General features: G+C 62.0%; 44 protein-coding genes and 1 pseudogene. 14 read left to right on the top strand and 31 right to left on the bottom strand.

Annotated elements, in window-relative coordinates:
- From L6D81_RS25960 to L6D81_RS25970, 3 genes are all read left to right on the top strand, one after another.
- Window positions 1-206 (top strand): twin-arginine translocase subunit TatC (locus tag L6D81_RS25960; RefSeq protein WP_236182488.1); only part of this gene is annotated, 206 nt, incomplete at its 5' end.
- Window positions 203-910: a 16S rRNA (uracil(1498)-N(3))-methyltransferase gene (locus L6D81_RS25965; protein WP_236182489.1), complete on the top strand. Its 708-nt coding sequence runs from the start codon at window positions 203-205 to the stop codon at window positions 908-910. The genes L6D81_RS25960 and L6D81_RS25965, both read left to right, overlap by 4 nt.
- A 91-nt stretch (window positions 911-1,001) precedes the next feature.
- Entirely contained in the window at window positions 1,002-2,918 is a 1,917-nt protein-coding gene (locus L6D81_RS25970) for a methyl-accepting chemotaxis protein (protein WP_236182490.1), read from the top strand.
- A 60-nt stretch (window positions 2,919-2,978) separates the two neighbouring features.
- On the opposite strand, the gene L6D81_RS25975 is transcribed toward L6D81_RS25970, so the two are convergent.
- The 20 genes from L6D81_RS25975 to hutC all read right to left on the bottom strand — a co-directional run bounded on the left by L6D81_RS25975 (window position 2,979) and on the right by hutC (window position 27,270).
- On the bottom strand, window positions 2,979-3,713 hold the full coding sequence (locus L6D81_RS25975) for an amino acid ABC transporter ATP-binding protein (protein WP_236182491.1): 735 nt from the start codon (window positions 3,711-3,713) through the stop codon (window positions 2,979-2,981).
- Window positions 3,706-4,665: an amino acid ABC transporter permease gene (locus tag L6D81_RS25980; protein ID WP_236182492.1), complete on the bottom strand. Its 960-nt coding sequence runs from the start codon at window positions 4,663-4,665 to the stop codon at window positions 3,706-3,708. The genes L6D81_RS25975 and L6D81_RS25980 overlap by 8 nt, the downstream gene beginning before the upstream one ends.
- A gap of 156 nt (window positions 4,666-4,821) precedes the next feature.
- The gene (locus L6D81_RS25985; RefSeq protein WP_236182493.1) at window positions 4,822-5,619 is read right to left on the bottom strand and encodes a transporter substrate-binding domain-containing protein; all 798 of its coding nucleotides are present in this window, start codon (window positions 5,617-5,619) and stop codon (window positions 4,822-4,824) included.
- Between the two features lie 246 nt (window positions 5,620-5,865).
- On the bottom strand, window positions 5,866-8,436 hold the full coding sequence (gene mdoH / locus L6D81_RS25990) for a glucans biosynthesis glucosyltransferase MdoH (protein WP_236182494.1): 2,571 nt from the start codon (window positions 8,434-8,436) through the stop codon (window positions 5,866-5,868).
- Window positions 8,429-10,243, bottom strand: a complete 1,815-nt coding sequence (locus tag L6D81_RS25995) for a glucan biosynthesis protein G (RefSeq protein WP_276574245.1) — start codon at window positions 10,241-10,243, stop codon at window positions 8,429-8,431. Before L6D81_RS25995 ends, mdoH begins: the two co-directional genes overlap by 8 nt.
- 321 nt (window positions 10,244-10,564) lie before the next feature.
- On the bottom strand, window positions 10,565-11,002 hold the full coding sequence (gene dtd / locus L6D81_RS26000) for a D-aminoacyl-tRNA deacylase (protein ID WP_064592873.1): 438 nt from the start codon (window positions 11,000-11,002) through the stop codon (window positions 10,565-10,567).
- Entirely contained in the window at window positions 10,999-11,970 is a 972-nt protein-coding gene (pip, locus tag L6D81_RS26005; protein WP_085608396.1) for a prolyl aminopeptidase, read from the bottom strand. The genes dtd and pip overlap by 4 nt, the downstream gene beginning before the upstream one ends.
- Window positions 11,971-12,074: 104 nt before the next feature.
- The gene (locus tag L6D81_RS26010; RefSeq protein WP_236182496.1) at window positions 12,075-12,992 is read right to left on the bottom strand and encodes an alpha/beta hydrolase; all 918 of its coding nucleotides are present in this window, start codon (window positions 12,990-12,992) and stop codon (window positions 12,075-12,077) included.
- Window positions 12,992-13,939, bottom strand: a complete 948-nt coding sequence (locus L6D81_RS26015; protein ID WP_236182497.1) for a choline ABC transporter substrate-binding protein — start codon at window positions 13,937-13,939, stop codon at window positions 12,992-12,994. The genes L6D81_RS26010 and L6D81_RS26015 overlap by 1 nt, the downstream gene beginning before the upstream one ends.
- Window positions 13,940-14,129: 190 nt before the next feature.
- Entirely contained in the window at window positions 14,130-14,930 is an 801-nt protein-coding gene (hutG, locus tag L6D81_RS26020) for an N-formylglutamate deformylase (protein ID WP_236182498.1), read from the bottom strand.
- A gap of 10 nt (window positions 14,931-14,940) precedes the next feature.
- Complete coding sequence (gene hutI / locus L6D81_RS26025) at window positions 14,941-16,146, bottom strand: imidazolonepropionase (protein ID WP_236182499.1); 1,206 nt, start codon at window positions 16,144-16,146, stop codon at window positions 14,941-14,943.
- Window positions 16,147-16,209: 63 nt separating this feature from the next.
- The gene (hutH, locus tag L6D81_RS26030) at window positions 16,210-17,742 is read right to left on the bottom strand and encodes a histidine ammonia-lyase (RefSeq protein ID WP_236182500.1); all 1,533 of its coding nucleotides are present in this window, start codon (window positions 17,740-17,742) and stop codon (window positions 16,210-16,212) included.
- Between the two features lie 117 nt (window positions 17,743-17,859).
- Complete coding sequence (gene hutH / locus L6D81_RS26035; protein ID WP_236182501.1) at window positions 17,860-19,383, bottom strand: histidine ammonia-lyase; 1,524 nt, start codon at window positions 19,381-19,383, stop codon at window positions 17,860-17,862.
- An 89-nt stretch (window positions 19,384-19,472) separates the two neighbouring features.
- Window positions 19,473-20,303 carry a quaternary amine ABC transporter ATP-binding protein gene (locus L6D81_RS26040; protein WP_236182502.1) on the bottom strand — a complete coding sequence of 277 codons (831 nt, stop codon included), beginning with the start codon at window positions 20,301-20,303 and terminating at the stop codon, window positions 19,473-19,475.
- Window positions 20,300-21,151 (bottom strand): ABC transporter permease, encoded by an 852-nt coding sequence (locus tag L6D81_RS26045; protein ID WP_007952475.1) that lies wholly within the window; start codon window positions 21,149-21,151, stop codon window positions 20,300-20,302. Before L6D81_RS26045 ends, L6D81_RS26040 begins: the two co-directional genes overlap by 4 nt.
- A gap of 84 nt (window positions 21,152-21,235) precedes the next feature.
- Window positions 21,236-22,204, bottom strand: a complete 969-nt coding sequence (locus L6D81_RS26050) for an ABC transporter substrate-binding protein (protein WP_236182503.1) — start codon at window positions 22,202-22,204, stop codon at window positions 21,236-21,238.
- 70 nt (window positions 22,205-22,274) lie between these two features.
- Window positions 22,275-23,747, bottom strand: coding sequence for a purine-cytosine permease family protein (locus tag L6D81_RS26055; protein WP_236182504.1), 1,473 nt, complete (start codon window positions 23,745-23,747; stop codon window positions 22,275-22,277).
- A gap of 74 nt (window positions 23,748-23,821) precedes the next feature.
- A complete protein-coding gene (hutU, locus tag L6D81_RS26060) occupies window positions 23,822-25,504 on the bottom strand; it encodes a urocanate hydratase (protein ID WP_236182505.1) in 1,683 nt (560 codons plus the stop codon).
- Window positions 25,505-25,993: 489 nt separating this feature from the next.
- Entirely contained in the window at window positions 25,994-26,563 is a 570-nt protein-coding gene (locus tag L6D81_RS26065; RefSeq protein WP_236182506.1) for a HutD/Ves family protein, read from the bottom strand.
- The gene (gene hutC, locus L6D81_RS26070; protein WP_236182522.1) at window positions 26,560-27,270 is read right to left on the bottom strand and encodes a histidine utilization repressor; all 711 of its coding nucleotides are present in this window, start codon (window positions 27,268-27,270) and stop codon (window positions 26,560-26,562) included. The genes L6D81_RS26065 and hutC overlap by 4 nt, the downstream gene beginning before the upstream one ends.
- Window positions 27,271-27,415: 145 nt before the next feature.
- Between hutC and L6D81_RS26075 the strand changes: the two genes are divergently transcribed.
- On the top strand, window positions 27,416-28,780 hold the full coding sequence (locus tag L6D81_RS26075) for a formimidoylglutamate deiminase (protein WP_236182507.1): 1,365 nt from the start codon (window positions 27,416-27,418) through the stop codon (window positions 28,778-28,780).
- A gap of 48 nt (window positions 28,781-28,828) precedes the next feature.
- Here L6D81_RS26075 and L6D81_RS26080 read toward each other — a convergent pair whose 3' ends face one another.
- Both L6D81_RS26080 and L6D81_RS26085 read right to left on the bottom strand, forming a co-directional pair.
- A complete protein-coding gene (locus L6D81_RS26080; RefSeq protein ID WP_236182508.1) occupies window positions 28,829-29,398 on the bottom strand; it encodes a lipocalin family protein in 570 nt (189 codons plus the stop codon).
- A 31-nt stretch (window positions 29,399-29,429) separates the two neighbouring features.
- Window positions 29,430-29,684, bottom strand: coding sequence for a hypothetical protein (locus L6D81_RS26085; protein ID WP_007952486.1), 255 nt, complete (start codon window positions 29,682-29,684; stop codon window positions 29,430-29,432).
- Between the two features lie 295 nt (window positions 29,685-29,979).
- Between L6D81_RS26085 and L6D81_RS29770 the strand changes: the two are divergent.
- Together L6D81_RS29770 and L6D81_RS29775 are read left to right on the top strand one after the other, a co-directional pair.
- Window positions 29,980-31,002: pseudogene (locus L6D81_RS29770) on the top strand (HAMP domain-containing protein); the annotation flags it as partial.
- Window positions 31,003-31,095: 93 nt separating this feature from the next.
- Entirely contained in the window at window positions 31,096-31,860 is a 765-nt protein-coding gene (locus tag L6D81_RS29775) for a methyl-accepting chemotaxis protein (RefSeq protein WP_371857895.1), read from the top strand.
- Between the two features lie 220 nt (window positions 31,861-32,080).
- Here the strand turns inward: L6D81_RS29775 and L6D81_RS26095 are convergent, their stop codons facing one another.
- From L6D81_RS26095 to L6D81_RS26115, 5 genes are all read right to left on the bottom strand, one after another.
- Complete coding sequence (locus L6D81_RS26095) at window positions 32,081-32,683, bottom strand: DUF924 family protein (RefSeq protein WP_236182510.1); 603 nt, start codon at window positions 32,681-32,683, stop codon at window positions 32,081-32,083.
- A 3-nt stretch (window positions 32,684-32,686) separates the two neighbouring features.
- Window positions 32,687-33,697 (bottom strand): class 1 fructose-bisphosphatase, encoded by a 1,011-nt coding sequence (locus L6D81_RS26100; protein WP_236182511.1) that lies wholly within the window; start codon window positions 33,695-33,697, stop codon window positions 32,687-32,689.
- Window positions 33,698-33,892: 195 nt separating this feature from the next.
- Window positions 33,893-35,257: a DUF3999 domain-containing protein gene (locus L6D81_RS26105; protein WP_236182512.1), complete on the bottom strand. Its 1,365-nt coding sequence runs from the start codon at window positions 35,255-35,257 to the stop codon at window positions 33,893-33,895.
- Window positions 35,254-38,844, bottom strand: coding sequence for a DUF2339 domain-containing protein (locus L6D81_RS26110; protein WP_236182513.1), 3,591 nt, complete (start codon window positions 38,842-38,844; stop codon window positions 35,254-35,256). The genes L6D81_RS26105 and L6D81_RS26110 overlap by 4 nt, the downstream gene beginning before the upstream one ends.
- Window positions 38,845-38,946: 102 nt before the next feature.
- Window positions 38,947-41,397 (bottom strand): glycogen/starch/alpha-glucan phosphorylase, encoded by a 2,451-nt coding sequence (locus L6D81_RS26115; protein WP_236182514.1) that lies wholly within the window; start codon window positions 41,395-41,397, stop codon window positions 38,947-38,949.
- A gap of 258 nt (window positions 41,398-41,655) precedes the next feature.
- On the opposite strand from L6D81_RS26115, the gene L6D81_RS26120 reads away from it, so the two are divergent.
- The gene (locus tag L6D81_RS26120; RefSeq protein ID WP_007952500.1) at window positions 41,656-42,093 is read left to right on the top strand and encodes a YkgJ family cysteine cluster protein; all 438 of its coding nucleotides are present in this window, start codon (window positions 41,656-41,658) and stop codon (window positions 42,091-42,093) included.
- Window positions 42,094-42,209: 116 nt separating this feature from the next.
- Here L6D81_RS26120 and typA read toward each other — a convergent pair whose 3' ends face one another.
- Complete coding sequence (gene typA / locus L6D81_RS26125) at window positions 42,210-44,030, bottom strand: translational GTPase TypA (protein ID WP_236182515.1); 1,821 nt, start codon at window positions 44,028-44,030, stop codon at window positions 42,210-42,212.
- Window positions 44,031-44,169: 139 nt separating this feature from the next.
- The gene (thiI, locus tag L6D81_RS26130) at window positions 44,170-45,624 is read right to left on the bottom strand and encodes a tRNA uracil 4-sulfurtransferase ThiI (RefSeq protein ID WP_011332034.1); all 1,455 of its coding nucleotides are present in this window, start codon (window positions 45,622-45,624) and stop codon (window positions 44,170-44,172) included.
- Window positions 45,625-45,951: 327 nt separating this feature from the next.
- Between thiI and glnA the strand changes: the two genes are divergently transcribed.
- The 6 genes from glnA to ntrC all read left to right on the top strand — a co-directional run bounded on the left by glnA (window position 45,952) and on the right by ntrC (window position 51,863).
- Window positions 45,952-47,358, top strand: a complete 1,407-nt coding sequence (glnA, locus tag L6D81_RS26135; protein WP_236182516.1) for a glutamate--ammonia ligase — start codon at window positions 45,952-45,954, stop codon at window positions 47,356-47,358.
- 181 nt (window positions 47,359-47,539) lie between these two features.
- Window positions 47,540-47,962, top strand: coding sequence for a cupin domain-containing protein (locus L6D81_RS26140; RefSeq protein WP_236182517.1), 423 nt, complete (start codon window positions 47,540-47,542; stop codon window positions 47,960-47,962).
- Between the two features lie 25 nt (window positions 47,963-47,987).
- Window positions 47,988-48,497 carry a DUF4124 domain-containing protein gene (locus L6D81_RS26145; protein ID WP_236182518.1) on the top strand — a complete coding sequence of 170 codons (510 nt, stop codon included), beginning with the start codon at window positions 47,988-47,990 and terminating at the stop codon, window positions 48,495-48,497.
- Window positions 48,494-49,114, top strand: a complete 621-nt coding sequence (locus L6D81_RS26150; RefSeq protein WP_236182519.1) for a DUF4124 domain-containing protein — start codon at window positions 48,494-48,496, stop codon at window positions 49,112-49,114. Before L6D81_RS26145 ends, L6D81_RS26150 begins: the two co-directional genes overlap by 4 nt.
- A 230-nt stretch (window positions 49,115-49,344) precedes the next feature.
- Window positions 49,345-50,430, top strand: a complete 1,086-nt coding sequence (gene glnL / locus L6D81_RS26155; RefSeq protein WP_236182520.1) for a nitrogen regulation protein NR(II) — start codon at window positions 49,345-49,347, stop codon at window positions 50,428-50,430.
- On the top strand, window positions 50,427-51,863 hold the full coding sequence (gene ntrC / locus L6D81_RS26160) for a nitrogen regulation protein NR(I) (RefSeq protein ID WP_007952518.1): 1,437 nt from the start codon (window positions 50,427-50,429) through the stop codon (window positions 51,861-51,863). The genes glnL and ntrC overlap by 4 nt, the downstream gene beginning before the upstream one ends.
- 409 nt (window positions 51,864-52,272) lie before the next feature.
- Here ntrC and L6D81_RS26165 read toward each other — a convergent pair whose 3' ends face one another.
- Entirely contained in the window at window positions 52,273-52,713 is a 441-nt protein-coding gene (locus L6D81_RS26165) for a hypothetical protein (RefSeq protein ID WP_236182521.1), read from the bottom strand.
- Here L6D81_RS26165 and L6D81_RS26170 point away from each other — a divergent pair.
- Entirely contained in the window at window positions 52,712-53,167 is a 456-nt protein-coding gene (locus L6D81_RS26170) for a tRNA (cytidine(34)-2'-O)-methyltransferase (protein ID WP_007952520.1), read from the top strand. The two genes, L6D81_RS26165 and L6D81_RS26170, sit on opposite strands and share 2 nt — an antisense overlap.
- A gap of 72 nt (window positions 53,168-53,239) precedes the next feature.
- On the opposite strand, the gene L6D81_RS26175 is transcribed toward L6D81_RS26170, so the two are convergent.
- On the bottom strand, window positions 53,240-53,354 hold a 115-nt coding region (locus L6D81_RS26175), incomplete at its 5' end, for a transposase (RefSeq protein ID WP_143497295.1).

Below are 53,354 nucleotides of genomic sequence, written 5' to 3' on the forward strand. Positions count from 1 at the left end.
AGATCCGCCCGTACGTGATCATCGGCTGCTTCGTGGTCGGCATGATCCTGACCCCGCCGGACATCTTCTCCCAGACCCTGCTGGCCGTGCCGATGTGGATGCTGTTCGAAGTCGGCATCCTGTTCGGCAGCCTGGTCAGCAAGCGCGAGCGCCCGGAAGAAACCGCCGACGATCACAACGACCAGCCGCCAGCGACTCAGCCATGAACCTGCTGCTGCTCGAAGAGGCCGACTTCATCGCGGCCGACCGTGTGGTGCTGCGTGATCGGCGCCTGACCCACCTGCAGGAAGTCCATCGCTCGGAAGTCGGCGACAGCCTGCGGGTCGGTCGCATTGGCGGTCTGATGGGCTCGGCCGAGCTGCTGCGTCTGGACGCGGGCGAAGCCGAGCTGCGGGTCACCCTCGATCAGCCACCGCCAGCCAAACTGCCGCTGACCCTGGTACTCGCCCTGCCCCGCCCGAAGATGTTGCGCCGGGTATTCCAGACCGTGGCGACCATGGGCGTGTCGAAGATGATTCTGGTCAACAGCTACCGGGTCGAGAAAAGCTTCTGGCAGACGCCATTCCTCGAACCGGACGCGATCCGCGAGCAACTGATCCTCGGCCTCGAACAGGCTCGGGATACGGTGTTGCCGGAGATCATCATCGAGAAACGCTTCAAGCCGTTCGTCGAAGATCGCCTGCCAACCATCACCGACGGCACCCTCGGTCTGGTCGGCCATCCGGGCCACTTCCCGCCCTGCCCCCGCGCCCTGAACGAACCGGTGACCCTGGCCATCGGCCCCGAGGGTGGCTGGATTCCCTACGAAATCGACCTCCTGGCCAAGGCCGGGCTGCAACCGGTGCAACTGGGCGACCGAATCCTGCGGGTCGAAACCGCCGTCACCGCGCTGCTCGCCCGGCTGTTCTGAAATCTTCGCCAGACAAAAGGCGTTACAGATTGCCATCATGCAGCCGATACCCTCTCCATAAGTCCAATTAGTGGTCCGAGGGAGTCGTCGCATGTACCGTTGGTTAGCCGAGAGTCTTGGAAACGTCAGCGTTAAACGTAAGCTTGGAATCGGTTTCGGCCTGGTGCTGCTGCTGACCCTGTTGATTACCTTCACCGGCTGGACCGGCATGAGCGGCATCATCAGCCGGGGCGACAAGCTCGGCTTCATCTCCAGCCTCAACGAGCTGACCAAAGACCTGCGCCTGGCGCGTCTGGACTATGAAGCCCGCCGTGGCGAACAGGGCCCCGGCGCGGTCAACGACCTGCTCGGCAAACTCGACGGCGGCCTGCAAAGCGCCCGCCAAATGATCGAGCAACCGTCCGACGTGGCCATGATCGATCAGCAACTGGCGGCGGTCGCCGAGTACAAACGCGCTTTTGGCGAAATGACTCAGGCCACCGTGCAGCGTGAAGATGCCCGCAGCAAACTCGGCGCCAGTGCCGACAACGCCGTGGCCAAGGTCAGCGAAGTCGAGAAATCCCTGCTGCAAGGCGACAGCGTTGCGCAATTCAACAGCGTGATCGAACTGAGCAAACTGCTGCAGCAGGCGCGCTATCAGGTGCGCGGCTACACCTACAGCGGCAAGGCCGAGGCCGAACAACCGGCGCTGGATGCCATCGCCGCTGCCCTGAACACGCTTGAAAGCCTGCCGAGCAAACTGCCCGAGCAACACATCGCCAACCTGCAACAGGCCACCGAATCGCTCAAGGCTTACCGCGCTGCCGTCAGCCAGTTCCGCGACTCCCAGGTCAACAATGCCAAGGCCCTGGCTCGCATGTCGGCTCAGGGTGACATTCTGCTCGACGTCAGCAAGAAGCTCACGGTGTCCCAGACCATCGTCCGCGACACCGACGCCGCGCACGCCAAGAACATGCTGATGATCGCCACCCTGTTGGCCTTGGCCTTCGGTCTGCTCGCGGCCTGGGCGATCACCCGGCAGATCATCATCCCGCTGGAGCAGACCCTGAAAGTCGCCGAACGTGTGGCCGCCGGTGACCTGACCCACAATCTGGTGTCCCTGCGCCGCGACGAACTCGGTCAACTGCAACGCTCGATGCAGAGCATGACCCAGGGCCTGCGCGAACTGATCGGCGGCATCAGCGACGGCGTGACCCAGATCGCCAGCGCCGCCGAAGAACTGTCCGCCGTGACCGAGCAGACCAGCGCCGGGGTCAACAATCAGAAAGTCGAGACCGACCAGGTCGCCACGGCCATGAACGAAATGGCCGCCACCGTGCAGGAAGTCGCACGCAACGCCGAGGAAGCTTCGGAAGCAGCGGTCGCCGCCGACCAGCAGGCCCGTGAAGGCGACAAGGTGGTTGGCGAGGCCATTGCCCAGATCGAACGCCTGGCTGCCGAAGTCGGCCATTCCACCGAGGCCATGGGCGAGCTCAAGCGCGAAAGCGACAAGATCGGCAGCGTGCTCGACGTGATCAAGTCCGTGGCCCAGCAAACCAACCTGCTGGCCCTCAACGCCGCCATCGAGGCTGCCCGTGCCGGTGAAGCCGGACGTGGTTTTGCGGTGGTTGCCGACGAAGTCCGCAGTCTGGCCCAGCGCACTCAGAAGTCGACCGAAGAGATCGAAGAGCTGATCGTCGGCCTGCAGAACGGCACCCAGCAAGTGGCGACGATCATGGACAACAGCCGCACCCTGACCGACAGCAGCGTTGAGCTGACCCGTCGTGCCGGTGGCTCACTGGAAAGCATCACCCGTACCGTTTCGGCGATTCAGGCGATGAACCAGCAGATCGCCGCAGCGGCCGAGCAGCAAAGCGCCGTGGCCGAAGAGATCAACCGCAGCGTGTTGAATGTGCGGGATGTCTCGGATCAGACCTCGGCGGCCAGTGAAGAAACGGCGGCCTCCAGCGTCGAGCTGGCGCGCCTGGGCACTCACCTGCAAACGCTGGTGGGCCGATTCAAGGTTTGAGGTAATTCACCCACCCTGATCGTTCCCACGCCCCGCGTGGGAACGATCGGTGACGTCGCGTTAGAGGACCTGCCGCAAGAACGCCTGAGCCCGTGGATCCTTCGGTGCATCGAAGAACTCGGCCGGCGAGGCATCTTCCAGCAGTTTGCCGTGATCGAAGAACAGCACCCGATCCGCCACTTCCCGGGCGAAGCCCATTTCGTGGGTCACGCAAACCATGGTCATGCCTTCCACGGCCAGGTTCTTCATGACCTCGAGCACTTCACCGACCATTTCCGGGTCGAGGGCCGAGGTCGGTTCGTCGAACAGCATGACCTTGGGGTCCATCGCCAGCGCCCGGGCAATCGCCACACGCTGCTGCTGTCCGCCGGACAGGCGTGACGGGTATTCGCGGGCTTTCTGGGCGATGCCGACCTTCTCCAGCAACGCCAGGGCCTTGGCCTCGCTTTCCTTCTGACCGCGTTTGCGCACGACTTTCTGCGCCAGGCACAGGTTCTCCAGCACGGTCATGTGCGGGAACAGATTGAAATGCTGGAACACCATGCCGACTTCGCGGCGGTAGGCGTTGACGTCGGTTTTCGGGTCGGCCAGTTGCAGACCGTCGATGCTCACCGAGCCGGAATCGAATTCTTCCAGACCATTGAGGCAACGCAGGAAGGTCGACTTGCCGGAACCGGACGGACCGATCACCACCAGCACTTCGCCCTTGGCCACGGACGTGCTGACGTTATCCACCGCGCGCACGACTTGCCCACGGGTGTCGAAGACTTTTACCAGATCGCGGACTTCAATCACTTTGCGCGAGCCTCCGCTCAAGCCGGCTGGCGACTTTCGACAGCGGCAGGTTGATCAACAGGTACAGGCCGGCGACGCAGAACAGGATCTCGAACGGCGAGAACGAGGAGGTGATGACTTCACGGCCGCTTTTCAGCAGCTCGGTGATGGCGATCACTGACACCAGCGAAGTGTCTTTGACCAGACTGATGAACTGCCCGGCCAGCGGCGGCAGCACGCGCTTGAACGCCTGCGGCAGCACCACATGACGCATCGACTGGCCAGCACTCAGACCCAGCGAACGCGCCGCTTCGTTCTGACCACGGGCAATCGACTGCACGCCGGAACGGATGATTTCCGCCACGTAGGCGCCGGTGAACAGCGACAGCGCGGCGATCCCGGCGAACTCCCGGGACAGGTTCATTACCGTGCCGATGAAGAAATAGAAAATGAAGATCTGCACCAGCAGCGGCGTGCCGCGCACCAGTTCGACATAGATCGTCGACAGGTCGCGCAGGGTCGGGTTGCTCGACAGCCGGCACAGCCCGGTGGCCAGACCAATCAGCAGGCCCAGCACGCCGGACACCACCGACAGCCAAAGCGTCGTCCACAGGCCCCACAACAGCGGACCTGCCGCCCAATGCCGGGTCACGCCCACGACGTCACCTTCGGCCACATCGTCGCCCTGGGCGAATTGCAGGCTGTTTTCGTCGACGGTCAGGTGCTGCTCGTCACCGGCATCGTTGCGCAGGGTGACTTGCGCGCTGTCGCCTTTGCGCACCAGTTCGCTGACGGTGGAAATGTCGGCCGCGCGCTGGGTTTCCTCGGCCTGATAGGCGAAGTACTGCGGCACGCGGTTCCAGCGCCATTCGTAGGACATCAGCGACGTGGCGTAATACAGCGCGCCGGCCAGGCCGACCAGCACCAGCACGGTCAGGACGTGCCAGGGCCATTGGGCTTTTTTCTGTTTCATTGAATGTTTCTCTGATTCGCTCGTTCCCGCGCTGTGCGTGGGAATGCATCCTGTGACGCTCTGCGTCACGCTTGCGAAGGGACGCGGAGCGTCCCGGGCGGCATTCCCACGCAGACGGTTCGACGCCTCGACGTGGGAACGATCGGCGAGCGAGTGTTATTCCATGTCCTTGAGCCACTCGGTGCTCTTGAACCACTTGTCATGGATGCGATCGTAGGTGCCGTCTTCGCGGATCTGGTGCAGGAAGTTGTTGATGAAGTTGAGGCTGTCGTAGTCACCCTTCTTCAGACCGAAGGCCAGTGGCTCGTAGGTGAACGGCTTGTCGAGGAACACCAGTTTGCCGGCGCCGACCTTGTTCAGCGCGACCACGTTGTACGGGGCGTCGTAGATGAAGGCATCCGCCTTGCCGTTGACCACGTCGAGCACGGCTTCCTGCTCGTTGTCGTAGCCGTGGTACTTGGCCTTGGAGATCAGTTTCTTGGCGACCATCTCGCCGGTGGTGCCGAGCTTGGAGGTGATGCGGTAGTCGGCGGTGTTCAGGTCTTTGTAGGACTTGATGGTGCCCTCCAGCTCCTTGCGGATCAGCAGGGTCTGGCCAACCACGATGAACGGTTCGCTGAAGTTCAGGCGCAGGTTGCGCTCCTGAGTCAGGGTCATGCCGCTGCCGATCATGTCGAACTTGTCGGTCATCAGCGCCGGGATGATCCCGTCGTAACCGGTGGAGACCAGCTCCAGCTTGACGCCCATGGCCTTGGTCATGGCTTTGAGGATGTCGACTTCGAAACCGATGATTTCGCCGCGCTTGTTGGTCATCTCGAACGGCATGTAGGTCGGGTCCATACCGACTTTCAACGAACCGCGCTTGACCGCGTCGTCGATTGCGCCGGCCTGCGCCGCATTGACTGCAACCAGTGCCGTGACGCCGACCAGCAGCATCGACAGATACTTCTTCATCTTCAAGTCCCCAAAACCATTGCGTTTGCGGCGCGAAAACCGACAGAAATGGACAAGATTGTCCGGGTGCGCCAATTCGGGGACGGATGCTAACGCACTCGTCCGTTTGCACAAGGTTTTTTGATCGGTCGGTGCCGGATGGGACGCAGAGCCTCCCGGGCTGCATTCCCACGCGGAGCGTGGGAACGAGTGATCCGCGACGCTAATCGGCAGGCAAAAAAAACCCCGCTTTCGCGGGGTTCTTCATCAGGCCGGTTGCGCCTGCAAGCTCACAGGCTTGAGCGGCAACAGCGGCGCATGGGGATCGGCTTTCACCGAAGCCCGCCAGGCGTCCAGCCACTCGGCGTGCCCTTCGGCCCATACCTGCTCGTGCAGACGGGCGAGGGCCACCGGATCGCTCAGCAATTGCAGACGATCATGGTTGTTCAGCCCGGCCGGGCCGACCTTGATCGCGTGACGCACACGTTCCTGACGCAGCCATTCGATCGGCTCGGCCTGACCGTGACGCGAAGTCGCCAGCGAGCACGCCAAAGCGTTCTGCTGCGGATCGACCACCGCGCGGACGAAACCGTCGTTCAGTGCATGCCAGCGGTTTTCGTGGGTGTACTGATCGGTGGCCAGCAGCGCCTGTGGCGGATTGTATTCCTCGGGGATGAGGAACAGGCTCTCGTCACGGGATTTGAGGCCCAGACCGACGCGGCTGGAAATCACCGACACCGGAATCGACAGCATCAGCGAACCGACGATCGGCACCAGCCACCACAGGAAGCTCGGGTTCAGCCAGATCACCAGCAGGGCCCAGAAGAAGCCCAGCAGCGTCTGCGGACCGTGACGCTTGATCGCTTCGCTCCATGGCGTGGAGTCGTCGTCACGCTGCGGCGAGTTCCAGGTCGCGGCCCAGCCGAGGAAAGCGGCCAGAACGAAACGGGTGTGGAAAATCATCCGCACCGGCGCCAGCAGCATGGAGAACAGCATCTCCAGCAGCATCGACAGGGTCACCTTGAACTTGCCGCCGAACTCTTTCGCGCCCTTGGCCCAGATCAGGATGATGCTCAACAGCTTCGGCAGGAACAGCAGCACGATGGTTGTCGAGAACAGCGCGATCGCCTTGTCCGGATGCCACTGTGGCCACAACGGATACAGCTGACGCGGTTCAAGGAAGTACTGCGGCTCCATCAGCGTGTTCACCGCCAGCAGCGCGGTCGACAGCACCAGGAAGAAGAACCACAACGGCGCCGACAGGTAAGACATCACGCCGGTCAGGAACACTGCGCGGTGCACCGGGTGCATGCCTTTGACCAGGAACAGACGGAAGTTCATCAGGTTGCCGTGGCACCAGCGACGGTCACGCTTGAGTTCGTCGAGCAGGTTCGGCGGCAGTTCTTCGTAGCTGCCCGGCAAGTCGTAGGCAATCCACACGCCCCAGCCGGCACGACGCATCAGTGCGGCTTCAACGAAGTCGTGGGACAGGATCGCACCGGAGAACGCTCCCTTGCCCGGCAACGGCGCCAGGGCGCAGTGGTCGATGAACGGCTTCATGCGGATGATCGCGTTGTGACCCCAGTAATGGGATTCACCCAGCTGCCAGAAGTGCAGGCCGGCCGTGAACAGCGGACCGTAAACGCGGGTGGCGAATTGCTGCATGCGTGCATACAGCGTGTCCATGCCCGACGCACGCGGCGCGGTCTGGATGATGCCGGCGTCCGGAGTGGCCTCCATCAGGCGCACCAGACTGGTCAGGCACTCGCCGCTCATCACCGAGTCGGCGTCGAGCACGACCATGTACTTGTAGTCACCGCCCCAGCGACGGCAGAAGTCGTCGAGGTTGCCGCTCTTGCGTTTGACGCGACGGCGACGGCGACGATAGAAGATCTTGCCGAAGCCCTTGGCTTCGCGGCAGACATCCAACCAGGCCTGCTGCTCGGCAACGCAGATGTCGGTGTCGTTACTGTCGCTGAGCACAAAGAAGTCGAAGCGATCGAGGTCACCGGTAGCGGCGACCGACTCGAAGGTCGCGCGCAGACCGGCGAACACCCGCGGCACGTCTTCGTTGCAGATCGGCATCACCAGTGCAGTACGGGCGTCTTTGGGAATCGGTTCGTTGCCGGCACTTTTACCGGAGATCCGGTATTTATCGTGGCCGGTGAGCAATTCGAGGAAGCCCATCAGCGCGGTCCAGAAACCGGCCGACACCCAGCAGAACAGAATCCCGAACATGATCAGGATGCTGGTTTGCAGCGCATACGGCAGCACTTGCGTGGCGGTTTGCAGCAGCGGTTGATGCAGGACTTCTTCCAGATCGACGAACGACCAGCCCTGATACGGCATGATGCCTTTCATGTACCAGCCGGCGACGATGGTCTGACCCAGCATCAGCAGCAACAGAATGTAGCGACGGATCGAACCGACCGTGCGCCAGCGCGCCGCCGGCAGCACGTTGGCGTCCTTCGGCGGTTGCGGCGGGTTGGTCCGGCCGGTCAGGCGGCGCCAGCCACGCACCAGGATGTTGGTGCGCCATGGCTCCGGCACGACCTTGGTCCGACGGATCGGCGGCGTGGCCTTCATGCTGACCCGGCCGCTGGCGTCGAGCACCAGCATTTCCGCGTCTTGCAGCTCTTCGGCGGTGCTCAGGATCAGGCGCTGGCCGACCGAAGCCTGGGCGGCTTCGGTCGGCGCGTCAAAGGTCCTGGACGACAGGCGTTCATGCAATTCGCTGAAGGACTGGCAGCCCGCGAGTTCCGCGCGCTGCTCGTCGGTCATCGGCAGATGTGCCAGGTACTCGGACAGAGTCTCTGGCTGTACTTGAGAGTTACTCATCGGCAGGCAACTGATAGCTCCAGGTCTCGGTCAGGACTTCTTCAGTCGGCGCCGATTCCGGTGTGGCTGGGGCCGCGTCTGCAGCGGCTGGCTGCTTGGCGTCTTTGTTGGCCTTGTCCTTGGCATCTGCAACCGGCTTGGCGTCGGCCTGTTTGGCCTCGGCGGCCTTGGCTTCCTTGTCGGCTTTCTCTTGTTGCTTGGCGGCAACCTTGTCGGCCTTGGCCACCGACGAGTTGGACGTCGGTACCGAAGATTTGGCCAGATCAGCGGTGACCGCCGGCCGCACCAGGGCTGCGCGCAGCTCGGTGGACTTGCTCGGGTCCTTGATCTTCATCCGCAGGGTCAGGCGCCAGCCTTTGGTTTCCGGGTTGTAGCGCACGTTGTTCTCGACCAGTTCGGCGTTGTCGCCGATGCTGACCTGACTGCGAACGTCCGCATCCGGGGCCAGGGCCGCCAGGGACGGGCCTTCGAAATCGACCAGGTAGGCCACGCTGCCATCCGGCTGACGGATCAGGTTCGACTGCTTGACGTCACCCGTGGAACGCAGGGTCTGCTTGACCCAGGCGCTGTCCGGCGCGTGCAGCGCGGCCTCGTCGATGGTCCAGTGCATGCGGTAGGCGAAGTCCAGCGGCTGGCCAGGCTCCGGCAGTTTTTCCGGGCTCCAGAACGCAACGATGTTGTCGTTGGTTTCGTCGGCGGTCGGGATCTCGACCAGATCGACGGTGCCCTTGCCCCAGTCGCCCTTCGGCTCGATCCAGGCACTTGGACGCTTGTCGTAGCGGTCGTCGAGGTCTTCGTAATGGCTGAAGTCACGGCCACGTTGCAGCAGACCGAAACCACGCGGGTTCTCGACGCTGAAGTTGCTCACGGCCAGGTGTTTCGGGTTGTTCAGTGGGCGCCAGATCCACTCGCCGTTGCCGGCATGGATCGACAGACCGCTGGAGTCGTGCAGTTCACGACGGTAGTTGAGCACTTTCGACGGCTGGTTGGCGCCGAACAGGAACATGCTGGTCAGCGGCGCGATGCCGAGCTTGCCGACCTTGTCACGCAGGTACATCTGGCCCTTGACGTCGACGATGGTGTCGCTGCCCGGACGCAGGATCAGACGGTAGGCGCCGGTCGCACGTGGCGAATCCAGCAGGGCGAAGATCACCAGGTGCTTGTCCCCCGGCTTCGGCTGCTGAATCCAGAACTCGCGAAAACGCGGGAATTCTTCACCGGACGGCAGAGCGGTATCGATCGCCAGACCACGGGCCGACAGGCCGTAGGTGTGCCCCTTGCCGACCACGCGGAAGTAGCTCGCGCCCAGCATGGTCATGATTTCGTCTTGCTTGTCCGCCTTGTTGATCGGGTACAAGACACGGAAACCGGCGTAGCCCAGTTGTTCGGTGGCCTTCGGATCGAACTTCAGGTCGCCGAAATCGAAACGGCTCGGATCGTATTTGATCTCTTCGACGGTGTTTGCGGTGATTTCGTTGATTTTCACCGGCGTATCGAAGTGCATGCCCTGATGATAGAAGGACAGCTTGAACGGGGTTTTCTGGTCGGCCCATTCGGCTTTTTCGGTGCGGAAACGAATCTTCTGGTAGTCCGCGAATTTCATATCACGGAATTCGTTCGGCAGGTTGCTGCGCGGGGCTTCGAACTTCTGCCCGGCCAGGTCTTTGGCCTTGGCCGACACATCATCAAGACTGAATGCCCAAAGCTGGCCGGCGCTGAGCAGGCAGAGTACTGCCGAGCCCGCTACCAGAGCGCTGCGCAAGCGTTTGGCAGACAATTTTGCTGCATTACAGGGACTAACAATCACGAGCAACCCTCGCCGAAAACAGATCAATAAACCAACGGCCAGATGAAGTGCCTGTAAGGGATGCGGTACAGAAAAACCGACCTTTCAGGACACCCTTGCCAAGTTGGCGAGCATTGTTCCGACTCCGCTGGGTCAAAATGATTCCCCAATCGGATCCGGACAAGTCTCTACCTAAGTCAAAATGGACCAACGAACGCTGATCCCCGTAGCGCGCGATTATCTAGTAGCCCGCGTGACAACGCATCAGGGGTAACAAAGTATTTATCGCGAAAATTCCCTGTTTTCAGTCGAAATGCCCTTAAAAAGATGTTTCAGGCGCTTTCATGTCTGTAACAGGAAGGTTACCGGGCCATCGTTGACCAGGTGCACCTGCATATCCGCGCCGAATCTACCTGATGCCACTGTGCCATGCATCTGTTTCGCTTTGCTTAATAGATAGTCGAATAATTCTTCGCCCAGCGCCGGAGGGGCGGCGGTCGAGAAACTCGGGCGCAACCCGCTTTTGGTGTCGGCGGCGAGGGTGAACTGAGAGACCAGCAGCAACCCGCCGCCCACATCCGCCAGGGACAGATTCATCTTGCCCTCGGCGTCACTGAACACTCGATAGTTAAGCAGCTTATGCAGAAGTTTGTCGGCGCTGGCCGGCGTGTCGTCGGGTTCGACCGCCACCAGCACCAGCAGACCCTGATCGACACTGCCGACCACCTCCCCCGCCACTTCGACCCGCGCGCCTTTCACGCGCTGCAACAGCCCCTTCATGCTTCTTCGGGCGGCAGGTCGAGCAGACGCCGGGCCATTTTGCTGGCCGCGCGCACCAGTGCATCGGTGATGCCCGGTTCGGACGCGGCGTGGCCGGCATCGCGGATCACCTGCAACTCACTGTTCGGCCAGGCCTGATGCAGTTCCCAGGCGTTGTCGAGCGGGCAGATCACGTCGTAACGGCCGTGGATGATCACGCCCGGCAGATGGGCGATCTTGCCCATGTCGCGAATCAGCTGGTTTGGCTCGAGGAACGCATTGTTGGTGAAGTAGTGGCATTCGATCCGTGCGATCGACAGGGCGCGCTGCGGTTCGGAGAAGCGATCGACCACCAGCGGGTTCGGGCGCAGGGTCGCGGTGCGCCCCTCCCAGGTCGACCAGGCCTTGGCCGCGTGCATCTGGGCGATCTGATCGTTGCCGGTCAGGCGTTTGTGGAAAGCGCTGAGCAGGTCGTCACGCTCGTCCAGCGGGATCGGCGCGATGTAGTCCTGCCAGTAATCGGGGAACAGACGGCTGGCACCGGCCTGGTAGAACCATTCGATTTCCTGCGGACGGCAGAGAAAGATCCCGCGCAGGATCAGGCCATGCACGCGCTCCGGGTGGGTCTGCGCGTAGGCCAGCGCCAGGGTCGAGCCCCAGGAGCCGCCGAACAGCACCCATTTGTCGATGCCCAGGTGTTTACGAATACGCTCAAGGTCTTCGACCAGATCCCAGGTGGTGTTGTTTTCCAGGCTGGCGTGGGGCGTGGAGCGACCGCAGCCGCGCTGGTCGAAGGTGACAATGCGATACAGGTTCGGATCGAAGTAGCGGCGACTTTGGGCATCGCAGCCGGCGCCGGGACCTCCGTGAATGAACACCACCGGCAAACCTTCCGGTGAACCGCTTTCGTCGACGTACAGGGTATGGGTGTCATCGACGGCCAGATCGTGCCGTGCGTGAGGTTTGATCTGCGGAAACAAAGTCTGCATTGCGCGCTCCGTAAGGGGTCGAGGTCATCCCTGGGGGGACTTCTATTATTCTGCCGTCCGGCATCATAAACCCGATTTACGTCAATGAGCATGCCCGCGCGCTGTCACAATTTGTCAGCCATGAACCCCAGCAGGTTCTCAAAGAGACGATCGACCTCGGCAACCTGATGCCGCGCGCGCAGGCAACCGTGAACCAGCCCTTCGCCGTAGTACAACGCCGCGTCGACACCTGCAGCATTCAGCCGACCGGCGTAGCACACGCCATCGTCGCGCAGCGGGTCGAACTGCGCCACGGCGATCCAGGCCGGGGGCAATCTGCTGAAGTCTGCGGCCCGCAACGGCATCGCATAGGCGTTCGGCTTCGCGGTGCCGCGCAGGTACAAGGCGTGATAACAGTCGACATCGCTGCTGGCGAGCAACGGCGCATCGACGCATTCGCTGCGCGACGGTAACTGCTCGTCGCCACCCAGCCCCGGATAGATCAAGACCTGCGCGCCCGGCAGCGGCTCGTCGGCATCGCGCAACGCCAGGCACAGCGCCGCCGCCAGATTGCCCCCGGCGCTGTCGCCCGCCACCAGCATCCGTCCGGGATCGAACCAGAACGGCCCGCTGCGCAACGCGCGCCAGACGCTCAGGCAATCCTCGAAACCGGCCGGGAACGGATGCTCCGGCGCCAGCCGATAATCCACCGCCACCACCATCGCCCCGAGCGCCATCGCCAGCTCGCAGCAGATGAAGTCATGGGAATCCAGCCCGCCGACCACCCAACCGCCGCCGTGCAGGTACAACACGCACGGCCAGCCACTGGCCGATGGCTGGACGGGCGGGCGATACGAGCGCACCGCCACCCCGCTCAACTGGAAATCCACCACCTCCAGACCCGCCGGCCGTTCGGGCGTGAAGGCGCGGCACATGTCGTCATAGGATTTGCGCAATCCGCCGAGGCTGCTGTCCTCGCTCGCAAAACCTTCGGTTCTGGCGACGAACGCCGCCATCGACGGCGAGAGTGGATAAGTGCCCATCAGTTTTTCAGGCTGGCCTGAACCGTGGCCACGCCGTCCTTGCCGTCGAAACTGCTGACACCCGCCAGCCAGCGTTGCAAGTCTTCGGGATGCTCACGCAGCCAGCTCTTCGCCACTTCCTGAGGCGTTTTGCGCTCCATGATCGGCACCATCAACTGGCTTTCCTGGGCGGCGGTGAAGGTCAGGTTTTCCAGCAGTCGATGGACGTTCGGGCAGCGCTCGGCGTAGTCCGGCGCGGTGACCGTGGAAACGGTGGCGGCGCCTTCGTTGGGGCCATAGACGTCTTCGCTGCCGGTCAGGTAGGTGATCTTCATGTTGATGTTCATCGGGTGCGGGGTCCAGCCGACGAATACCACGAACTCCTTGCGGTTCACCGCCCGCTGCACGGCGGCAAGCATGCCGGCCTCACCGGATTCGATGATCTTGAAATCCTTCAGGCCGAAATGGTTGGTTTCGATCAGGGTCTTGATCGTGGTGTTGGCACCACTGCCGGGCTCGATGCCGTAGATTTTGCCACCGAGCTGATCCTTGAATTTTGCGATGTCGCCGAAGGTCTTCAGCCCTGCCGCCGCCACGTAATCCGGCACCGCCAGCGTCGCCTGGGCGTCGGCCAGGCTGGGCTTGTCCATGACCTTGACCTGATTGGCGGCGAGGAACGGCGCGATGTTCTTGTCCATCGCCGGTTTCCAGTAGCCGAGGAAGATATCGAGGCGCTTGTCGCGGATGCCGGCGAAGATGATTTGCTGCACGGCGCTGGTCTGCTTGCTTTCGTAGCCGAGGCCGTTGAGCAGCACGTCGGCCATGCCGCTGGTGGCGATCACGTCGGTCCAGTTGACCACGCCCATGCGCACGGTTTTGCAGGAAGCATCATCGGAAGCCAGGGCACCGGCGCTGAGCAGCGCACTGCCGGTCAGGATTAACGCACAACGAGTGAACAGTTTTTTCATGTGGGATCGTCTCGTGCGGCAGCGGGTTATTGTTCGGATCGGTGTCTTCTTGCACCGTGGCCGAAACATTACGCAGCAGACGAGCGGGAAAAGCGAACTGTGGCGACCGGGATTTGCACGGTGGCGACTTCTCCCGATCGTTCCCACGTCGAGGCGTCGAACCGTCTGCGTGGGAACGATCAGAGCAGACTCAGTTGTAGTGGTTTTTGCCCCAGGCGAGCAGCCCTTGCAGCAGCTCCTTCAACACCACCCGCGTCGGCTCCGCCAGATCGGCACGGTAGCGGAACGGTTCGAACTCTTCCATGTAGGTGCACTGGCCCAGCTCCAGTTGCACGGCGTGGATGTTCTCGGCCGGGTTGCCGTAGTGACGGGTGATGTGGCCGCCCTTGAAGCGTCCGTTCAGCACATGGCTGTAATCGGCGTGGCGGGCGCAGATCGCTTCCAGTTGCGTGGCCAGTTGTGGATCGCAACTGGCGCCATTGAAGGTGCCGAGGTTGAAGTCCGGCAGCTTGCCGTCGAACAGGTGCGGGATGATCGAACGGATCGAGTGCGCATCGAACAACAGCGCGTAACCGAACTCGGCCTTCAGCCGCGCCAGTTCTTCCTGCAAGGTTCGGTGGTATGGCGTCCAGATTTGCTCAAGGTACGTCGCACGTTCTTCTTTCGACGGCTCCTGGCCTGCCTTGAACAACGCAATGCCATCGAACAGCGTCGCCGGGTACAGACCGGTGGTGGCGCCGGCGTACAGCGGCTTGTCGTCGGACGGCCGGTTCAGGTCGATGACAAACCGCGAGTATTCCGCTGCCAGGGTGCTGGCGCCCAGTTCGGCAGCGAAATCGTAGAGCTGCGGAATGTGCCAGTCGGTGTCCGGCAGGCTTTTCGCGTCCGGGATCAAACCGGCCTCGACCGCCGGGGTCAGGCGCACGCCGGCGTGGGGCATGCTGATCAGCAGCGGCACGCGCCCTTGTTTGAAGTTCAGAACCTTATCCACAACCGCTCTCCTACAGACTTGATTCAACGCCGTGACGCACGACGCGCTTGTCCAGTTCACCACCCAGCCAGTAGGCCAGATCCGCCGGGCGGTCGATCTGCCAGGCGACAAAATCCGCGACCTTGCCGACTTCCAGCGAGCCGTGGGTTTCGGCCATGCCCAGGGCTTGCGCCGCATGAATCGTGGCGCCGGCCAACGCCTCTTCCGGAGTCATGCGAAAGCAGGTGCAGGCCATGTTCAGCATCAGGCGCAACGACAGCGCCGGCGAGGTGCCGGGGTTGAGGTCGCTGGCAATGGCGATTTTCACTTTGTGCTTGCGCAGGGCGTCCATCGGCGGCAACTGGGTTTCACGCAGGAAGTAGAACGCGCCCGGCAACAACACCGCGACGGTGTCGGATTCGGCCATGGCGATGGCGTCGGCTTCGTCCATGAACTCCAGGTGATCGGCGGACAACGCGTGATAGCGCGCAGCGAGGCTGGAGCCGTGCAACGACGACAATTGCTCGGCATGCAACTTCACCGGCAACCCGAGTTTTTGTGCGGCAATGAACACCCGCTCGACCTGCTCCGGGGAAAACGCCAGGTATTCGCAGAACGCATCCACCGCATCCACCAGGCCTTCAGCGGCCAGGGCCGGGAGCATCTCGGCGCAGATGTGATCGATGTAGTCGTCGGCGCGATCCTTGTATTCCGGCGGCAATGCGTGGGCGGCCAGGCAGGTACTGCGCACGCTGATCGGCAGCTCGGCGGCGAGGCGACGGATGACCCGCAGGATCTTGCGCTCGCTGGCCAGATCAAGGCCGTAGCCGGATTTCATTTCGACCGTGGTCACGCCGTCGCGCATCAGGCTTTTCAGGCGCTTGGCGGCGCTGGCGAACAGCTCGTCTTCCGAGGCTTCGCGGGTGGCGCGCACGGTGCTGGCGATGCCGCCACCGGCCGCGGCGATCTCGGCGTAACTGACGCCCTGCAGGCGTTTTTCGAATTCGCCGCTGCGGTTGCCGCCGAACACGGTATGGGTGTGACAGTCGATCAGGCCGGGGGTGACCCACGCGCCTTGCAGGTCATTGACCGCCGGGTATTCGCCTGATGGCAGTTGGCTGCGCGGGCCGATCCACTCGATGAACGCACCGGACGTCACGATGGCCGCATCCTCGATGATCGAGTAGACGCCTTGCGCCATGGTTGCGACGTGGCAGTGTTGCCAGAGGGTTTTCACTGTAGGCCTCCGTTGGATTGCGATCGTCCCCACGCTCTGCGTGGGAACGATCATCAGTGGTGGTTAAAGGCTCGGCAGCAGTTTCGCCGGAACCAGCTCCGTCAGCACCCGCGAGGCCAGCAGCTCGGTCGCCGCATTGATGTCCGGGGCGAAGAAGCGGTCCTTCTCGTAGAACGGCACTTCGCGACGCAGAATTCCCCGAGCCTGTTCCAGTTTGGCCGAGGTCTTCAGGCCGTTGCGCAAGTCCAGCCCCTGCGCCGCCGCCAGCCACTCCACAGCGAGAATCCCGCGCGTGTTCTCGGCCATTTCCCACAGACGCTTGCCGGCGGCCGGGGCCATCGACACGTGGTCTTCCTGGTTGGCGGAGGTCGGCAGGCTGTCCACCGAATGCGGATGGGACAGTGCCTTGTTTTCGCTGGCCAGGGCCGCTGCGGTCACCTGGGCGATCATGAAGCCGGAGTTCACGCCACCGTTGGCGACAAGGAACGGCGGCAGTTGCGACATGTGCTTGTCCATCATCAGCGAGATACGGCGCTCGCTCAGGGAACCGATTTCGGCAATCGCCAGCGCCATGTTGTCAGCGGCCATGGCCACGGGTTCGGCGTGGAAGTTGCCGCCGGAAATCACGTCGCCTTCGGCCGCGAATACCAACGGGTTGTCGGACACGGCGTTGGCTTCGATGGCCAGCACTTCAGCGGCCTGACGGAACTGGGTCAGGCACGCGCCCATGACTTGCGGCTGGCAACGCAGCGAGTACGGGTCCTGAACCTTCTCGCAGTTCTGGTGCGAGTCGGAGATTTCGCTGCGCTCGCCCAGCAGATCGCGGTAAGCGGCAGCGGCGTCGATCTGGCCTTTCTGGCCACGGGCGGCGTGGATGCGCGCATCGAATGGCGAACGCGAACCGAGCACTGCTTCCACCGTCAGACCGCCCAGCGCCAGTGCGCCGGCGAACAGGTCTTCACCTTCGAACAGACCGCGCAGCGCGAATGCGGTAGACACCTGAGTACCGTTGAGCAGCGCCAGACCTTCTTTGGCCGCCAGCGTCAGCGGGGTCAGACCGGCGACTTTCAGCGCTTGGGTCGCTTCCATCCACTCGCCCTTGTAGCGCGCCTTGCCCTCGCCCAGCAGCACCAGCGACATGTGCGCCAGCGGTGCCAGGTCACCGGATGCGCCGACCGAGCCTTTCAACGGAATGTGCGGATAGACCTCGGCGTTGATCAGGGCGATCAGCGCATCGATCACCACGCGACGGATCCCGGAGAAACCACGGCTGAGGCTGTTGACCTTGAGCACCATGATCAGGCGCACCAGCTCATCGCTGATCGGCTGGCCGACGCCGGCGGCATGGGACAGCACCAGCGAGCGTTGAAGGTTTTCCAGGTCTTCGCTGGCGATGCGGGTCGAGGCCAGCAGGCCGAAACCGGTGTTGATGCCGTAGGCGGTGCGGTTTTCCGCGAGGATCTGCTCGACGCAGGCCACGCTGGCTTCGATCTGCGCGCTGGCGCTGTTGTCGAGGGTCAGCTTGACCGGATTCTGATAAACGTCACGCAGTTGGGCCAGGCTCAGTTGGCCGGGGATCAGGTTCAGCGCAGTCATTTAAATGCTCCTTTTGAGGCATTGTTATTAACTACCAGTCGCTCCGGAGCATTCCGTTATCCGTCGCTTCTCGTCTTTTGGACGATCCGCGCCTTGGCACGCTGGTATGGGTAGTTGTCAGTGCAGATTCGGTAATGCGTTGTGCAGTAGATCCGGGTCTTTCAGAACGCTTGCGGCAGCGGCGATATCCGGCGCCAGCCAGCGGTCCTGATCGTAGGCCGGGACTTTTTCGCGCAGCAGCCGCCACGCCACATCAGTGCCGGTGCCAAAGCGCTGTTCCTTGAGAAATTCAAACGCCTGAGCCGCCAGCAGGTACTCGATGGCAAGGATCTGCGTGCAGTTTTCCAGGGCGCGGTGCAGCTTCAGCGCGGCGTTGGTGCCCATGCTCAAGTGGTCCTCCTGCAGGCCCGAGGTGACGTAGTTGTCGAGCACCGCCGGTTGCGCCAACTGGCGGTTTTCCGCGCACAGCGACGCAGCGACGTATTGCACGATCATCATCCCGGAGTTCACCCCCGGATTGGCCACCAGAAACGCCGGCAGACCGCTGACGTGCGGGTTGATCAAGCGATCCAGACGTCGCTCGGCGATCGAGCCGATTTCAGCCATCGCAATCGCCAGCAGATCCGCCGCCAACGCCACCGATTGCCCGTGCGGGTTGGCCTGGGACATCACCCGGAAGTCGTCCGGCGTGCCCAGCAGCAAGGGGTTGTCGGTGCAGCCGTTGAGTTCGGTTTCGATCTGCATGATCGCGTGGTTCAGTTGATCGCGGGCAGCACCGTGCACTTGCGGGATCGAGCGGATGCTCAAGGCATCCTGAGTGCGAATGCCTTTGCTCGACGCAATCACTTCGCTGCCATCGAGCAAGGCGCGCAGATTGACGCCCACCTGCTGCATGCCTGGATGCGGCTTGAGCGCGATGATCTCGGCATCGAACGCGGCAATCTGGCCGCGTTGTGCTTCAAAGCTCATGGCACCGATCACGTCGGCCCATTGCACCAGACGCGTGGCGTCGGCAATCGCCAGGCAACCGAGGCCGGTCATGCACGGTGTACCGTTGACCAGGCACAGGCCGTCCTTCGCCCCGAGCTGTACCGGTTGCAGGCCTTCTTCGGCCAGCGCCTGCTGCGCGGACACGACCTGCCCGCGATAGCTGACATTGCCCACGCCCAGCAGCGCGATGCCGATGTGTGCCATGTGAGTCAGGTAACCCACCGAGCCTTGGGACGGCACTTGCGGGGTGATGCCGCGATTGAGCAGCGCCAGCAGCGCTTCGACCACCCGGCGATGAATCCCGGATTTGCCGTGGCTGTAGTTGCGGATCGCCGCGCACATGATCGCGCGGGTCTGCTCATCGGCCAGCACCGGACCAACGCCGCAGGCATGGCTGAGCAAGGTGTTGCGCGACAGCTGGCTGAGCTGTTCGTCTTTCAGCGAGACGTTGCACAGCGCGCCGAGCCCGGTGTTCACGCCATAGGCGCGCTCGCCGCTGGCAACGATGCGCTGGACGATGCCCTGCGCGTTTTCAATGCGCGCCCAGGTCTGGGCCGACAGCTCGAGCGGCGCACCATGACGAGCGACTGCGACCACATCCTGCCAACGCATCGGAGCGTCGGCGATCACGATTTTTTCAGCCTGGGACATCTAAAACCTCTTTAACCTGATCGTCACGGGATGTATTCCCACGCAGACGGTTCGACGCCTCGACGTGGGAACGAGCCTGCCGTAAACCTTTAAACCACCGCCGACCGCCGCTGCACGAACCGGTCGACATACTCGTCCGCCGGCGAATGCAAAATCTCTTTCGGCGTGCCGACCTGAATCAGGCGGCCGTCCTTGAGGATCGCGATGCGGTTGCCGATGCGCACGGCCTCGTCGAGGTCGTGGGTGATGAAGACGATGGTCTTGTGCAGGGTCTTTTGCAGCTCCAGCAACTGGTCCTGCATCTCGGCGCGGATCAGCGGATCCAGCGCGCTGAACGCTTCGTCCATCAGGATGATGTCGGTGTCCGCCGCCAATGCCCGGGCCAGACCCACACGCTGGCGCATGCCGCCGGAGAGCTGGTGCGGGTATTTGTTTTCGTAGCCCTTGAGGCCCACGGTGTTGATCCAGTGCAGCGCGCGTTCGGCGCACAGTTGCTTGGTCTCGCCGCGCACTTTCAGGCCGTAGGCGACGTTGTCGAGCACGGTCTTGTGCGGCAGCAGGCCGAAGCTCTGGAACACCATGCTGATCTTGTGCCGGCGAAATTCGCGCAAGGCGTCCATGTCGTATTGCAGGATGTCCACGCCGTCCACCAGGATCGCGCCGCTGGTCGGGTCGATCAGGCGGTTGAAGTGGCGCACCAGGGTCGACTTGCCGGAACCTGACAGGCCCATGATCACGAAGATCTCGCCGGTACCGATGCTCAGGGACAAGTCGTTGACCCCGACCACGCAACCGGTTTCGTTCAGCACCTGATCCTTGGTCTTGCCCTGGCCGACCATCGCCAGGGCATCCTTGGCGCGGTTGCCGAAAATCTTGAAGACGTTTTTGACTTCGATCTTGCTCACGGTTGCGTTGCTCATTTGCTCACCTCATGCCGTGGCCGACCATACGCCTGGGTAATGCGGTCGATGACCACTGCGAGAATCACGATCGCCAGACCGGCTTCCAGCCCGCGTCCGACGTTGAGGGTCTGAATGCCCACCAGCACATCTTCACCCAGGCCACGGGCACCGATCATCGAGGCGATCACCACCATCGACAGGGCCATCATGGTGGTCTGGTTGATCCCGGCCATGATGCTCGGCAGGGCCAGCGGCAGTTGCACGCCGAACAGTTGCTGCCAGCGGTTGGCGCCGAAGGCGTTGATCGCTTCCATCACTTCGCCGTCGACCTGGCGGATGCCCAGATCGGTCAGGCGGATCAGCGGCGGCGCGGCGTAGATCACGGTGGCGAAAATCGCCGGCACCTTGCCCAGGCCGAACAGCATCAGCACCGGAATCAGGTACACGAAGCTCGGCATGGTCTGCATGATGTCGAGCAGCGGCATCAGCACCGAACGCAGGCGATTGCTGCGCGCCGAGAGAATCCCCAGCGGTACGCCGATCAGCACCGAAATGACCGTCGCCACCATCATCAGCGCGAGGGTCTGCATCAACTTGTCCCACAGACCGACGGCGCCGACCAGGAACAACAGACCGACGATCACGGCAGTGGTCACGACTTTGCGCGTGGCGTGCCAGGCCACGACACCGACGATGGCCAGCATCAACCACCACGGCGCGGCGCGCAGCAGGCCTTCAAGATTGACGATGGCCCACAGCAGGGTGTCGGAGATATGGCGGAACACATCGCCGTAGTTGGTGACCAGCGCATCGACCCAACCGTTGACCCAGTCGGCGATGGAAAAGGTAAAGCTTTCGGGAAACATAAGCGGCTCTCAATCAGGAAACTCAATCAAGCGATGGCGGCGAACACCCCGGCCAGCCTCTCGGTTGGCCGGGAGGAATTCGACCTACAGCGCCGCGTCGATTTTCTTGGCAGCGTCTTCACTCACCCACGCATGCCAGACCTCAGGATGTTCCTTGAGGAAGATTTTCGCCAGTTTCGGCGACTCGATACGTTCCTTCGCCATGCGGCCCAGGTTCTGGTTCAGCAAGTCGATCGGCAGGTTGACCTTTTCCAGCACGGCCACCAGCTCCGGCGCTTGTTCGTGGAAGGTCTTGGACAGACCGACCTTGATGGTCACGGTCTTGTCGACGCCCGGTTTCTCTTCCAGTTTCACTGCGTCGATCTGGCCCATCAGCGGGGTTGGCGACCAGTAGTAGAACAGGATCGGCTCGCCACGCTTGTAGCTCGACAGCACCGCCGCATCCAGGGCTGGACCGGTGCCCGGGCGGAAGTTGGTGTAGCTGTTTTCCAGGCCATAGCTTTTCAGCATTTCGCTGTTGTCCAGCTCGCAGGTCCAGCCGGCCGGGCAGTTGTAGAAACGCCCCTTTGAAGGCTCTTCGGCGTCCTTGAAGACAGCGGCGTATTTGCCCAGGTCGGCGATGTTTTTCAGGTCCGGCGCCTTGGCTTCCAGCTTGCGCTTCGCGTCGCCTTCGATCACGTAGCGCGGCACGTACCAGCCTTCGATCGCGCCCACCACCGGGGCGCCGACGCCGACCACCTTGCCGGCCTTCTCGGCCTTGTTCCAGACCTCGCTGCGGCCGACCCATTCTTCGGCGAAGATCTGGATGTCGTTGCTGCTCAGGGCGTTTTCCATGGTGATGGAGTTGCCCGGCAGGCTGTCAGTCTTGCAGTCGTAACCTTTTTCCAGCACCACTTGCATAACGTCGGTCAGCAGCATGCCGCTTTCCCAGTTCAGGCCGGCGAATTTCACCGGTTTGCCGGACTCGCACCAGCCGGCGGCCTGGGTCGCGCCGGCGCTGGCCAGCAGGCCCATGGAAAGCAAGGTGGTCAGCAGGGTCTTGTTCGATTTCATTGTTGTGACGCTCCTAATCATGAATTGGCTTACGGCAGTCAAGAGGCATCCAGCCCTGTCCACGTCCAGATCAGGCCTGCGCCGCAGCGCGACCGGCCCCGCTTGTTTTAGGTTGTACAACGCTGTCCTGCTCGACGGGCAGAATCAGTCGGTCGGGTACGGTGCCGTGCCATTTTTTTGCGCAGACGTAGTACAGCGCTGCGGGCAGCACGAGACCGATGATCCAGGAAATATCCACATCCCCCAGAGCCGCTACCAATGGACCGGTATAGAACTTGGTGGAAATGAACGGCAGCTGCACCAGCACCCCGAACACATAAATGCTGATACCGAGGAGGTTCCAGCGGCCGTAGCGACCGTTCGGATCCGCCAGCGCCGGTACGTCGTAGCGCTCGCGGGTGATGCAGTAGTAGTCCACCAGGTTGATCGCGCTCCACGGCGTGAAGAACGCCAGCAGGAACAGGATGAAAGACTTGAACGCACCGAGGAACGAGTGCTGGCCGAGCAGCGCGATCAGGGTCGCCGCGCCGACGATCACCAGCACGAACCCCAGACGCTGCATCCGGGTGACCGTCACGTGGCCTCGGAAGCCGCTGATGATGGTCGCGATGCACATGAAGCTGCCGTAGGAGTTCAGGGTCGAGATGGTGACCTTGCCGAACGCGATGCTGAAATACAGTAGCGCGGCGGTGGCACCGGTCCCGCCCAGACCGACGATGTAGGCGACTTCATGACCGGCGAATTGCCCGTTGGCCGAAGCGGCCGCGAACACACCGAGAATCATCGCCACCTGCGCACCGATCACCGAACCGGCACCGGCGGCGAAAAAGGTTTTCACCGAAGACACCTTGCTCGGCAGGTAGCGCGAGTAGTCCGCCACGTACGGGCCGAAAGCGATCTGCCAGGAGGCCGCGAGCGACACCGCCAGCAGGAAACTGCTCCAGCTGAAGTGGCGGATTTGCAGAAGAGCACCGACGTCCACCTGACTCATCAAACGGCTGAACAGGTACACGAAAGCAATCACGCCAATGGCACTGGCGATACGGCCGATCCAATGGATCACCCGATAACCGAGCACCGTGACCGCGACGATGACGCTGGCGAACAACAGGATGCCGACAGTGTCGCTGACCCCGAACAACTGGCCCAGCGCCTGACCGGACAGCACGGTTCCGGTGGCGGTGAAACCGAGGTACATCAGGCACACCAGCACGATCGGAATCGCCGCGCCGTAAACGCCGAACTGCACCCGGCTGGAAATCATCTGCGGCAGGCCAAGCTTCGGCCCTTGCGCCGCGTGCAGCGCCATCACCCCGCCACCCAGCAGTTGCCCGATCAGCAGACCGATCAACGACCAGAACACATCGCCGCCCAGCACCACGGCCAGGGCCCCGGTGACAATCGCGGTGATTTGCAGGTTGGCCCCCATCCACAGGGTGAACTGACTGAACAGACGACCGTGTCTTTCCGCTTCCGGTATGTAGTCGATCGAACGCCTTTCGATCAACGGTTTACTGCCTGCACGATCGGTGTTGCCCGCCATGATTCAACCTCTGTGGATTGTTCTGCTTATTGTTGTGGCCCTGTGGGAGCGAGGGTGCCCGCTCCCGCCGATATTCACTTGCCGGTAATCATCGGCAGGTTCAGGCCCTGCTCCTTCGCGCAGTCGATGGCGATCTGGTAACCGGCATCGGCGTGACGCATGACGCCGGTGCCCGGGTCGTTGTGCAGCACGCGAGCAATACGCTCGGCCGCTTCGTCAGTGCCGTCGCAGACAATCACCATGCCCGAGTGCTGGGAAAAGCCCATGCCGACGCCACCACCGTGGTGCAGGGACACCCAGGTCGCACCGCTCGCGGTGTTCAGCAGCGCGTTGAGCAGCGGCCAGTCGGAGACGGCATCGGAGCCGTCCTGCATCGATTCGGTTTCACGGTTCGGGCTGGAGACCGAGCCGGAGTCGAGGTGGTCGCGACCGATCACGATCGGGGCCGACAGCTCGCCGCTGCGCACCATTTCATTGAACGCCAGACCGAGCTTGGCGCGCAGGCCCAGGCCGACCCAGCAGATACGCGCCGGCAGACCCTGGAAGCTGATGCGCTCGCGCGCCATGTCCAGCCAGTTGTGCAGGTGGGCGTCGTCCGGGATCAGTTCTTTGACTTTAGCGTCGGTCTTGTAGATGTCTTGCGGATCACCCGACAGCGCCGCCCAGCGGAACGGGCCGATGCCACGGCAGAACAGCGGACGAATGTAGGCCGGTACGAAGCCAGGGAAATCGAATGCGTTTTCGACGCCTTCTTCCTGAGCCATCTGACGGATGTTGTTGCCGTAGTCGAAGGTCGGCACGCCCATCTTCTGGAAGTCGAGCATGGCTTTGACGTGCACCGCCATCGATTGCTTGGCGGCCTTGACCACAGCGGCTGGCTCGGTCTTGGCGCGGGCGCGGTATTCGTCCCAGGTCCAGCCGGCCGGCAGATAACCGTTGAGCGGGTCGTGGGCGCTGGTCTGGTCGGTGACCATGTCCGGACGCACGCCGCGCTTGACCAGTTCCGGCAGGATTTCAGCGGCGTTGCCGCACAGGGCGATGGAAACAGCCTTGCCTTCGGAGGTGTATTTGGCGATGCGGGCCAGCGCGTCGTCGAGGTCTGTGGCCTGCTCGTCGACGTAGCGGGTCTTGAGGCGGAAATCGATGCTGATCTGCTGGCATTCGATGTTCAGCGAGCAGGCACCGGCGAGGGTCGCGGCCAGTGGCTGGGCCCCACCCATGCCGCCGAGGCCGGCGGTCAGTACCCACTTGCCGGTGAGGTTGTCGTTGTAGTGCTGGCGGCCGGCTTCAACGAAGGTTTCGTAGGTGCCCTGGACGATGCCCTGGCTGCCGATGTAGATCCAGCTGCCGGCGGTCATCTGGCCGTACATGGCCAGGCCTTTGGCGTCGAGTTCGTTGAAGTGCTCCCAAGTCGCCCAGTGCGGCACCAGGTTGGAGTTGGCGATCAGCACGCGCGGGGCGTTGCTGTGGGTCTTGAACACACCGACCGGCTTGCCCGATTGCACCAGCAGGGTTTCGTCTTCGTTGAGGTGGGTCAGGCTCTCGACGATCTTGTCGTAGCACTCCCAGTTACGCGCAGCGCGGCCGATGCCACCGTAGACCACCAGCTCTTTCGGGTTCTCGGCGACTTCCGGGTCGAGGTTGTTCATCAGCATGCGCAGCGGCGCTTCGGTCAGCCAGCTCTTGGCGGTCAGCTTGTTGCCGCGGGCGGCGCGGATCTCAACATTACGAAACTTAGTAGGCTTATTGTCAGTCACGAAAAAGACTCCTCAGCGATCAATTCAAACCAACCCTGGCAGTGGGCAAGCAGCCTGTGCGCCTCAGTGCGCGACAAGCGGATCAGTGGACGCTGCGGAGAGTCTCGATTGACTCATACGCATACGTCTTTACTTGTACATACAAGCATATGCAATCAAGCGGCCAACTTGTTGGAGGGCTGTTCAACAAAAATCCCGGACAGGGCTGCGGAGCGCCTGAATCAAGGGTTCTGGCGTTCATGAAATTTTTCGTGGGGTGAATTGAGGGCGGCGCGAGGTTGTTACGAAAGCGTGGTTTTGCGCCACGCTGGGGCGTTCGGTAACAAGTTGGTGCGCATTTCGGGAACGTCGGGACGAAAAAAAACCGCTGCTTTCAAAGCAGCGGTCTTTCACAGTTTGATCGTTCCCACGCTCTGCGCGGGAATGCCGCCATGGACGCTCCGCGTCCGCTTTGTGACGCAGAGCATGGGAACGATCCGTGGGAGAGAATCAGCGCATGGACAGTTCGATCACGCAGCAGCCGGCATTCACGGCGATCTCGGTCAGCGCGGTGTTACCGTCCAGTTGCAGACAGTCATGGCGACCCAGTTGCGATGCACTGTCACCGACCGTGACCTCCAGCAGTTCACTGACACTGAACACCAGCACGGTGCTCGCCGAACTGAAAAACCGCTGCTCGCCCTCCAGCCATTGCAGCCGTGCGCGGTAACGCTGGGGCGCATAGATCAGGTTGAAGTCGCGGATCGCGCCGCCAAGCAAGGTGCAGGACACCTGGCTTTCGCCGCTGAAGGCAAACGGGTCGAGGGGTAACAATGGCCGAGTATCGTCGCCGTCCACACACAGGGTCATGCCGTCGCCCTGCAACACCGTGATCACCCGCTGGTAACCGGCGAAAGTCGAGAAACCACCGGATTCGGCGATGTCGGCAATCGACAGGCGCCAACCAAAACCGTCGAGGCCGGCACCGGCGTCACGGGTGATTTCCTCGGTGCTGCCGCCGCCGTTTTTCCACGGCATGCGCGGGTAGCCTTCGGCGCGTAAAACCTTCAAACCATTCATTTATGAAAACGCCCTTCCAGACGATGACGAGAACCGGGGTGAATCAGGCGCGCCGCCGTCACCGGCTGACGACCCGACCAGGTACGACGGCGGATCAACAGGCACGGCTCGCCTTTTTCGATCTGCAGCAATTTGCATTCGGACGCTTCGGCGAGGATCGCTTCGACCACGTGCTCGCCTTCGGTCAGCGGCGCAACCTGGTTCAGATAGGCGTAAGGCGTTTGCAGGGTGAAGTCCTGTTTGAGGTAGTCAGGGGCGACCAGCGCGTTGACGAAACGGTCTTCGATTTGCACCGGAATGTCGTTTTCGTAATGCACGATCAGCGAGTGAAACACCTTCTGCCCTTCGCGCATGTCCAGCGCCAGCGCGCGCTCGGAACCGGCGGCCTCTTCTTCCAGAGTGATGACCTGACAGGTGTGGCGATGGCCACGGGAGGCGATTTCGTCGGCGATGTTGTGCACTTCGAACAGCGCGGACTGGCTCTTCGGTTCGGCGACAAACGTGCCGACGCCTTGCATACGCACCAGCAGACCGTCGGCGGTCATTTCCCGCAGTGCGCGGTTGATGGTCATGCGGCTGAAGCCCAACTGGCTGACCAGTTCGCTTTCCGACGGCACGCGGTAATGTGGCGGCCAGTTACCGCTGTCGATCTGCTGGGTGATCATCTGTTTGACGCGGGCGTACAAGGGCGCCGGACTGTCGCCCATGTTCGCGGCCAACGGGGAGACTGGAGGCGGAGTCGGCACGGTGGATCCCTGTTCATTGGTGAAAGTGGCTAGCTTGCCGGAGTTTACCGGGCAGGCAAACGTCTGTATATGTATATACAAATAACACACGATGGGGTACTGAACCATGTCCGCCTTCTTCGCCGAACGCGCGCTGCTGCCTAACGGATGGGCCAACCATGTACGTCTCGAGGTCAGCGCCGATGGCGTGCTGACCCGAATCCAGGCCGATTCCACCGCAGATGGCGCCGAACGGCTGCGCGGTCCGCTGCTGCCGGGGATGCCCAATCTGCACTCCCACGCGTTCCAGCGAGCGATGGCGGGACTGGCGGAAGTGGCCGGCAATCCCAACGACAGTTTCTGGACCTGGCGCGATCTGATGTACCGGCTCGTCGGAAAAATCAGCCCGGACCAGCTCGGTGTGATCGCCCGTCAGCTGTACATCGAAATGCTCAAGGCCGGTTATACCTCGGTCGCCGAATTCCATTACGTCCACCACGACAACAACGGCCAGCCTTACGCCGACCCGGCCGAACTGGCATTGCGCATCAGCCAGGCGGCCAGCTCGGCCGGTATCGGTCTGACCTTGCTGCCGGTGCTCTACAGCCACAGTGGTTTCGGCGGCCAGACGCCGAACGAAGGTCAGCGCCGCTTCATCAACAGCACCGAAAACTACCTGAAGCTGCAATCGCGTCTGCAGCCGCTGCTGGCGCAGCAACAGGCCCAGTCGCTGGGCCTGTGCTTCCACTCGTTGCGCGCGGTCACGCCGCAGCAGATCAGCGAAGTGCTGGCGGCCAGCGACAAGCAATGCCCGGTACACATCCACATCGCCGAGCAGCAGAAGGAAGTCGATGACTGCCTGACCTGGAGCGGTCGCCGTCCGCTGCAATGGCTGTACGAAAACACCGAAGTCGACCAGCGCTGGTGCCTGGTGCACGCGACCCACGCCAATCCGGAAGAAGTCACGCTGATGGCCAAGAGTCGCGCCATCGCCGGCCTGTGCCTGACCACCGAGGCCAACCTCGGCGACGGGATTTTCCCGGCGGTGGATTTTCTCGCCCAGGGCGGGCGCATGGGTATCGGCTCCGACAGCCATGTGTCGTTGAGCGTGGTGGAAGAACTGCGTTGGCTGGAATACGGCCAGCGCCTGCGCGATCAGCGGCGCAACCGCTTGTATGGCGCGGATCAGCCAATGGTTGGGCGCACGTTGTATGACGCGGCGCTGGACGGTGGCGCTCAGGCGTTGGGCCAGCCGATCGGTGCGCTGGAGGTCGGCAAACGTGCCGACTGGATTGTGCTCGATGGCAGCGATCCGTATCTGGCCACCGCCAGTGGTGACGGGATCCTGAACCGCTGGCTGTTTGCCGGCGGCGACCGTCAGGTGCGCGACGTGCTGGTCAACGGTCAGTGGGTTGTTCGAGAGGGGCGACATGCCGGGGAGGAGGACAGCAATCGCGCCTTCACCCAGGTTCTGCGAGACCTTTTGGGCTGACATAAAAAAACCTGTGGAGGGCAACCTCCACAGGTTTTTTGTTGCGCGTCAGTTGGACGTCTTGGCCATCTGCTGATCCGACGCCCGCCAGATCAGGCGCGTGGTGTCGTAACCCTGCTGACGTGCCTTGCTCAGCAGTTCCTCACGCACCACACCGTTGACGGTCGGCGTGCGGGACAACAGCCACAGGTAGCGACGACTCGGGTCACCCACGAGGGCAGTCTTGTAGTCATCGCTGACATACAGCACCCAGTACTGCCCCTTCGCCACACCCGGAATCAGGCGCGAGAACCAGGTATCGAACTCGACCCACAGCTTGTCAGTCTTGCCCGGCACTTGGGGATAGGCCGTGCCTTTGGCCTCTTCCCACTGCCAGTCTGCCGTCAGGCAGCGGTTGTACACCGCGATATTGCCGTCGGGTTTGAGCGAGTAACGGGCTTCGGATTGCGCGCAATTGCGCTGGAAATACATCGGCAGACGCGCCAGTTCGTACCAGGTGCCCTGGTAACGCTTGAGATTGACACTGTTGACCGTCTTCGGCGCCAGCGGATCTTCACCGGACGTGGCGCAGCCGGCCAATACCAGGCCGGCCAAAAGGACAAGCAATAACCGCTTCATTGTTTTTCTCCCGTGGGCGCGTGGCCCCGGTTTACTTCAGGCCTTGGCCGGAAAACATCAGCACTTTGTCACCGGCGTACTGCACGCTGATAAAGCTGTTCTTGTCGCCCCAGGTGCAACTGGACATGCCGAGCGCGCCCGAGCAATCGGTGGGCTTGCCGAGCAGCGTCTCGACCTCGGCCTTGGCCATGCCGGCCGAGAGCTTCGAATAGTTTTCCTGATTGACCTTGCTGCATGCGGCCAACAGCACGCAAAACGACAGAAGGGCGATAGATCGCAGCGACATGGGGTAACTCCTGGAACGGAAGGGGGGTGGCATGGTGCCAACCAGAAGCTTAGAAGAGAAAACCCCTGTCTGGTTCCCTGCGACACTGGCTATTTATTCGCCCGCTCGTCCGGCTTTTGTCGGCAAAATCAGACAGTTCATCGGGCTGTTGCGCATTTCGTCGCCTTTCGCCAAAACCGCCTAATCTTTGGCGCGCCGTGGTCGAAATAACAGCAGCGCAAAGCCCCGGACTGTGGCAAATTGCCGCCCTTTCTTGACCAGCCCCTTCGCGGTAGCTCCCTTAATGACCAGAAACATGAAATTCAGCCACAAGATCTTGTTGGCTGCCGCCCTGGTGGTGGCCGTTGCGTTCGCCTGTTTCATTTTGTTCAACGACTATCGCCAGCGCGAAGCCCTGCAGAGCAGCACCGAAGCGTCGATGCAGGAACTGGGCAGCCTGACCACCAGCAACATCCAGACCTGGCTGGAAAGCCGCATCCAGTTGCTGCAATCGATGGCGCAGCAAGTTGTCGCCGACGGCAACGCCCCGGCCAGCCTGAAACGCATCATCGACCTGCCCGCCTACACCGGCAACTTCCAGCTCAGCTACTTTGGCGGCGCCGACGGCGTGATGTTCTCGGTCCCGGCCGGCAACCGTGCGCCGGATTACGACCCGCGCGCCCGTGGCTGGTACAAGGCAGCCAACACAGCACAACAGACCATCGTCACCGAACCGTACATCGCCGCTTCCTCGGGCAAACTGGTGATCACGGTCGCCACCCCGGTGCAGCGCCAGGGCCAGATGATCGGTGTGGCCGGTGCCGACATCGACCTGTCCAGTATCAGCGCGATCATCAACTCGCTGAACTTCGGCGGCCACGGCCATGCGTTCATCGTCGGCGCCGACGGCAAGATCCTGATCCACCCGGACAGCAAACTGGTGCTCAAGACCCTGGCCGAGGCCTATCCCAACGGTGCACCGAAAGTCAGCCCGGGCCTGAAAGAGGTCGAGTTCGACGGCAAGACCCAGCTAATCTCCTTCACCCGCGTCAACGGCGTGCCGTCGGCCGACTGGTACGTGGCGCTGGTGCTGGACAAGGACACCGCGTTCTCGATGCTCAGCGAATTCCGTACCTCGGCGCTGATCGCCATGGTCATTGCCGTGGTGATCATCATCGCCCTGCTCGGCATGCTGATCCGCGTGCTGATGCAGCCGCTGCTGACCATGGGCCGCGCCATGCATGACATCGCCGAAGGCGAAGGTGACCTGACCAAACGCCTGACCATCCACGGCCACGATGAATTCGGTGCGCTGGGGCTGTCGTTCAACCGTTTCGTCGAGCGTATCCACACCTCGATCCGCGAAGTGTCGTCGGCCACCGGGCAAGTCAATGAAGTCGCCTTGCGCGTGGTCGCGGCGTCGAACTCGTCGATGTTCAACTCCGACCAGCAGGCCTCGCGCACCAACAGCGTGGCCGCCGCGATCAACCAGCTCGGCGCCGCCGCTCAGGAAATCGCCCAGAACGCCGCCCTCGCCTCGCAACATTCCAGCGATGCGCGCAGCCTGGCCGAAGACGGCCAGCAGGTGGTGGATAAAACCATCCATGCGATGCAGCAACTGTCGGCGAAGATCAGCGACTCCTGCGGCAATATCGAAACCCTGAACAGCAACACCGTGAACATCGGGCAGATTCTGGAAGTGATCACCAGCATCTCCCAACAGACCAACCTGCTGGCGCTCAACGCGGCCATTGAAGCGGCTCGTGCCGGTGAGGCCGGTCGCGGTTTCGCCGTGGTCGCCGACGAAGTCCGCAACCTGGCGCACCGCACCCAGGATTCGGCGCAGCAAGTGCAGAAGATGATTGAAGAGCTGCAGGTCGGCGCGCGTCAGGCGGTCGGCATCATGACCGAGAGCCAGCGTGAGAGCGAAAGCAGCGTCGGCATCGCCAACCTGGCCGGCGAACGCCTGGGCAGCGTGACCCAGCGCATCGGCGAGATCGACGGCATGAACCAGTCGGTGGCGACGGCAACGGAAGAGCAGACGGCGGTGGTCGAGTCGATCAACGTGGATATCAACGAGATCAACACGCTGAATCAGGAAGGTGTGGAAAACTTGCAGGCGACGTTGCGCGCTTGTGCGGATCTGGAGCAGCAGGCGGCGCGGTTGAAGCAGTTGGTGGGTAGCTTCAGGATCTAAGATCAAGATCAAGAGCTACCCCCTCATCGGAACGCCGCCCGCCCATCCCTCTCCCCCAGGGGGGCGAGGGGGAAAGGGAGCAGATCTTCAAGCTTTTCAAACCTGAGTTCGACTGGATAGTTCAGGTCGATGTATATCGAAAGAACAACGCGGTCAGTCCCCTCTCCCTCCGGGAGAGGGTTAGGGTGAGGACCGGTTTTAGAGGCTGCCGAAAATCGCCCTAAAACCGCGACCCCGGCTCTTTCAAAAACTCCAGCTCCTCAACCGTAGACTCCCGCCCCAACACCGCATTGCGATGCGGAAACCGTCCAAACCGCGCAATCACCTTCTGATGCCGCTCGGCATAATCAAGGTTGTCGGCAAACACCCCGCGCTCCGCCTCCGGCTGCTCAGCCACCAGATCAATGAATCGCGAGACGGCTTCATTCTGCACTGCGAGGTTTTCGCAATGTTCGAAGACGAGGTAGATGAAGAGTCGCTGGATCGGTTTCAACTGCCGATCGAAGTCTGCAGCAATTCCCTGAGCAACCAGTTTCTGCGCCCGTAGATCGCCGGAAAAAGCCTTGGGCGTATCGCGAAAGATCATTCGCGGAAGTTGGTCGAGCAACAGCACGACCGCCAGCCAACCTTCGGGACATTGCGTCCACTCGGTCAATTCGCCAGCGAGGGCCTGATCGACCAAGACCCCGAAACGCTCACGCGCTTCGAGGTCCTGGCTGTCTTTCTTGCCAAACCACAACTTGCCCTGTTGCGCCGAAACTTCAGTGGCTGATTCGGCATGACCGAACCACCAATCGAGCAACGGCTGCCAGGGCGCGGTCATGGGTTATTCCTTGTGGTAAGCCGTGGCGCGGGCGACTTCTTCTTTCGAGCCGAGGAACACCGCGACGCGCTGGTGCAGGCCTTCAGGCTTGATGTCGAGGATGCGCTGGTGGCCGTCGGTGGAAGCGCCGCCTGCCTGTTCCACCAGGAACGACATCGGGTTGGCTTCGTACATCAGGCGCAGTTTGCCTGGCTTGGACGGCTCGCGGCTGTCACGCGGGTACATGAACAGACCACCGCGGGTCAGGATGCGGTGCACGTCGGCAACCATCGCCGCGACCCAGCGCATGTTGTAGTTCTTTTTCAGCGGACCTTCTTCACCGGCCAGCAATTCCGAAACGTAGCGCTGTACCGGAGCTTCCCAGTGACGCTGGTTGGACATGTTGATGGCGAATTCCTGGGTGGTTTCAGGAATGGTGATGTCTTCGTGGGTCAGCACGAAGCTGCCCATTTCGCGGTCCAGGGTGAAGCCTTTGACGCCGTGGCCCAGGGTCAGCACCAGCATGGTCTGCGGGCCGTAGATGGCGTAACCGGCAGCCACCTGCTGGGTACCCGGCTGCAGGAAGGCCTTTTCATCCAGGGCTTCGTTCTGGCTCAGGTATTCGTTCGGGCAACGCAGCACGGAGAAGATGGTGCCGACCGGGGCATTGATGTCGATGTTCGACGAACCGTCCAGCGGGTCGAATACCAGCAGGTAGGCGCCTTTCGGGTATTTGCCCGGAATCTGGTAGGCGTTGTCCATTTCTTCGGACGCCATGCCGGCCAGGTGACCGCCCCACTCGTTGGCTTCAAGCAGGATTTCGTTCGACAGCACGTCGAGCTTCTTCTGCACTTCGCCCTGCACGTTTTCCGTGCCCATGCTGCCCAGAACGCCACCCAGGGCGCCTTTGGACACGGCGTGGCTGATCTCCTTGCAGGCACGCGCCACCACTTCGATCAGGAAACGCAGATCGGCAGGAGTGTTGTTGCTGCGGGTCTGCTCAATCAAATAGCGACTCAGGGTAACGCGGGACATGGACGGCTCCGGTGGAATGGGGGGCTAAAAACCCGCGCAGTTTACAGGGAGTCTGAAACCGTAGCGAGCAATGACGCCCGGTAACGTGCGTCGGGGGCAATTCCTGCTATCAGACGTGATCGAACCGAGAGAGTTCAGGCACCGGATCCAGCGTAGTTGGAAACCCGACGGGTGTGGAGGTCACACCCGCCATATTCAGGATTTGGCCGACGGCTTGCGCAGCAGACTGATGGCCATCACCGCCAGAAACAGCACACTGAGCAGCAACACCGCCCACAGGCCGAACGTCTTCCAGTGGGTGTCGGTGGTCGCAGCCGTGGTGGCCGTCGAGGTCTGAGTCACCAGCGCTTCACCCTGCACCGTGGCCTTGCCCAGCGTCGCCAGTTTCTCCGGTTTGAAATCGGGGATCAGCGTGGTCAGCGGCAGGTTCGCCGTCTTCACGGTCGGATTGCCCAGCGCCAGGCTGTAAGGCCCGTCGCCGCGTGCAAGGAAGATCACCTGAGTGGCGCGCACCGCGTATTTCACGCTCGGCGCCTGCTCGCCGAGACCGCCGCCGCGTTCGTCGACCGTGAGTTTCAACTGCTGCACGGTCTGGCCGTAGAGCTGCAATTCGTTCTGCACCACGTCCTGGCCATTCTGGGTCAGGCGATAGAGCAAGCCGCTGCTCAGCGGTTGCCACGGCAGGCTGCTTTCGCGACGCCCCGACAGTGTCACCGGTGCCAGGCTGTTGGCCTGCTTCAGTTCGACCTGCACGCGCTCGATGTTCAGCCCCATCGGCAACTGCCAGGTGTACTCCCCGGCCTTGCCGCTGCTGCCGCCCAGTGCCGGCGACCAGACCAGTGGCAGCGGCAGGTTGCGCGGGTCGCTGCTTTTCAATTGCGCCGACGTCAGGACCGGCGCCGAGGCCGGCGAATCCCACAGTAGACGCAGATACCGCGCCGACTGCCCCGGCAGCGCCACTTCATGCTGCTCGACCCGTTCGTCGGCAAAGGTCAGGCGCGCGACCTGGCCTTCGCCCCAGGTTTGCCAGTGCTGCAGGTCGTCGCTGGCCTCGATGCTGAACCGCTGGAAGCCGTCGCGCTCGCTGGTCCAGTCGAGGATCAATTGCTGCAACGGCGCCTTGATCGCACTGGCGTCGAGCAGCCAGCCACGCAGCACTTCCTCGCCCGCTTCAAGCTGACTGGACGGCTGCACTTCCACCAGCGTGCCCGTAGTGGTGGATTGCACGCGCACGCTTGGCGCGCGTTCGGTGGCATCCGCCGAGTTGTACAGCGGGAACCACTTCACCTCATGCAACTGGCCATCGTCGCGGGTCTGCGCCGACTCCCGGGCCAGCGCATAGGCCTGCGGCTCTCCGGCGGCGTTGAACACCCGCAGGTCGCTCAGATCAGTCTGACGCGCCTGCAACTGCACGCTCAGCGGCAATTCGAGGCGATACCACGGGCCAGAACCGCTGACCGACAACGGCACTTGCGCGGCGAAGTCCGCCGGTTTTTCCTGGGCGCCGGCCATCATGGCCACCCCCAGCAACCACCACCCGAGATTAAGCTTGCGACTCAAGACGACACTCCTTCGGTTTCCGGGGTCGGTTTGTCCGCCGCCGGTGCAACTTCGGCGCGTTTGGGCGGCAGCGGCGCAAAGTAGCCCACCACCAGCAGCAACACGCCGACGCCGATGAACGAGACGATCCGGGCCAGTCCGCCACGGTTGCTCAATTCGACAAAAATCAATTTGGCCACCACCAGCGCAATCAGCGCCGCGCCGATCAGCCACACTTCGCGGCGATGGCGCAGGTGCCCGCCGATCATCAGCCCGAGCGCCATCAGCGTCCAGACGATGGACAAGCCGGCCTGCACCAGCATCGAGTCGAGCAGCAGATCCAGCTCGAACGGAATCCCCGCCCAATGGTGCGCGGCGCGGGTCACCAGCGCGGTGCAGAACGCAAACAAGGAAACGCCAGCGATCAGTTGCGTCGCGTAAGCGGCATAGTCCTGGCGGATCGACAGCTCGGCAACGGCACTGCGCGACCAGACGGAAACCCCGAACAGCGCAAACAGCAGACCCAATTCCAGCGGGTTGAGCAGCGGCACGTAAGGCAGCGGCTCGGCGTTGCCATCGCTGATGCCATTGGCCAGCCAGAACCAGACCAGCATCAGCACCGCCAGCGGCGCCGCCGCGTACAGGCGATATTCGCGAGGGAACGCCGCCACCGGCCATGGCCACTGACGCGGTGCGGCCATCAGCAACAGATACACGCTCGGCAGAATCGCCCAACCCAGCCAGCGCCAGGCATTGTATTGCTCGGACAACAGCAGCAGGCCGTAGCGCAACTCCAGCGCCAGCACGCCGATCAGCAGCCAGCAACCGAGCACATGCGCGGTGCTCAAGGCCCGGGCCGGCAGGCTCGGTGCCAGACGTCGCAGGCTGATGAAATGCACGACGAACACCGCCGCCCACGCCAGCCAGCCGAAGTCCGCCGCCGGGTGAAAACGCGAATGCCACGCGGCCAGCAACACCAGCCCGGCCGCCGGAATCAGCAAGGTGCAAAGCAGACCGAGCGACGGCCATTTCAGACGCAAGGCCAACAGCGTCCACAACGCGACGCTCAGCGCAGCGACCAGCAGCAACAGTGGCGCCTGCAGATTCAACGGCGCAAACCGCAGCACTTCGCTGACCCACGCCAGCGCCCACCAACCGGCGCCCCACACCAGCAATACTTCCGACAGTCGCTGCAGACTCAGCACATCGAACGCCGAGGCGTGATTGCCCAATTGCAGGCGCCACGCCCCGATCATTGCCGCCAGACCCAGCACCAGCGGCGTCCAGAATCCGCCATGGGCCAGCGGTCGCAGCCCCTCGCTGGACAACGGCCCGAGCAGCTCGGGGCCGGCCAGCAGAAACGCCGCGCCGCCGATCAACTGCAACAACAATCCGAACACAAAACTCACGCGCTGCTTGAGGTACAGACTGAGCCAGATGATCAGCAAGCCACTGGCCGCCCACACTGCGCTCGCGGTCTGCCACGGCAGCACGAACAGCACCGCCAGATTGATCAGCACCAGCCCCGCCAGCAGCACCACCGACAAACCGCGCAGCAGCCGCACATCGCTGCGCACCATCTCGTCACGCGCCGCCAGCAACATACCGGCGATCAGCGCCAGACCGATCAGCGAAGCGCTGAGCAAACCGCTCCAGCCCGCGCTGAACACGGCCGCCGAATCCTCGCCCGCCCCTTGCAGGCGCAACAGGAATAACGCCCCGCCGAGCAACTGCACGGCAAACGCGGTGAACAGGAACGTGCGCGATTGCAGGCGCAAGCCAACAAACAACGTCGCCAGCCCGGCCAATGCCCAACTGATCGCCGTGCCCTGAGTGAAGAAGAACAGCGGCGCGAGCAGATACAGGAAGGTCAGCCCCAGACACGCCAGCGCCGGCAGCCCCTGACGCTCCCACGGCGAAACCTGCTCCGGCAACGCCTTGCGCAATTGATAGAAGCTGAACAGCAACGCCGCGCCGAGCATCAGCGCGCCCAGCGGCGCAGCGTCGAGCAGGCTGCTTTCGCCAACACGCAACTGACTGAGAAACGCCAGCGCCGAACCCAGTTGCAGCAGCAACGCGAAGGCCCGGGCCAACGGCCGGTGCTGACGCACGCCGAGCCAGAAAATCCCCGCGCCCTCCACCGCCCACGCGGCGGACGTCCAGCGCGCATCCAGCCCCAGCGGAATCGCCAGGCTGGCGAAAATCACCCCGAGCGCCAGGCAAGTCTCGCCCAGTAACATCGCCCGGCCACCCATCAACACTTTGGCCAGGGCCATATAAATCATGCCCAGCGCCAGCGCACTGAACGCAGCCGCGAATTCCAGATGCTGCACCAACGCGAATTGCAGGCCGAAACCCACCAGCGGCGGACCGAACAGCATCGTCCCATCGACGTAGTCACCCTTGCGCGCCGACCAGTGCAGCAGCGCCTCGCGATTGCTCTCCTCTGGGGCGTCCGGCATGTCCAGCAATTTGCGCCGGGCGAACAGCAGGCCGATGGCCAGGTACATCAGGAAGAACAGAATCAGGAACGGTTCGGTGCTCCACAGCAGTTCCGGCGTGTACGAACGCAGGCCCCAGGCAAAACCGATACCGAAGGTGCCGACGAAACCGATCAGGTTGAGCAGGCGCCAGGCCTTGAACCAGGCGATGGCCAGAATGCCGGCGTTGAGCAAGGCGAAATAACTGAACAGCGCGACATGGTTACCGGCGCCGGTCGAGGTCAGGATCGGCGCGGCGAACCCGCCCAGCGCGGCGACGCAGGCCAGGGCGAGGGAATCCTGGGTAATGGCCAGAATGGCCGAAAACACCGTCACCGCCACCAGCAAGCCCAGCGCGGCAGACGGATCGAGTAGCGGATGCAGACGCATCGCCGCAAACACCGTCAGGTACAGCACCGCGATCCCGGTGCCTTGGAGCATCAAGGCGTAGCTGTTGTTGCGATGGCGCAACCACCAGCCCAGCGCCAGCAAGCCCAGCGCTGCCGCCGCGACTCCGGCGTAACGCAACTCGATCGGCACCACCATGCCTTCGGTGGCGTAGCGCAGCAGGAACGCCAGACCGAAAAACAACAGCACCACGCCGACCCGCAGCACGGTGTTGCCACCGAACAGCCAGTTGCGCGCAGCGCTGATGCCGCGCTCGATGAAGTTCGGGCCACGGGGTTCGGCGGGTTGTCGGGGTTCAGGCGTAACGGCGTCCAGACGCCAGGCATCGACCGGCAGCGGCTGGCTGGATTCGCTGGCGGCGACGGCAACAGGTTCGAGTTCGGGCGGCAGTTCCCAGACCAGCTCGGGTTCTGCGGCAGAGGGTTGTTCAACTACCGTGGCGGGTTCAACGACCGTTACGCTGGCCGGCGCGACGCTCGGCGGCGCTGGTGAATGCGCCGGAGCGCCTTCCAGCAGGAACAGGCGCTGCTCGACACCCTGCAACGCGATCTTCACGTGATCCAGCTGACGCTGTTGCTCGGCGGCCTGTGAACCGAGCCGGGCAATGCGCATCGCCTGGCCGATGGCGAGCCCGAGCAAGGCACCCAACAGCGCATCGCTGAACGACTCGTCGAGCAGCCAGCCGAGCAGCAGCCCGATCAACATGAACATCCATTGCATGGTCGATATCCCTGAGCAACCCCGTGGCGGGGCGGAACCAAGGCTCAGTATATCGGCCCGGCCCAACAATCGTGGGGCCGGGCGCACATTTGTCGCTAAAAGTTACTCCAGTGCCTTCCAGATATCCGTGGCGTACTCGCGGATGGTCCGGTCGGATGAGAACCAGCCCATGCGCGAAGTATTCAGCACCGCCGAGCGCCACCAGTTATTGGCGTCGTGCCAGAGCGCATCGACGCGCATCTGCGCCTCCCAGTACGAGTCGAAATCGGCACAGACGAAGAACCGGTCGTAATCCACCAGCGAATCGATCAGCCCGGTGTAGCGCGACGTGTCGTCCGGCGAGAACACCCCGCTGCGGATCGCCTGCAACACATCGTTGAGGCGATGGGACGCGGCAATATCCGGCACCGCGCTGAACTCGTGGTTCTGCTTGCGCGCTTCGACCTGTTGAGCGCTCAGGCCAAAGATGAACATGTGCTCGGCGCCGATGCTCTCGCACATTTCCACGTTGGCGCCGTCGAGGGTGCCGATGGTCAGCGCGCCGTTCAGGCCGAACTTCATGTTGCTGGTGCCCGAGGCCTCGAAACCGGCGGTGGAGATCTGCTCCGACAGGTCCGCCGCCGGAATGATGCTTTCCGCCAGGCTGACGTTGTAATTGGGCAGGAACACCACTTTGAGCAGGCCGCGCACGGTCGGGTCGTTGTTCACCACCCGGGCGATGTCGTTGGTCAGCTTGATGATCAGCTTGGCCTGGTGATAACTCGCCGCCGCTTTGCCGGCGAAGATTTTCACGCGCGGCACCCAGTCGATTTCCGGCTCGGCACGGATCGCCTGATACAACGCGACGGTGTGCATCAGGTTGAGCAACTGGCGTTTGTATTCGTGGATCCGTTTGACCTGCACGTCGAACATCGCCGCCGGGTTGACCGCGATCCCCAGCCGCTCATGGATCAGGTAAGCGAGGGCTTTTTTGCTGTGCAACCGCTGCTCGGCAAAGGCTTTGCGAAAGGCGGGCTTTTCAGCGAACGGTTCGAGATCGAGCAGGCGCTCTTCAGGGTTGTCGAGCACGTCTGGACCGAGAGAGTCGATCAGCATCGACGTCAGCTCCGGGTTGGCCTGATACAGCCAGCGGCGGAAGGTGATGCCGTTGGTCTTGTTGTTGATCCGCTCCGGATACAGCTTATGCAGTTCGGCGAACACGGTTTTGCGCATCAGTTGCGTGTGCAACCCGGAGACGCCGTTGACACTGTGGGAACCGAGGAACGCGAGGTTGCCCATGCGCACCCGGCGGCCGTTGTCTTCCTCGATCAGCGACACCGCGCGCAGTACGTCGAAATCGTGAATGCCCTTGGCCCGCAGCGAATCGATGTGCTGGGCGTTGATCAGGTAAATGATCTGCATGTGCCGCGGCAGCATGCGCTCCATCAGCCCCACCGGCCAGGTCTCCAGCGCTTCAGGCAACAGCGTGTGGTTGGTGTACGACAGCGTATCGACGGTGACTTGCCACGCCGCGTCCCAGGCCACGTCGTAGACATCGACCAATTGGCGCATCAGTTCGGCGACGGCGATCGAGGGGTGGGTGTCGTTGAGCTGGATCGCCGCGTGATCGCCGAGGGTCAGCACCGAGGTGTGCATGTTGCGATGACGGCGCAGCAGATCCTGGAGCGAGGCGGCGACGAAGAAGTATTCCTGGCGCAGGCGCAATTCCTGCCCGGCTTCGGTGCTGTCCGCCGGGTAGAGGACGCGGGAGATACTTTCGGCCCGGGCCACTTCGGCGACCGCGCCCAGGTGGTCACCGGCGTTGAAGCGCTCCAGGTGCAGATCTTCCATGGCCCGCGCCCGCCACAGGCGCAAGGTGTTGACGCTCGCCCCGCGCCAGCCGACCACCGGGGTGTCATAGGCAATCGCCCGGACGGTTTCCGCCGGTTGCCAGACCTGTTTCGATTTGCCTTCGCTGTCGATCACCGTCTCGACGCTGCCGCCAAAGCCGATCGGATAGGCCACCTCCGGCCGCTCGAACTCCCAGGGATTGCCGAAATCCAGCCAGTGCTCGGTCTGTTCCTGCTGCCAGCCGTCGACGATGGCCTGACGGAACAGCCCGTGCTCATAACGAATGCCGTAGCCATGGCCGGCGATACCGAGGGTCGACATGCTTTCCATGAAGCACGCCGCCAATCGCCCGAGGCCACCGTTGCCCAGCGCCGCATCCGGCTCCAGGATGCGGATGCGCTCCAGATCGACGCCCAGTTCGGTCAGCGCCTCACGGGCAACGTCCAGCAGACCGAGGTTGCTCAGGCTGTCGTACAGCAAACGACCGATGAGAAATTCCAGCGAGAGGTAATACACCCGCTTCTGGCCTTTGCGGTAGATCTGCCGGGTGTGGTCCATCCAGTGTTCGACCATGTGATCACGCGCCGCCAGGGCGATGGCTTCGAACCAGTCATGGTCGAAGGCGTGATCCGGGTCTTTGCCCACCGCGTAGGTGAGTTTGGTCAGGACGGCGTCGCGGAATGCGGCCACCTCTGCTTCGCGAACTAGTGGTTCTTGAGTCATCGATAGGACCTCGAGCGAGCGGGGAGTTGTCAGAGCCTAGACGGTCTGACCGACGGTAAGGGCTCTGGTTCGGCAGTTTTTACCGAGAGTGTGAGATCGACCGGCAATACTCTGGCGAATGCCTCAATGAATGCAGGGGCCGTGCCGAATTGTCGCCCCCTGCAACCGCACGAAGAAAAAATCTGGCGAAAGGTTGTTCAAAAATCCACCACTCCCGGTATGATCGCGCGCCCTGACGCACACGCCTGGTAAACACCCATGATGAAGCCCAACCTGATCGCCGCAGCCGAGATCGACCGTCTCGATACCTGGGCCAAATATTCGGCCCCGATGTGCGGCTCGTGCGTTTCCAGCTGCTGCACGCTGCCAGTCGAGGTCAAGATCAAGGATCTGGTGCGTATTGGTGTGGTCGACGAGTTCGAACTGGGCGACCCGCCGAAGAACATCGCCAAGCGCCTGCAAAAGGAAGGTCTGGTCGAGCGCTTCAACCAGAAGTCGGGGATCTTCACCCTGCAGCGCATGAGCAACAACGATTGCTACTACCTGGATCGCAAGAGCCGCCTGTGCACCATTTATGACAAGCGCCCGGACACCTGCCGCAACCACCCGAAGATCGGCCCGCGCCCTGGCTATTGCGCGTACAAGCCGAAGGAAGTGGAGCGGGTGCAGAACTCCCGTTCGATCGAGCGCTTCTGATCCCGACGCCTGATCGTTCCCACGCAGAGCGTGGGAACGAGACTGTCGAAAGCCAGACAAACAAAAACGCCCCCGGTCTCTCGACCGGGGGCGTTTTTTTCAAGCCTGGCTAAATCTTATGCCTTGGCTTTCTTGGCAGCGCGGGTACGCTCGCTTTCGTCCAGGATCTTCTTGCGAAGACGGATGGACTTAGGAGTGACTTCGCACAGCTCGTCTTCCTGGATGTATTCCAGAGCCTGTTCCAGGGTGAAGCGAACAGGTGGGACCAGAGCGATGGTTTCGTCTTTACCCGAAGCACGCATGTTGTCGAGCTTCTTGCCTTTGGTCGGGTTTACACCCAGGTCGTTGTCACGGGAGTTCTGACCAACGATCTGACCGTTGTAGATCTCCTGGCCGTGTTCTACGAACAGCTTGCCACGAGCCTGCAGGGTTTCCAGGGAGTAGGTCAGCGCCTTGCCGGTTTCAACCGAAACCAGAACGCCGTTCTGACGGCCGGACATGTGGCCCGACTTCACTGGAGCGTAACGGTCGAAGATCGAGGTCAGGATGCCAGCACCGTTGGTCAGGGTCAGGAACTGGTTACGGAAACCGATCAGACCGCGAGCAGGGATGTTGTATTCCAGACGAACACGGCCCTTGCCATCCGGCACCATGTTGCTCAGGTCGCCTTTACGCAGACCCATCTCTTCCATGACCTTGCCCTGGGATTCTTCAGGGATGTCGATGGTTACGTTTTCGAACGGTTCCTGCTTCACGCCGTCAACTTCACGGATGATCACTTCAGGACGGCCCAGGGCCAGCTCGAAGCCTTCGCGACGCATGGTTTCGATCAGTACCGAGAGGTGCAGCTCACCACGGCCGGATACCTTGAACTTGTCAGCCGAGTCGCCTTCTTCAACGCGCAGTGCAACGTTGTACAGCAGCTCTTTGTCCAGACGATCCTTGATGTTACGGGAGGTCACGAACTTGCCTTCTTTACCGCAGAATGGCGAGTCGTTTACCTGGAAGGTCATGGAAACGGTTGGCTCGTCAACGGTCAGCGGCTTCATCGCCTCGACGTTGTTGATGTCGCACAGGGTGTCGGAGATGAACAGCTCGTCGAAACCGCTGATGCAGACGATGTCGCCGGCTGCTGCTTCTTCAACGTCAATGCGGTGCAGACCGTGGTGACCCATCAGCTTCAGGATACGACCGTTGCGGCGCTTGCCGTCGGCGCTGATAGCGACAACCGGGGTGTTCGGCTTGACCCGACCACGAGCGATACGGCCAACACCGATAACACCCAGGAAGCTGTTGTAGTCCAGAGCGGAGATCTGCATCTGGAACGGGCCGTCACGGTCAACAGCCGGAGGCGGAACGTGGTCGACTACCGCCTGGTACAGCGCGGTCATGTCTTCGCCCATGGCGGTGTGGTCCAGACCGGCGATGCCGTTCAGGGCCGAAGCGTAAACAACCTGGAAGTCCAGTTGTTCTTCGGTGGCGCCCAGGTTGTCGAACAGATCGAAGATCTGGTCCAGAACCCAGTCAGGACGCGCGCCCGGACGGTCAACCTTGTTGATGACCACGATTGGACGCAGGCCGGCTTCGAAAGCCTTCTTGGTCACGAAACGGGTTTGCGGCATAGGGCCGTCCTGGGCGTCGACCAGCAGCAGCACGGAGTCAACCATGGACATAACGCGCTCAACTTCGCCGCCGAAGTCGGCGTGGCCCGGGGTGTCCACGATGTTGATGTGGTAGCCGTTCCAGTTGATGGCGGTGTTTTTCGCCAGAATGGTAATGCCGCGCTCTTTTTCCTGGTCGTTGGAGTCCATCACGCGCTCGTCGTTGAGCTCGTTGCGCTCCAGGGTGCCGGATTGACGCAGGAGTTTGTCTACCAGGGTGGTCTTACCATGGTCAACGTGGGCAATGATGGCGATGTTGCGTAGATTTTCGATCACTTGTGTATCTCGATCAGAGGATTCGGTTTGCTGACAAGTCTTGGCAGCGATTGACAGTAGTGTCCGGCATGGCCGTTACAGCTTGACGGCGGTGTCGGGGGGCCGGTGACGCAGGCCACAGGCAAACAGCCCCGGGCACTTAGCTCGGTCGATAAACGCGCACATTGGCATGCCCCTCACTGAGCAAATGGTGGGCATGCAGGCGACTCATCACGCCTTTGTCGCAATACAGCAGGTACTGGCGAGTAGGGTCCAGTTCCTTGAAACGAGCGTTCACTGCGTAGAACGGCATCGTCTGTACCTCTATGCCGGCGAGTTCCAGCGGGTCATCCTCGGCGGCATCCGGGTGACGGATGTCGATGACGATCTGACCGGCCAGCGCTTCGCTGACTTCTTCGATCTGCAAATCCTGGCCCAATTCGTCGATCACCCGATCGATCGGCACCAGTCTGGCGTTTGCGAGCGCACGCTCGAGCACCGCCATGTCGAATTCCTGCTCTTCATGCTCGACCCGGCCACGCTTGGCGGCGGTCTTGGGGTTGACCGAGATGACGCCGCAGTATTCCGGCATGTGCCGGGCAAAATCACCGGTACCGATCTGGTCGGCCGTGTCGATGATGTCCTGCTTGTGGGCGACGATCAGCGGCCGCAGAACCAGTTTGTCGGTGACGCAATCGATGACCGACAGGTTCGGCAACGTCTGGCTCGACACCTGGGAAATCGCTTCACCGGTGACCAGCGCATCGATGTGCAGGCGTTCGGCAATGCTCGACGCTGCGCGCAACATCATACGCTTCAATACGACGCCCATATGACTGTCGTCGACCTTGCCGAGAATTTCGCCCAGCACTTCTTCGAACGGGACACTGACAAATAGCACGCGTTGCGAGCTGCCGTACTTCTTCCAGATGAAATGCGCGACTTCCATCACGCCCAATTCATGGGCACGACCGCCCAGATTGAAGAAGCAGAAGTGCGTCATCAGGCCGCGACGCAGGATCTGGTACGCGGCAACCGTCGAGTCAAAGCCACCGGACATCAGGACCAGCGTCTGTTCCAGCGCACCGAGCGGGTAGCCGCCGATGCCATTGTGCTGGCTGTGGATCACGAACAACCGTTTGTCGCGAACTTCGATGCGGACTTCGATTTCCGGCTGTTTCAGATCGATACCGGCGGCACCGCACTCACGGCGCAGCTTGCTGCCGACGTATTTTTCGACGTCCATCGAGCTGAACGCATGCTTGCCTGCACGCTTACAGCGTACCGAGAAGATCTTCCCGGCCAGTGCGTCACCGTAGTGCTGCTTGCACTTCTCGGTGATGTCGTCGAAGTCGCCCAGCGGGTACTCGTCGATCTGCAGAAAGTGCGCAATGCCCGGCATGCACGTCAGCCGTTCGCCCATTTCTTTCAGGGCCTTGGGGTCGGTGACGCGGGTTTCCAGCTCGAGATTGTCCCACACACCGTTCACCACCACGGCCGGGTCCAGGTCGCGGAGCACGGTGCGGATGTTCTTGGCCAGCTGGCGGATGAATTTCGTCCGGACAGGTCGGCTTTTGATGGTGATCTCGGGGAAGACTTTTACGATTAGTTTCATGAAAACAGCGCGCGCAGGGCCAGCCGAAAAAGGGGGGCGCGGATTATAGCGGAAATTGCTCAAGGTTTAACCAGTTAATGTGCAGAAGGTTTTGCGCGCACCAAAACGGGTCATTTTTCAATTTGAGCGCTACATTAAAGGGCGAGATTTTCGCCGCCAAGGCTCTTTCAACCTTTAGAAGCGTGAATTTGGGGCAAAAAACCCATGCTGGGGCACTGGCATGCAATTTGCTCCCTTGTGAGGCAGGTTGCCTTGGCAGAGTATTCGCGCCGGCATCACCACTATTAAGGGCATCCACTACCCGCCCTAATTCACCCGGAGGACACTATGTCGAAGTCGGTTCAACTCATCAAAGATCATGACGTCAAGTGGATTGATCTGCGCTTCACGGACACAAAAGGCACTCAGCACCACGTGACCATGCCGGCTCGCGATGCGCTGGAAGACGACTTCTTCGAAGTTGGCAAGATGTTCGACGGTTCCTCCATCGCTGGCTGGAAAGGCATCGAAGCCTCCGACATGATCCTGCTGCCGGACGACGAAACCGCCGTTCTGGACCCGTTCACCGAAGAGCCGACCCTGATCCTGGTCTGCGACATCATCGAACCTTCGACCATGCAAGGCTACGATCGCGACCCGCGCGCCATCGCCCACCGCGCCGAAGAATACCTGAAGACCACCGGTATCGGTGACACCGTCTTCGCCGGTCCAGAGCCGGAATTCTTCATTTTCGACGAAGTGAAGTTCAAGTCCGACATCTCCGGTTCGATGTTCAAGATCTTCTCCGAACAAGGTTCGTGGATGTCCGACCAGGACGTGGAAGGCGGCAACAAGGGCCACCGTCCAGGCGTGAAAGGCGGCTACTTCCCGGTTCCGCCGTTCGACCACGACCACGAAATCCGTACCGCCATGTGCAACGCACTGGAAGAGATGGGCCAGACCGTTGAAGTTCACCACCACGAAGTGGCAACTGCCGGTCAGAACGAAATCGGTGTCAAGTTCAACACCCTGGTGAAGAAAGCTGACGAAGTTCAGACGCTGAAATACGTTGTACACAACGTAGCCGACGCTTACGGCCGCACCGCGACCTTCATGCCGAAGCCTCTGTACGGCGACAACGGTTCGGGCATGCACGTGCACATGTCCATCGCCAAAGACGGCAAGAACACCTTCGCTGGCGAAGGCTATGCCGGCCTGTCCGAAACCGCCCTGTACTTCATCGGCGGTATCATCAAGCACGGCAAGGCCCTGAACGGCTTCACCAACCCGTCTACCAACTCCTACAAGCGTCTGGTACCAGGTTTCGAAGCGCCGGTGATGCTGGCCTACTCGGCTCGCAACCGTTCTGCCTCGATCCGTATCCCTTACGTCAACAGCCCTAAAGGCCGTCGTATCGAAGCCCGCTTCCCGGATCCGGCCGCCAACCCGTACCTGGCTTTCGCAGCGCTGCTGATGGCCGGTCTGGACGGTATCCAGAACAAGATCCACCCAGGCGATGCTGCCGACAAAAACCTGTACGACCTGCCGCCTGAAGAGGCGAAAGAGATCCCGCAAGTTTGCGGCAGCCTGAAAGAAGCCCTGGAAGAGCTGGACAAGGGCCGCGCATTCCTGACCAAGGGTGGCGTGTTCTCCGACGACTTCATCGACGCTTACATCGCGCTGAAATCCGAAGAAGAAATCAAGGTCCGCACCTTCGTACACCCACTGGAATATGAGCTGTACTACAGCTGCTGATCCGGTAGCGCCGCGCTACGCGGCGTGACAAAAAGAGGCCTCCTTCGGGAGGCCTTTTTTTTGAGGCAGATTCCGACAGCCTCAATCCCCAAATACGCGAGCAGATTGCGCATCGTCCGGCATCAATCCTCGTGACCACCCCGTAGCCTTTTCCTCTTACGACCATTCGAGGAATAACACGATGAAACATTGCCTCTTCAAGACACTGCTGGCCACATTGCCAGTTCTGACCCTGCTGGGTTGCACCTCCGCCGACGAACCCGAGCAGACACAACGCAAGCTCTTGCTTGAAAGCAGCACCTCGTGGGACGGAACCCCTTACCTGCGCTATCCCGACGCCGCCCCCGAACTGTCAGTGCTCAAACTCAGAATTCCCGCCAATACCCAGCTCCAGTGGCACACCCACCCGATCCCCAACGCCGCCTACATTCTTTCCGGCGAACTGACGATCGAAAGCCGGGACGATGGCCGCAGCCAGAGTTTCAAGCAGGGAGAGGCCGTTGCCGAAATGGTCAACCGCGACCATCGCGGCGTCACTGGTGATGAACCCGTAGAACTGGTTGTGTTCTATGCTGGCGGCGAGGGTATTCCATTGTCGGAGTGATATCCGCTGCTCACAGGACGTCCGAATGCGGCCATTGCTGTTCATTCTGTTGCTGACTTGCGCGTGCACCGCATCAGCGCAGATCTACAAGTACACCGATGCCAGCGGCAACACGGCGTACAGCGATCACGCGCCGGACGGGGCGCAGGCACAGCCGGTGGAGTTGCCGCCGCTCAACAGCGTCCAGCCCCAGGCACCGAGCGCGCCCTCTTCAGTCACCCCCAGCCGTGCGCCAGCGCGCAATGCCTATGACGTGCTGGCGCTGACCGGCCTGCCCACCGAAGAGGCCCTGCGTGCCAACAACGGCACCTTCACCGTCAGCGTGCTGATCAAGCCGCGCCTGCAACCTCCGCACCAATTGCGCCTGCTGCTGGACGACGCGCCTTATGGCCAGGCGAGCAATGTACCGATCCTGCAACTGGTCAATATTGATCGCGGCGAGCATCGGCTGGCAGTGCAGGTGATCGATGGCGGGGCGATCATTCAGCAGAGCCCGGCGGTGGTGTTCACCGTGCAACGGGTGCACAAGCCATGACGCGAGGATTGATTGCCTTGTGCCTGTGGCTGAGCGCGTTTGGCGCATCGGCCGAGGTGTTCACTTACATCGACGCACAGGGCAATCGGGTCTATACCGATCAGCCACGCGGGAATGCGAAGCGTGTGCCGCTGACCCCCAGCAATCGCATGGCCTCGAACCCGGCCGGTGCCGCACCCGTCACACCGTCGAAGCAACCAGCAGAGCCGCCGCTCCGCTACGACATGCTACGTGTGCTGATCCCCGAGCCGGACGCAACCATTCGCAGCAGCGCCGGCGAGCTGATCGTCAGCGTCACCAGCGAGCCAGGCCTGCAAAAAGGTCATCGGTATCGCCTGCTGCTGGACGGCCAGGCCGTCGGCGAACCCGGTCTGAGCCCGGTGTTCCCGCTGAGCAACATTGATCGTGGCAGCCACAACCTGTCGGTGGAAATCCTTGATGCCCACGGCCGAACCGTGGAAAAAACCGCGAACCAGCCGTTCCACATGCAGCGCATCTCCCTGGCGCAGAAACGCCAGGTCAAACCCTGCATCACCGCCGACTACGGCGTGCGCCCGGAATGCCCGCTGAAAGACAAACCCGCCGAACCGAAAAATCCTTTCCTGCGTTTCTTCTGACGCCGCTCAGTTTTGCGCACTATATTGGTGCACCGCCCTGCACCGTACTCACATTTCAACCCATTTTGGTTCGAAAGTACCCGCCAGAGCGGTTTGATTGCCACGCAAACGAGCGTCAAACGCCCGTTTCAGGGGTTGAACGCTTCTTTTCGGAGCCTTGGTTTGGTTTTTGCATTTTCCTCGCATCAGCGCTGTATCCCTGCGCGCGCCATGCTCCAAAAGAGGTCCTCATGACCATCAGTGACGCACTGCATCGCTTGCTACTCGACAACCTGACCACCGCCACCATCCTGCTCGACAGCGAATTGCGCCTCGAGTACATGAACCCGGCGGCGGAGATGCTGCTGGCCATCAGCGGTCAGCGCAGCCATGGGCAGTTCATCAGCGAGCTGTTCACCGAGTCCACCGAGGCGCTCAACTCGTTGCGCCAGGCGGTGGAACAGGCGCACCCGTTCACCAAGCGCGAAGCGATGCTCACCGCCCTCACCGGCCAGACCCTGACGGTGGATTACGCGGTGACGCCGATTCTCAGCAACGGCGCGACCCTGCTCCTGCTGGAGGTCCATCCCCGTGACCGCCTGTTGCGGATCACCAAGGAAGAAGCACAGCTGTCGAAGCAGGAAACCAGCAAGATGCTGGTGCGCGGCCTGGCCCACGAGATCAAGAATCCGCTGGGCGGCATCCGCGGTGCCGCGCAACTGCTGGCCCGGGAACTGCCGGAAGACAGCCTGCGCGACTACACCAACGTGATCATCGAAGAGGCCGATCGCCTGCGCAATCTGGTCGACCGCATGCTCGGCTCGAACAAACTGCCGTCGCTGGCCCTGTGCAACGTCCACGAAGTGCTGGAGCGCGTCTGCCAATTGGTCGAGGCCGAAAGCCAGGGCTGCATCACGCTGGTGCGCGATTACGACCCGAGCATTCCCGACGTCCTGATCGACCGCGAACAAATGATTCAGGCGGTGCTGAACATCGTGCGCAACGCGATGCAGGCCATCAGCAGCCAGAACGAGCTGCGCCTGGGCCGCATCAGCCTGCGTACCCGCGCCATGCGCCAGTTCACCATCGGCCACATCCGCCATCGCCTGGTGACCAAGATCGAGATCATCGACAACGGCCCGGGCATTCCGGCGGAACTCCAGGAAACCATCTTTTTTCCCATGGTCAGCGGCCGTCCGGACGGTACCGGGCTCGGCCTGGCCATCACCCAGAACATCATCAGCCAGCACCAGGGCCTGATCGAGTGTGACAGCCACCCCGGCCACACCACGTTTTCGATCTTTCTGCCACTGGAACAAGGAGCCACATCGACATGAGCCGTAGTGAAACCGTGTGGATCGTCGATGACGACCGTTCTATCCGTTGGGTTCTGGAAAAAGCCCTGCAACAGGAAGGCATGACCACCCAGAGCTTCGACAGCGCCGATGGCGTGATGAGCCGCCTCGCGCGCCAGCAGCCGGACGTGATCATCTCCGACATCCGCATGCCCGGCGCCAGTGGCCTGGACCTGCTGGCACGGATCCGCGAGCAGCACCCGCGGCTGCCGGTGATCATCATGACCGCTCATTCCGATCTGGACAGCGCTGTCGCCTCCTATCAGGGTGGCGCGTTCGAGTACCTGCCCAAGCCGTTCGACGTCGATGAAGCGGTGTCGCTGGTCAAGCGCGCCAATCAGCACGCCCAGGAACAACAAGGCCTGGAAGTCGCTCCGACTCTGACCCGCACCCCGGAAATCATCGGCGAAGCACCGGCGATGCAGGAAGTGTTTCGCGCCATCGGGCGCTTGAGCCACTCCAACATCACCGTGCTGATCAACGGCGAATCCGGCACCGGTAAAGAACTGGTGGCCCACGCCCTGCACCGCCACAGCCCGCGTGCGGCCTCACCGTTCATCGCGCTGAACATGGCGGCAATCCCGAAAGACCTGATGGAATCCGAACTGTTCGGCCACGAAAAAGGCGCGTTCACCGGTGCGGCCAACCTGCGTCGCGGCCGCTTCGAACAGGCCGACGGCGGCACGCTGTTCCTCGATGAAATCGGCGACATGCCGGCGGACACCCAGACTCGCCTGCTGCGGGTGCTGGCCGATGGCGAGTTCTATCGCGTTGGCGGGCACGTGCCGGTCAAGGTCGATGTGCGGATCATCGCCGCGACTCACCAGAATCTGGAAACCCTGGTTCACGCCGGGAAATTCCGTGAGGACTTGTTCCACCGCCTCAACGTGATCCGCATCCACATCCCGCGCCTGTCGGACCGTCGTGAAGACATCCCGACCCTAGCCAAGCACTTCCTCAGCCGCGCCGCGCAGGAACTGGCGGTGGAGCCGAAGCTGCTGAAAAGCGAGACCGAGGAATACCTGAAAAACCTGCCTTGGCCGGGCAACGTGCGGCAGCTGGAAAACACCTGCCGCTGGATCACCGTGATGGCGTCCGGGCGCGAGGTGCACATCAGCGACCTGCCGCCGGAATTGCTGAGCCTGCCACAGGACTCGGCGCCGGTGACCAACTGGGAACAGGCGCTGCGCCAGTGGGCCGATCAGGCCCTGGCGCGCGGTCAGTCGAGCCTGCTCGACAGCGCGGTGCCGGCGTTCGAGCGGATCATGATCGAGACGGCTCTGAAGCACACCGCCGGACGTCGTCGCGACGCGGCCGTGCTGCTGGGCTGGGGCCGGAATACCTTGACCCGCAAGATCAAGGAACTCGGCATGAAGGTCGATGGCGGGGATGACGATGAGGGCGATGAAGGCTGAGATTCAGCGCCAGCCTGCACCGCCGCAAGGCACCGTGACCCTTAATCGGGCACGGGAGCTGGTTAAGGCCTGCTCTAAAACACCCTGAAAATTCCATCCTGTAAAAAGACGAAGGCCCCGTATTACGGGGCCTTCGGCATTGTGTCGGGCTTTTTGTTTCAAAACGATAAAAACTGGCACGCGCCCTGCAATAACTCCATCAGGTGATTCGATTCACCGACCCTTTCGGGGGCCTTGGTACAGGCAGGCCGGGGATTCCCCTCTTTACACCGGACTCATCGAGTCCACCCTTTTGGGGCCCTTGATACAGGCAGGTCATGGGTTCCTTCTTTACACCGGCTCAGAACGCACTGCGATGAGCCCGCCCGTTTCGGGAACCTTGGTACAGGCAGGCCGGGGATTCCCTCTTTTATTGCTCCCGGAGATGGATCTCCAGCCGCCAGCGGTCATCGACCGCCTGGCCGGCCCATTCGCCCTGCAGCGGCCGCGCCGCCACCAGCGTCAGCAACAATCCCCCGTCACTCAACCGCGTCCGCCAGTTCACGTCCTTGCCGTTGAACTTGAGCTGGCCTTTCTGCGCCTGGCCTTCGGCCTCGAACAGCAATGCAATGCTGCCATCGACGATCTCGCCGTGCAGCCTGGGCTCGTTGTTGAACCAGACCGCCAGACCGCCATCGATCACCTCGACCTGCTGCAAGACGGTCGGGTCAGGCGTGGTCAAACGGCCGATCATCATCCCGACCATCACACCGACGATCGCCAGTGAAGCCATCACCCGCAGGAATAGTTTCGAACGCGGATCCGCTTGCGGCGTAGAATGCGCGTCATCTTTACCTTCGGAGCCGTGCATGTTTCACGTCATCCTTTTTCAACCGGAAATTCCGCCGAACACCGGCAACGTTATCAGGCTGTGCGCCAACAGCGGCTGCCACCTGCATTTGATCGAACCGCTGGGCTTCGAGATGGACGACAAGCGCCTGCGCCGCGCCGGTCTCGACTACCACGAGTATGCCACCTTGCAGCGCCATGCCGACCTCGCCAGTTGCCTGGAAAGCCTCGGCCATCCACGGTTGTTCGCCTTCACCACCAAGGGTTCGCGGCCGTTTCACGATGCCGCGTTCGTCCCCGGCGATGCGTTCATTTTCGGCCCGGAAAGCCGTGGCCTGCCGCCGGAAGTGCTCGATGCCCTGCCCGGCGAACAGCGCCTGCGCCTGCCGATGCGCGAAGGCTGCCGCAGCCTGAACCTGTCCAACACCGTGGCAGTGGCCGTTTACGAAGCGTGGCGGCAGAACGACTTCAAATAACACCGCCCAAGAAGACACCGCTGATCGTTCCCACGCTCTGCGTGGGAACGATCAGCCAAGAAAAAAGGTTCATCACGGATTGCCGGGAAACACGCTCTTGATCTTCATGAAAAAGAATTCGCTATCCCGGTAACCGTACGCCATCCGTTTGATGACCTTTATTCGATTGTTTATGCCTTCCAGCTGA

The sequence above is a fragment of the Pseudomonas sputi genome, assembly GCF_021603585.1.
Classification (GTDB): domain Bacteria; phylum Pseudomonadota; class Gammaproteobacteria; order Pseudomonadales; family Pseudomonadaceae; genus Aquipseudomonas; species Aquipseudomonas sputi.

Excerpts from the sequence above, each read along its gene's own strand:
- L6D81_RS25965 (WP_236182489.1), top strand. The coding sequence starts at position 203 with ATGAACCTGCTGCTGCTCGAAGAGGCCGACTTCATCGCGGCCGACCGT.
- L6D81_RS25970 (WP_236182490.1), top strand. The coding sequence starts at position 1,002 with ATGTACCGTTGGTTAGCCGAGAGTCTTGGAAACGTCAGCGTTAAACGT.
- L6D81_RS25980 (WP_236182492.1), bottom strand. The coding sequence starts at position 4,665 with ATGAAACAGAAAAAAGCCCAATGGCCCTGGCACGTCCTGACCGTGCTG.
- L6D81_RS25985 (WP_236182493.1), bottom strand. The coding sequence starts at position 5,619 with ATGAAGAAGTATCTGTCGATGCTGCTGGTCGGCGTCACGGCACTGGTT.
- mdoH (WP_236182494.1), bottom strand. The coding sequence starts at position 8,436 with ATGAGTAACTCTCAAGTACAGCCAGAGACTCTGTCCGAGTACCTGGCA.
- dtd (WP_064592873.1), bottom strand. The coding sequence starts at position 11,002 with ATGAAGGGGCTGTTGCAGCGCGTGAAAGGCGCGCGGGTCGAAGTGGCG.
- pip (WP_085608396.1), bottom strand. The coding sequence starts at position 11,970 with ATGCAGACTTTGTTTCCGCAGATCAAACCTCACGCACGGCACGATCTG.
- L6D81_RS26010 (WP_236182496.1), bottom strand. The coding sequence starts at position 12,992 with ATGGGCACTTATCCACTCTCGCCGTCGATGGCGGCGTTCGTCGCCAGA.
- L6D81_RS26015 (WP_236182497.1), bottom strand. The coding sequence starts at position 13,939 with ATGAAAAAACTGTTCACTCGTTGTGCGTTAATCCTGACCGGCAGTGCG.
- hutH (WP_236182500.1), bottom strand. The coding sequence starts at position 17,742 with ATGACTGCGCTGAACCTGATCCCCGGCCAACTGAGCCTGGCCCAACTG.
- hutH (WP_236182501.1), bottom strand. The coding sequence starts at position 19,383 with ATGTCCCAGGCTGAAAAAATCGTGATCGCCGACGCTCCGATGCGTTGG.
- L6D81_RS26040 (WP_236182502.1), bottom strand. The coding sequence starts at position 20,303 with ATGAGCAACGCAACCGTGAGCAAGATCGAAGTCAAAAACGTCTTCAAG.
- L6D81_RS26045 (WP_007952475.1), bottom strand. The coding sequence starts at position 21,151 with ATGTTTCCCGAAAGCTTTACCTTTTCCATCGCCGACTGGGTCAACGGT.
- L6D81_RS26050 (WP_236182503.1), bottom strand. The coding sequence starts at position 22,204 with ATGAAATCGAACAAGACCCTGCTGACCACCTTGCTTTCCATGGGCCTG.
- L6D81_RS26055 (WP_236182504.1), bottom strand. The coding sequence starts at position 23,747 with ATGGCGGGCAACACCGATCGTGCAGGCAGTAAACCGTTGATCGAAAGG.
- L6D81_RS26065 (WP_236182506.1), bottom strand. The coding sequence starts at position 26,563 with ATGAATGGTTTGAAGGTTTTACGCGCCGAAGGCTACCCGCGCATGCCG.
- hutC (WP_236182522.1), bottom strand. The coding sequence starts at position 27,270 with ATGGGCGACAGTCCGGCGCCCTTGTACGCCCGCGTCAAACAGATGATC.
- L6D81_RS26075 (WP_236182507.1), top strand. The coding sequence starts at position 27,416 with ATGTCCGCCTTCTTCGCCGAACGCGCGCTGCTGCCTAACGGATGGGCC.
- L6D81_RS26080 (WP_236182508.1), bottom strand. The coding sequence starts at position 29,398 with ATGAAGCGGTTATTGCTTGTCCTTTTGGCCGGCCTGGTATTGGCCGGC.
- L6D81_RS26085 (WP_007952486.1), bottom strand. The coding sequence starts at position 29,684 with ATGTCGCTGCGATCTATCGCCCTTCTGTCGTTTTGCGTGCTGTTGGCC.
- L6D81_RS29775 (WP_371857895.1), top strand. The coding sequence starts at position 31,096 with ATGTTCAACTCCGACCAGCAGGCCTCGCGCACCAACAGCGTGGCCGCC.
- L6D81_RS26095 (WP_236182510.1), bottom strand. The coding sequence starts at position 32,683 with ATGACCGCGCCCTGGCAGCCGTTGCTCGATTGGTGGTTCGGTCATGCC.
- L6D81_RS26100 (WP_236182511.1), bottom strand. The coding sequence starts at position 33,697 with ATGTCCCGCGTTACCCTGAGTCGCTATTTGATTGAGCAGACCCGCAGC.
- L6D81_RS26110 (WP_236182513.1), bottom strand. The coding sequence starts at position 38,844 with ATGCAATGGATGTTCATGTTGATCGGGCTGCTGCTCGGCTGGCTGCTC.
- L6D81_RS26115 (WP_236182514.1), bottom strand. The coding sequence starts at position 41,397 with ATGACTCAAGAACCACTAGTTCGCGAAGCAGAGGTGGCCGCATTCCGC.
- L6D81_RS26120 (WP_007952500.1), top strand. The coding sequence starts at position 41,656 with ATGATGAAGCCCAACCTGATCGCCGCAGCCGAGATCGACCGTCTCGAT.
- thiI (WP_011332034.1), bottom strand. The coding sequence starts at position 45,624 with ATGAAACTAATCGTAAAAGTCTTCCCCGAGATCACCATCAAAAGCCGA.
- glnA (WP_236182516.1), top strand. The coding sequence starts at position 45,952 with ATGTCGAAGTCGGTTCAACTCATCAAAGATCATGACGTCAAGTGGATT.
- L6D81_RS26140 (WP_236182517.1), top strand. The coding sequence starts at position 47,540 with ATGAAACATTGCCTCTTCAAGACACTGCTGGCCACATTGCCAGTTCTG.
- L6D81_RS26145 (WP_236182518.1), top strand. The coding sequence starts at position 47,988 with ATGCGGCCATTGCTGTTCATTCTGTTGCTGACTTGCGCGTGCACCGCA.
- L6D81_RS26150 (WP_236182519.1), top strand. The coding sequence starts at position 48,494 with ATGACGCGAGGATTGATTGCCTTGTGCCTGTGGCTGAGCGCGTTTGGC.
- glnL (WP_236182520.1), top strand. The coding sequence starts at position 49,345 with ATGACCATCAGTGACGCACTGCATCGCTTGCTACTCGACAACCTGACC.
- ntrC (WP_007952518.1), top strand. The coding sequence starts at position 50,427 with ATGAGCCGTAGTGAAACCGTGTGGATCGTCGATGACGACCGTTCTATC.
- L6D81_RS26170 (WP_007952520.1), top strand. The coding sequence starts at position 52,712 with ATGTTTCACGTCATCCTTTTTCAACCGGAAATTCCGCCGAACACCGGC.
- L6D81_RS26165 (WP_236182521.1), bottom strand. The coding sequence starts at position 52,713 with ATGCACGGCTCCGAAGGTAAAGATGACGCGCATTCTACGCCGCAAGCG.